Below are 57,671 nucleotides of genomic sequence, written 5' to 3' on the forward strand. Positions count from 1 at the left end.
AGCGGATCGACACCTATAATGGCCGGGCACTTACCCGTCTGACGGTGATGCTGTCGCTGCATGTGTTTGTACGATCCAGCGAGCTGCGTTTCGCACGCTGGAGCGAGTTCGACCTCAAGCGCGGCACCTGGGAGATACCGGACACTCGACCCGCGTTGGAAGGCGTACCCTTTTCCACAAGGGGTACGAAGATGGCAGGGATATCCATTTAGTACCCTTATCGCCGCAAGCAGTGCAACTGTCTGTGGAAAACCACTGATTTCCACCGGTGGATAAATTCATCCACAGCCGCAGAATCCCCAAAAATTCGAGCCTTGACCCGAATTATCCACAGGCGTAGAAAAGATCGGGCAAAGCGCTGTCGTCGACAGCAACCCTAGGTAGCCCGAACCTTTAAGGCTACGCCACAGCGTGGTGGTTCTCCCAAAGTGCGATTAGCGTCCGGCGGCTCGCACGGTCACAGCGATGTGATGGATGCCTACTTTTATCAGTGTGCCCACTGCGGCAACTCATCCCCTTTCATAGCTGCCCTGCAGCAACCTATCCGCGTGGCCATTTCCTTGCGCCAACCTGCGCCCGTCTCTTTCTCCCGGAAAGAGACGGGCGCTCCTACCACTGCTGCAGCCCACCTCGTACAAGGCTCTGCGGCATTCCCCCTCGTGACAATCAACGTGACAAACACCGAAGTCACCAGCAGCAGCGATGCAGATGATGGTGCCGCAGCCTACGGAATGGACTGCACCTGACTGACAGTCAGGCACGCCCCGGTCATCGCATCACTGCCTTCACCTAACTCAGGATCTCGCGGCGTCGGTCTCGTCAGCCAGCGCCGCCTCCACCCCGCCCACTTCCTCAGAGGTGTTCAGGAGGCCAGATCATGAGATGCCCAAGCTCCCGGTCGTAAAGAGCCGCCAGTCCCGCGTTAGTGGACAACCCTCACAGGTCGCAGGGGCCTTGATCCCTGATAACACTCAACATCCTTGGCGGGATGACGTGGGGAAGGTTTTAAGAGTTTACTTCGAGAGGAGTTCGATCATGGCATTGGTCGGTAGACGAGACGGGCGAAATTTTGGCTATGGCCGGCAGTTGAGTTATGCCGGGCCACAAGCGCTAAAAGATCTGTTTGGCGGCGGGCACTACGGGACGGTCAAAGCGCACAGTGATCGCTGGCAAGCGTTTGTGCGGTGGTGCCGGTCGGAGGATGGACCAGGACTTAACGATGCGCGACAAATTGATCGGCAGACTTTGCTGGATTACGCCGGGCATCTGCGTCAGCAAGTTGAACAAGGCGCTATCGGCATCGCCACCGCGCAAAACCGATTGTCCAGCGTGAACCGAACCATGGCCGCGCTTCGCGGTGATCCGTATGTGAGAGTGCCAAGTCCGAGCAAGGCGTTGGGAATGCAGCGCACCAGTGTTCGTCGCTCGGTGCCGCAAGGCCAAGACCGCGAACACGTGAAGCGGATCGTCGACGAGCTTTGCGAACATCAGCAACCGCGTGCTGCGGCCATAGCTCAGTTAGCGCGAGCCACTGGCATGCGTTTACGTGAGGCGATTTTGGCCGACCTTCCTCGACTGCAACGGGAAGCCGAGCAACTCGGGAGGATCAACATCCACGACGGCACCAAAGGTGGCCGCGGCGGAGCAACAGCACCTCGCTGGATCATGGTGGATGACCATGTTCGCGAAGCACTCAGATATGCCGAGCAGGTCTTACCGCATGGCAGCCGCAACCTACTGGCACCGAACGAAAGCTACCTTGATTTCCAACGGGGAATCGTCCGCCCCGCACGGGAGGTCCTCCATATACACAACCTCAAAGGCTTCCACGAATTGCGGGCAGCCTATGCGTGCGAACGCTACGAGCAAATCACCCAGCATCTTGCACCCATCAACGGTGGCAGGTGCTGCCAGCTAGACCGACGCCTCGATCATGAGGCACGCGCACAAATCAGCTATGAGCTGGGGCACGGTCGTATCGACGTGGTTTCGGCGTACATCGGCGGCCGACCATGAGCAAACCATTCGATATGGAGCTGTTTCTAACGGGCGTGCTGGCGGGATCACCTGTAACACGACAACGCCACCTTCGTCAGGCAAGGGCAATCCAGACAGCAATCAATGAGCGATGGCACTGCGACAACCCATGGGTTTGGCAACGGAAGCATCTCGCATGGTTTCTGGATTACCGTATAAACAATCACACAGAACCTACCCGCTATTATTACCTGCTGACTATTCATTTGCTCACTCTTCGCTTAGGGAAAATTTGGAGGTTCAAATGTTAGGTGGAGGCCCTAAACGGGACAAAAACCGTTGGTGACAGAACATGGCTAGCACTGGGATTGAAAATAGCTTGCGTCAACACGAAATTCACGCAACATTTAGGTAAAAAATAAGCTAGAGGGATAATAATGCTAAAAGGAATCGACAAGCTCCAGCGTCAACTGCAGATGCACAAAAGGTACTTCAATCACTCGAAGGCGATCTTTGTACTGTGAATTTTAATCCGCACGATCCCGTGAGTATTGAAGGTGCGATTCAGCAGATATCAAATCTCATAGATGAGCGTGTGGGAACCTATACGTCAAATCCAATAGTCAGCTCCTTGGCAGAGCAGATGGAAGAGCGATATAGGGAAAAGATCATAGAACGGGCTGCCGCAGCGCGACTGTTAGAGGAAGAAAAATAGTGGCCATCGACCTCTTTACTCAGATCAACAATGCGGTTATAGATCTACAGAGCTCACAACATCAGACCTTCGAACAACCGCTAAAAAAACTGGCCCGCCTACTTCGCGATCCGGCGCTTGACGCTAGCAACAATGAATTGATATCGGGGCTAGATCTCGAAGCATTCTTGGAAGCGAGCGAACGGTCTGGCGGCGGCATGGGGAATCATAAACTTGCTTGGCCAGAATCAGATGACGACAAACAACGACTAGGTCTCACCCTACTGCTAATCGAAAAACTCGCTGAAGATCCAAAATACGCCATTAATTTCGGTCACCACTACTTTAGCTCGGGCAGTAGAAAGCTTATTTCAGGTGTCCATGGATTTACTGGACAGATAATCGCCCCATTTGTGCGGGATTATAAAGTCTATGTCGAATCTCAGGGAGAGGTTAAACCGCAGTTGAAAATATCAAAATCTAATAAAGTATTTATTGTTCATGGCCATGACGAGGCTGCATTACAAGGTCTCGCGCGCTTCCTAGAAAAGCTCGGCTTAGAAGCGATTATCCTTAGGGAACAACCCGATCGAGGCCAGACGATTATTGAAAAATTTGAACATTCGGCTGATGTAGGTTTCGCGGTAATATTGTTAACACCCGACGATGTTGGTGGTTCAATAAAAGCTGACGTGAGCGATGCTCGCGCACGTCAAAATGTCATTTTTGAACTTGGATTCTTTGCCGGAAAACTTGGGCGCGGCCGTGTTTGTTTGCTTCGCAAGGGGCAGGTGGAAATACCATCTGATTTGTTTGGTGTAATTTATACCGACATGGACTCGGCTGAAGCCTGGAAGATGAAACTGGTACGAGAGTTGAAAGCGGCTCAGTTAGATTTTGATGCTGCTAAGCTTTGGTAGCCAAGTAAAAATCTAGCCCCCTTACCGACTCCTAAATTATAAGCAGCGGGAGTGCTACCGGCCATATAGACCGATAGCTCTCCAAACTATTTTAATCAGAGGCTACCAAAGTCAATATTTCCATTGTTTATAATGGACCGATAGACTTTTCACCTAGCTGAATCAACTTAAATTTAACGCCCTCGGTAGACTCTTTAAAAACCGGCTCGGAATCATCAAATGATGCTGCAACAATACTTTGCAAACCTGTGGATGAAGAAAGCATTTGGAGAAGAGCATGCTGGCTCTTAGTGGCCATTGAGTGCTGTCCAGGCTCATCAAATAAAATGAAACCGGGGTGATTGGCTTTGATCGTTGGATGTGCCGAGGTTTGATGGATAGCTATCAGGTATGCCCAAATCAATCGTACAAAATCACTTGCACTGGAGTCTGCTGCCATGCTGTTTTGATTTTTATTACTTCTATACTGATGGATAGCCTTTTCGGACTCCGAGTTCTTTTCTCTAATAACCCGGAGCTCTATACGTGATAAGAATGGTAACAGGCTATCAAAATCTAGTTCAATATCTACTACAGGGGCACTGTGATAATCAAAGGTTCCAACATTTGCTCTGAACATTTTCCCAAACAAGTTTAGAGTCTTAGTATCCTGCTCCGAGTAATGCTTTTTAGGTAAAAACAAACGCTGGTCTTGGTTGTTTTTTAGCTGAAGAGATAACGAACCAAAACGTTTTTTTAGCTCATCAAACTTCGTATCGAAGCCATTAATTTTTTCGATCTCAGACTCAAGATGCATCTGTTTTCTTAACAGAGTTCGAGTGCCGGCGGTTCCACTTGTTACATCAGAGCGCAATGCTGCCAATATTGACCTAGATTTCGCAATCCGTTGACGTATACCTTCCCCTTCTTCTTCTAGATTTTGAATAGTCAACCTTATCCCTTGCTGTTGACGCTCTAACATTTTCAATTGGCTATCAAGATAATCGATATTTGTTTCAATACTCATTTTAGAGGTGAGTACGCCACCGCCGGTCAGAGAGTCGTCTACATATTGAAAACAGGTGGGGCATTGTTCTTTGGCTATATAGAGCCCCTGCTCCGCTCCAAATTTTTGCAATTTCAAGGTGGACTTATTTCTAAGCAACTCCTCACTCGCCTGCTCAGCTAACTGTTTGTTGGTAGCTAAGGATGAACGATGGATAGCTAAGGTGCTCACGCTAATTTCATAAAGCCCTACTAGCCTATTGAGCTCTGCGCTATTTACATCTATTGCCGAAACAACCTCTGGACTTACACCATCTTTAAGCTTATTCATTTCGAGCTCTTGCCTTTCATAATCAGCACGGAGCTGGCTAATGTAGTCGGAAAGAGAGAACTTAGTTTGCCCCACTCGCTTATAAACAGCTATATTATCCGAATCAAGCGCCGAAGTTACTCGTAACGGCACCCCTTGAATCTCTATCCCTTCACCAGCCGCTCTTGATTCGCGAAGCAGCTCTTTATATGAGTCATTCCAAGCATTATCTATCTCAACTGACTCATAATTAAGCTCACTTCGTTTCGCATCAGCCTCAAATACATTCAGACCTAACAAAAACTCAACTACCTTCACCCGCACATCGCGAATTCCATAGTGCGGTATGTTTGCAATATAGTCAGTCCAGCCCCTTTTTTGTTCAACCGCAAGAGCGGCAAAAATCGCCTGGAGATATAACTTAACCTGTTTACCCGAAGAGTTTTGAACTTGCGGCAGATTGAAACCTAAAAACTTCTCCAGAAAATTATGAAAGCCCTCTTCATAAATGGCACTTCCACCATCGTGGAGATATTTGAAAGATGATTGCAACGGTAACTTTTCAGTGAGGAAAGCCCCATCCAACACCTCCACCAACTTAGCATTTCGTGTCTGATCCGTAATAGCACGACGAAACGTTCGAACATCCCCCAGCTTATTTTCAACCTCTAAATAAACCTCTGACTGTGTTATTGGTATTTTTTTGTCGTCATATTCAAAGTAGTCTTTAACTGCATATGGCAGTGATGACTGATTTTTACCACCAATCAATTCCTCCATGCCAAGTGAATATAGGATACCGTTAAATACAGTACTCTTCCCAGATGAGTTTGATCCTTTTATGATTGTCAGCGCGCGATCAAACTCAAGAAAAAAACCAAAATCACCTTCTTGAGTAGCAATCTTAAGCTTTAATGCTCTAATAATCATAAGGCATCCCATCCTTTCGCCACTGAATCAACCATTTTTTCTGAAATCCCTTTTCCAATTATTCTTAATGACGTTTTTTCTGGAGATAAAAGATCTTTATCTTTAAGCAAAAAGCTCAAAAAATCTTGTCCCTTGGCAGATATTTCCACCCCGGTCGACAAAGCAGTAACTAGTTGATCCTCTAGAGCAAATTTCAAAGCTATTGCCAAAGCAGGATCGAACCCCCAAACAGGTAAAGTTAACACTCCTTTACGAGAAGCTTCTTTTAGACTAGCCAATCTTCTTTCTGACTTCAATGCCCAGTTAAACAAATGAAGTTTAAGCAAACTACATTTTTCCGCGCGACCGCAAAGATGTAAAACAAGGAGTATCTGCGAGATTTTATATAATGTTCTATGCTCAGCAAGTACAGGCATGGGTCGCTGCGTGAACTTTAATTTCATCATGATCATTTACTCAAAGTCTAATTCACAAGCGGCGAGCCAACGTGCAACTGTATGCCTAGTTATTTCGCTCGCGAGAGTATGATCTACGCCCGGCCGTAACTCAGAAACGATCCTTTCCGCCAACTTATCGGTAACTTTTTCGATAAGTGATTCAGCGGTACCCGACCAAGTAAACGCCCACTCCTTTACATCCTGCTCAAAAACAGACAACAACCTTACAAGTCTAAAATAAATTGTGGGGGAAGCGGCATTTAATGCGTTAAAGTAATTATCATGCTCGAGAAAGGTTTGCAGCGTAAAATTATATAACCGACCAACTAGCTTTTCTGATGGAGGATCCATTTTCTCAACTAATCGAAGTGCAGACTTTCTTAAGAGGTGTTGTTCATACAGTTCAGGGTCAGAGTCGAGTAGCGGTAGAGAAGTCACCTGATTTCCAAAACTGATCGCTACTCCATTCAAACTGCGCTGCTCATTTATTTCGCGAAGGTAAAAATCCGCATCATGCAAATGTATTGTGAAATTAGGATGCAATATATCGAGACCCCAGTCACGCGCCTCAACTTCTTTAACTTTAGCGTGGGAAAGCAGGTTGTGATGATTGATTTCAGGAGATACAAAGCACCACTCTTTTATCTGCGTACCTCCTAGACGGCCTTTGAGCTCAAGTTGAAACTTCTTCAACTTGTTTACATCATCAGTGATTTTTCTTTTTTGTTTGTCTAGCAATACTTGTTGAGTATAAATCCTATCAGGACAGTAGCACTGGAATGCACGTCCGGTATTAATTGTATAGCCTTCTATACCGAAGTCGCCTGGCGAAGCTGGCATCTCCTGATAGCCGTCAATGCCATGCTTACTCTTGAAAACTAACTGGCATAAATTCTCCCATGTATCGCCATTGAATGGGCCCAATTTTGTAATGAACATCAGATGGCTATCCCTTCCGCTTTAGATATATACCATTACGATCACAAGTCGATAAAATGGCTAATGGCCATGTCAATTCTAGTGCAATTGACAATTTTTCGCTATTTTTTTCTATATACTAAAAAATCTGCATCTATAGAAAGCTGATCGATACATTCACTAAAGAACTACGTTTCCATTCATCAACCACTCTTCCCTAAACAAAAATATTTTCACTCACTAAAAATAGCTATCATTTTTTTTAAAGGTAGCAACTATATTTTTCTGAAAAAAACCTCGTACTTTCATAGTATTAGGATGCTATTCGACTCCTGGTGCCGCATCATACAAAGTTCCAGAGAAGGCTTTCAACATCTCTGAACTCCCGAAAAACCCGCCTTCTGGCGGGTTTTTTCGTTTTGGGGTTCCGTCGAATGCCCGTGGATCTTGGTGGATTCCAACCGGTTTAAGGATAGAGCTTGGGGTAAAGGTCACTTCGATAAAAGGGAGTACCTTATGTCGCGCACCACAGCTCCACTCTCTGATTCGGCTTGCCGCTTGGCAAAACCTACGGACCCGCCTATAAGCTTTTCGCTTTCCGCCCCGTCACCACTTGGTACGAGGGCGTTGCCGCGTATGAAATACCCCAAGGATTTGAAGGCGATCGCCGCGTACCCGATAGGGGATGAGATAGGACCAATTGGGCACCGCCCATTCACGCGTTTTTTGACTCGACCCTCACGCCCCCATAGCGAGAAACCGGGCCAATTTGTCTATGCTGGCGAAAATCGCATCTGACAAATCATCAGCAGCCTTGGGGTTTTCAAGGGCTATGTAGCTCGCTTCGTCTTCCAGGCTTTTGAGGGCTTTTTCAAGCCACTCAACCCGCATTCCTGCTCCAGCGGCGGGCGCGCATTGCCGCAACCTGGTCATCGGTGGCGAATTTACCTTGATCAGCCTCTTCTACCGCCAATTCAATCTGCGCAATCAAAGCCCTCTCGTGCTCGATGTAGTCGCGAAGAACATCCATCGCCAAACAGCTCACGATTTGGCCATTCGTCTTAGCCAGATCGGAGAGCGAGTTCGAAAGGTCTTCCGGCAGGTCCAGGGATATCCCGGTCATGGCAGCCTCGATGGTGAGCGGTTGATGAACATCTTATACCGGCAAGCGCTCACTTGGATTAGCAGGTCGTCGCGACGATATTTCACAATTTTCCGCAGTAGAGCCTGATTCTACTAAGCAACGCTCGCCAGAGAACCGCGAGATATACATGCCAGCTTCATGATCGCGTGCGAACATTACGCAGGACTTGATGCGCGATCCTGTTGCTGGGTGGCGACAAAACGGTCAAGACCGTTGGGTACCAAGAGTACGTCGCTCAGGCTGAAAACCTGTACGACGAATACTTGGAAACCTTAAAGAGAGAGGGCTACGACAATGGCTAAGAAATTCACAGAATTGATGGCGCAGCGCTCGCCTGACTCTCGCGAGCGTGCAAACGCCCTGTATCAAAAGCTGCGCGCCGAAATGCCGTTGCACGAGTTGCGACCAGCCAAAGAGTTGAGCCAGGACGACTTGGCAAAAACGCTGCACATCAATCAAGCAACCCTCTTTAAAATGTAACGGCGCAGGGACATGTACATCAGCACCTTCGACGCGATCTTTCCTGATGGGCAGGTGAAAATCGAAGGAGCCGCAAGTCCCGCGTTAGTGGATATCCCACAGGCCGCAGGGGCCTTGATCCCTGATCCACAGGGGCATCATCGCACCGGTCAAACAGGGCGCTTTACTCACTTGCCGAGTAGCCACAGCACTACGGAGATTTCCATGATAAAGTCCGGCGCGATGACATCTCGCGCCGGTTGTCGCAGCCTGACCAGATCGCGTGAAAACAAGGAGCCTCGGCGATGTTGACGATTCGTGACGTGCAGATGCGGGGCCTCGACGTCACCATGCGGGAGAGCTTTCTCAGGGGTTTGCAGGACTCGCTCGTGCTGACGCTGCCGGCGCTGGCCGAGAGCCTTGGCTCGGATGAGCTCCAACAGCGAATCGCCACGGCGTTTGATCGGGCGGCAGAGCGGGGCATCCGGCAGCAATCGAGCGCGGCCGTGTTCGTGAGGCTTTCGCTCTCCATCGGGCCACGCTTCGACGAGTTGCCTGCGGTCTTGGCAATCTTGTCGGGTGACGATGGTACGGCCGATGAGCGCATGCTGCGACTCGCAACCGATGTTCCGCCCGAGGCGTGGGCGGAGGCGGCACACGATGCACACGTGTTCCCATGGGATGCCGTTGATGCCGCCCGCCGAGAGGGCTGACACATGCCCTTCGACATCGGGCCCAGCCTCCACGGCAAGATCGAGGTGATCGACGAAGATCCCTACGAAATCCTGAGTTACACCGGCCGCGACGACGGTACCGCTTCGTTCTTTCACGCAGTCGGTTACTTGCTTGCAGAGTACGGCCTGTTCCAGGGAGATGCCCCGACGCTCCGGCGGCTGACGGCGACAGCGGTATTCAGCCTCTCCAGCGGTCCGGCGCGCAAGCTGATCCGCGATGAGGTCTATCGTCACCATTTTCTGGAATTGCAGCCCTACATCGACGCGCTCGCGGCCGGTGAACTCCCGGGCGACCGCGTATGCGTCTGGGCCATCGAGCATCATTTCGGGGTCCGCATCGAGCTTCGGCTGATCACGCTGCAGGCGTTGCTCCCGCTCCGCAACGAGCACTTCTGCCCGCGCGACTGCGACACGATGTACATCGCGTTCCGGGGTGATCGGCTCTTCATGCCTATGAATCACCCGGAGCTGCCCGCGCTCATCGGCGACAACTACTGTCTTACGTGCGGAGTGGGCGTTCCGAACCCGCTGGAGTCAATTTGCAACGACTGCGTTCGCCGTCCCAGGTTCTGCGTGTCGTGCGGCCTCGTCTACGTCGAGAAAGGTAGCGTTTGCGGACACTGCATAGCCAAGCTCACTGCGTCGTTGCTTGAGGATGTGAGCAGCCCCCGTCGCGGGGTCCCAAGTACGATCATGCCGTGTGGGCTACCGGTGGAACTCGAGGAGCCGATTCCTAGACGCAAGCCCGAGACCGAGATTCGCCCGAAGTTCGTCATCTATCTGTCGAACGCGCCTTTCGACGACTTCCGAAGCGGAGATGGCACCTACATCAACGCGCTGGTGAACTGGCTCAACACCCTTGGCACGCTCGATCATGGCGGGCTCACCTACGATGTCTCCGGGATGCGGCTCTGCGACAGTGGCCTCGCGGCGAAGATCCCGCTTGAGGAGCAGGCCGTCAAGCGGCTGGAAATCCCGTACATCGATGGCTGGCCGACCCGGAAGTCAGAGACTGAGAGGATGAGGATGGCGGACTGGCAGCGCCTCTACGAGCCTGCCCGGCACCTCCTCTTTAAGGCGCTCGTCAGTGAGCGGGGCAAGGACATGCATCCGAAGTCGGTCCACATCTTCCACGTTCAGGTGCGGTATCCCGACAGCGGCGCCCTCTTCAACCAGGAGTTCCTCGACGCGCTGGCCAAGCGTGGCTTCCACATCGTGGTGACGTGCCACGAGATGAAGTTCAACCTGCTCAATGCCGAGAACATGCAGCGTAACGTCGTGCAGATGAACGACTTCGTTGCTTGCGCCGAGAGGACGATCTTCCTCAACGAGCACGATCTGATGTGCGGTGTGAAACTTGTGAACGCGGGCTCGCTGAGCAAGTACTCCCTGGCGCGGAAGGCGACGCCGCCGCATGAGAAGGTATCTGCAGAAGGCGAGTCGAGTGTCGACAGGATGCGCAAGAAGCTCAACGTGGGCGGTGCGTCGGGCGTGCATCCCTCGGGGGCTTGCATCGACGAAATCAGGGTGCCCTCCCGGTGCAAGGCATCGTTCTTTCATATCCCAGGGATAGCGACGGTAAAGGGCGTCGCCTTCAACGCCGAAGACATCCTGGCACGGCTGCCGAACGTGCTGGTCTTCGGGCTGATAAAGCAAGTCGACGCCATGGAGCAGACCGCCGCCGTCGCGCGGGCAATTCAGTGCAACCCTGCGATGGGGCCGGCCCGGGTCTTTGTCGTCGGCAAGGTTTTCAAGGACTTCAAGCACAACGCTATCGCCACCCTCGTTGGCGAGATGTATGGGCTCTCAGGGAGCAAAACCACGCAGCTGTGCAAGTGCCTCGACTCCCACGGGGAGAAGATTGACAACGATCTGGACTTCTATGCTGCGATGAATAACGAGATCCTTAAGTTGAAGACGAAGTGCGAAGACGCCTGGAGGGCGTTCATCTTGGAATGCGCCTTCATCGAGCGACTTCGCGACGCCCTACACCAGGTCGTCACATGCGACGTCTCTTCGCTTGAGCAACACGAAATCCGCGGTCTCATCCTGGGTGCGCAAATCAAGCTCAAAGCCATGATGGATCAGCCCGTCCGCGAGTTCTATGGGCGCGGCCCGATGGTGCTCCGGACGTCCTGTGAGACGCTGCAAGCGCAGCTCCCCATGATGTCAGTCGTCATTGAGCCAATTGATAAACACTGCTATGAACAGCGCGAGTTGGTCAACACCGCGAACGGGTTTCACGCCAAGCTGGCTAGCTTGACGGCGACGATCGCCCTCACCAAGAAGGGCGTCGTCGCGCTGCTGAGCAAGAAGAATTGGCCAGCCGCACCGCTGCCGATCACCATCGAGTTCGACGCGCCGCCCGACGCGTTTCAGCGCATCGCTTCGCAATGCAAGTACGCGTTCAAGGTCGACCAAAAGAGCATGGCCGACAACGCGTCGTCGATCATCTCGCTGATGTCGAACGGCTGCATCACCTTTACCGAATCGCGCTTCGACACCCCGAACGAGTTCTTCAAGGACAACGGCGGCGCCCTGAGCCCGGTGATCATGCCTGCTCAGAAATACGGCACGTGCGAGGGAGCGTTTGTCGTCAGGGAGATACTCCGCCGCGAAGGGGAAAGCGGAGCGAAGAGCAACCGCCGGACGCTGAAGAACATGCAGACTCTGCTCGTGAAGCGCTACGGGCTCGAAGCCGTCGCAGCCAAGCACCTCATCGTCTACAAGACTTTTTTGTTGTGACGGTCAATCGCGTGGCCTTCAGATGGCCGCCCTATGCGAATGGGCAGCTTGCTGGTCAGAACGACGCTGTCTTGTTCGTAGCGCTTGGCGACGACATTAAAAAACAGATTGGCTTCTTCTCGGCCAAACGGCAGGATCCGATCTCGTCGATAGCCGCAATTTTGCGCGCTGTACTATCCGGCTGAAATACTGGGCCAGACGCCCTTGCTGATGCGCGGCCACCAGCAGAAAGCCGCTCGCGCACCGTTGCGATCAAGGCTTCATCGTCCTCGGTCATCAGGACGGGCTTAAGGGTAGCTGGCCTACCGATCTCGGATTCGTTTCCAGCAACGCCCCCACAATTTGGCAACAGAGATGCTGCAAATCGGATAGACGCCGCCCAAGCCAACCCCTCAATCCCCACTAACAAAATTCCCCGGCCTCCTCACTCCCCGCTCGATCTCTCTAAACGTCCCATCATCCGTAGCCGCCAACAACCGTCTACCATCCTTCAACGTCACCCAGAACGTAACCTCGGTCTCTTCATTCGCGAAAATTACCCCAGCCGCGGCACCCAACGGCCCAAGCATCAGCGCGCCTGCTAACCCAAGGCTGATCGCATCTTCGAGCTTCTTGTTCGACCCAGTCGTGGCGACTTCGATAGCTTTTAGGGAAGTGACCGGAATGCTGATCCCAGGCCACGGATAGAGTGGGGTTTCGAGGTTGAGCAGGCCGGCGTGGTATTCGCCGTCACCTTGCAGGAAGTCGCCTGCCAGTACTTTTACCTTAGTCATTTTGTATCTCTCCTTAAGTAAGCTAGAGAACTCTGAGCTAAATTTTGGCGCTTGATTTTCGTCACGGTCAACCTCGACTGGACGAGATGTAATGGTGATGTAACGAGCGTTTGGCGAAGCGTTTCAGCAAGCGATTTTTGCGGTTTTTAGCCGCGATGACGCCGGCAAGCCTGAACGATTGTGCACCAATTTGTACCAACGTATAGCCACACTCAGATGTGTACTTTCACTGAAAAATCACAGCAGCAGCTTCACCGTGTAGTCGGCTGTTTATTGTGAATGGAGCTTCTTATGACTGCCGGCTTTGTGTTCGACCCGAATGCTATTTACGACGTGAAAAAGCCTCAGGATGCCCATCCGGTGTGGCGGATCCAGGATCGAAAAGTTTACGCGTACCTTGAGCACGATCCGCGACGGGACTGGAGCGGCGACATTGGGGTATTGGTGGTGTGTTCACCTCAAAGACTGGTGGATCACGACGGGCATGATTTGGCGTTTATTGAAGGTGAACATGTACGGTGTGTGGATGGCCGGGAATTTTCGTTGGTGGTGGCGAGGGGGTAGTTTTGTTCGCCGGGTTTGTACCGATAGATGAGTATGAAGATGAGGATAATGCGAAAGAACGCGGGGAGAGTGTGTGCGTGCAACCGCCAGCGGGAATCCTGCAGAGGAGTTAATGGAGAACGCCAAGCATGCAATGTTGTGCTGGCCAACATGAATTTCACTAAAATTATGCTCAGATGCGGGCGCGGATCTTAATGCAAGCAATTCTTATTGCGGTATGATCAGCGTGCCTGACAATAGGGAAATCCCCACAGGCTCTTTTTTAATTTTGCGGAGCTGCCTTTACGATGACTTCCCGTATCCCCTCGTTTGCCAAAGCGGCCTTATTGGTCACGTCCATGATGGCCGCTGGCAGTGTGTTTGCCGCGCCAAGTGCTGACGGCATCACGGTGTACAACGCGCAACACGAAAGCCTGACCCAAGCGTGGGTCGACGGCTTCACACACGACACCGGGATTAAAGTCACCGTGCGTAACGGCGACGACAGCGAGTTGGGTAACCAAATCGTTCAGGAAGGCGCAGTTTCTCCAGCCGATGTGTTTTTGACCGAAAACTCGCCCGCCATGGTGCTGGTTGATAGCGCCGGTTTGTTCGCGCCCGTGGAACCCGCAACGTTGAGCCAAGTGAACTCGGCTTATCGCCCAGCCCACGGCAAGTGGGTCGGTATCGCCGCTCGTTCGACTGTTTTTGTTTATAACAAAGACAAAATGACCGCTGCCGATATGCCTAAGTCGCTGCTTGATCTGGCCAACCCGAGCTGGAAAGGTCGCTGGGCTGCATCACCGTCCGGTGCCGACTTCCAGGCTATTGTCAGCGCGCTGCTTGAGCAGAAAGGCGAAGCAGCAACGCTGGACTGGCTGAAGGCGATGAAAACCAACTTTACCGCGTTCCGTGGTAACGGCTCTGTGCTGAAAGCTGTAAATGCTGGCCAAGTCGACAGCGGTGTGATCTATCACTACTACCCATTGGTTGATCAATCCAAAACCGGTGAGAACAGCAATAAAGTCGGCGTGTATTACTTCAAGCACAAAGACCCTGGCGCGTTCGTCAGCCTCTCTGGCGGCGGTGTCCTGGCGTCCAGCAAACATAAAGAAGAAGCTCAGGCTTTCTTGAAGTGGGTCACAGGCAAACAAGGCCAGGCGATTCTGAAAGACGGCACATCGTTTGAATACGCAGTGGGCCTGGGCGCGGCGTCTAACGCCAAGTTGACACCGCTCGCCGAACTGGATGCGCCGGTGGTGGACGCATCCAAACTCGACAGCAAAAAGACTGTTGAGCTGATGACTAAAGCAGGGTTGTTGTAAGGTTATGGCGGAGCCTATTTCAAATGTCGCAGTCGAGGCATCGGAAGTGTTTGGCGTGATCGATAAGGTCATTCCAGCCTCCGCCATTAAGGGACGGCCCCGCTCACCCGGCGGCCGTCCTGCTACATGGATTGTTGTCACCTCCGTACTGGTTTCATTGCTGGCTTTATTGCCATTGGGATTTGTTGTCGGCATTTCTATCCAGACCGGCTGGGCAACTATTGTGGAGCTGGTCTTTCGGCCAAGGGTCGGAGAATTGCTGGTTAATACCGTGTTGCTGGTCGTGCTCACGGTGCCGTTGTGCGTGATCCTTGGCGTAGCGCTGGCGTGGCTGACCGAGCGCAGCGATCTGCCGTTTCGACGCGTGTGGTCTCTACTGGCGGTCGCGCCCCTCGCGGTGCCTGCGTTCGTGCACAGCTACGCGTGGGTTAGTCTGGTGCCATCGATCCATGGGCTGTTTGCCGGGGTGTTGGTGTCGGTCATCGCTTATTTCCCCTTCCTTTACCTGCCTGCGGCTGCCGCGTTGCGACGCCTGGATCCGGGTATCGAAGACGTAGCGGAGTCGCTGGGTTTGAAACCCTGGGCGGTGTTTTTTCGGATCGTGCTGCCGCAGTTGCGGCTGGCGATCTGGGGTGGGGGGTTGTTGGTCGGGCTGCATCTGCTGGCCGAGTACGGTCTGTACGCCATGGTTCGTTTCGACACGTTTACCACGGCGATTTTCGATCAGTTTCAATCCTCATTTAACGGCCCCGCAGCGAATATGCTGGCGGGGGTGTTGGCCTTATGTTGCCTGGCGATGTTGACGTTTGAATCAGCCACACGCGGCAAAGCTCGTTATGCGCGGGTCGGCTCCGGCAGCGCGCGCCAGCAACGCATCTGCATTCTGGACCGCAAAACCACGGCCTTGGCGCTGTTGCTGCCCATAGCGGCGACTGCGCTGGCGTTGGGTGTGCCGTTGATCACCTTAGGAAAATGGTTGATCGCAGGAGGTTCAGCCGTTTGGCGCATGGACACGATTCTGCCGGCGCTGGAGCAGACGCTGATATTGGCCAGCACTGGCGCGATCATTACCACCTGCGCGGCGATCCCTATTGCTTGGCTGTCGGTACGCTCGCCGGGGCGTTTGCATCGTCTGCTGGAAAGCTGCAATTACATCACCAGTTCGTTGCCTGGCATCGTGGTTGCGCTGGCGTTGGTGACGGTCACCATCAAGTTCGCCCGGCCGATTTACCAAACGGCGATTACCGTGTTGTTGGCCTATGTGCTGATGTTCTTGCCTCGGGCGCTGGTCAACCTGCGCGCGGGCATCGCCCAAGCTCCAGTGGAGCTGGAGAACATGGCTCGTAGCCTTGGTCGCTCGCCGATCCAGGCCTTGTGGGTGATCACCATGCGTCTTGCTTCGCCCGGCGCGGCCGCTGGCGTGGCGCTGGTGTTCCTCGCCATCACCAACGAGTTAACCGCGACCCTGCTGCTCGCGCCCAACGGCACACGTACATTGGCGACTGGCTTTTGGGCCATGACCAGTGAAATCGACTACGCCGCTGCGGCGCCTTACGCACTGATCATGGTCCTGCTGTCGCTTCCGCTGACGGCGCTTCTTTATCATCAATCCAAACGCACGGCAGGCCGATGAGCTCTCTTGAATTACACGCTATCTGCAAATCCTTCGGTTCGTTGCCGGCTGTGGATAACGTCAGTTTGTCAGTGCCTGAGGGCAGTCGCACCGCCATCGTCGGGCCTTCCGGTTCGGGCAAAACCACCTTGCTCAGAATGATTGCCGGCTTCGAGTTTCCCGACTCTGGAAGTATCACGCTGAACGGCACACCCTTGGTCAACGGACCGATCGAGGTGCCGGCTCATCAGCGCTTGATCGGCTATGTCCCACAAGACGGCGCGCTGTTTCCGCACATGACCGTCGCTGCCAACATCGGCTTTGGTCTGCCTGGCAACGCCGCGTCGAAACAGCAGCGCATTAACGAGTTGATGGAAATGGTCGCCCTCGACAGCCGCATGCTGCCGCGTTGGCCCCACGAATTGTCCGGTGGCCAGCAACAGCGAGTCGCCCTCGCCCGGGCGTTGGCCCAACGGCCGAAACTGATGCTGCTGGACGAACCGTTTTCCGCCCTCGACACCGGCTTGCGCGCCTCCATGCGCAAAGCCGTGGCCAAGCTGCTCTCGGATGCGGGCGTCACCACCATTCTTGTGACCCATGATCAGGCCGAAGCCTTGTCGTTCGCTCATCAACTGGCTGTTATGCGCCAAGGCAAACTGATCCAGGTCGGACCGCCGATGGACCTCTATCTACGTCCCCGCGATGAGGAAACCGCGCTTTTCCTCGGCGATGCCGTAGTGCTCCCCGCTACAGTCGAAGGCGGCTGGGCAACCTGCGAACTGGGCCGAGTGCCGGTGGCGGACACGGCATTCAAAGGTGCCGCGCAGATCATGTTGCGGCCAGAACAGATTGAACTGTCGGCATCTGGCTCATCAAATGAAGGCTGTTTAGGCGTTGTTACCGACAGCGACTTTGGCGGCAATGCTTGCATGCTGACCGTACGGCTTCAGACTGGGTCGTCTGCGCGCGAGTTGCTGGTTCGCAGCTTGAGCATTCATGCGCCACTGGTTGGAAATACCGTGGGGGTTAGAGTTGTTGGCAGTGGCCATGTGTTGGGTGGTGGTCAATAAACACTGGCGATTAAATCCCGCAGTGCAAGTTAAGCGGGTGCCCCCAGGCACCCGTATATTCATTTACTAAGCGCAAAAACCACTTTATTCCCGCTGCCCTTATTCACTTCTTCATACCGCGCCAGCCCTTCGTTCAACGGCGATTCGTAGATTCCGGTAGGCGACGGCAGCAGTCCTTCATCAAAGAACTGCCCGAACTGGTTGAGCATTTCGGCGCAGGCTTCGGTGCCGTAGAGCAAGGTGTTGATGCCCACTACTGAGCCGCCTTTACGGTACAGCGCCAGGGTTGGCATCTGTACGTGGCCGTCCACGGGCGCAGCGATGATAGCGATACGACCAAAAGCGGCCAAGGCAGCCACGGCAGCAGGAAGCCAGAAGCCGGTGGTGTCGAAGATGACGTCGGCGCCACCGGAGAAGACGGCGTTGACTTGGGCGCCGAGGTCTTCGTGTTTGTCCAACAGAATGGCATCGAAGCCGTCTTCCCTAAGCGCTTTGATCTGTTCGGGACGACGCACCGCGCCGAGGACTTGGGCGCCAAGAATTTTGCCGAATGCCAAGGCGGCGCTGCCAACTGCGCCGTTAGCGCCGATGACCAATAGGCGCGTGCCGGTTGTCACCAGGCTGCGCTGTAGGGCGTTCCATGCGGTGGTGAACGGTACGCCAAGGCTGGCGGCCTGGACGAAACTCAAGGCTTTTGGTTTGAGCGCGACGCCTTTGGCGGGCAATGTGAGGTACTCCGCGTGGGAGCCGTCGCGAAAGAAGCCCGGCTCTTTGCCGGTGCCCCACACTTCTTGACCGAGCAGCGACTGTGGACCCTCAATCACGATGCCCGCAAAGTCTCGACCGGGTATGCGTGGCATCGTGGTGTAGGGAAAACGCCCGAGTACGTTTTTTACATCGCTAGGGTTGAGCCCGGCGGCCTTAACCTGAATCAATACCTCACCTTCAGCCGGCACTGGCTGAGGGACGTCAAGGTATTGCAGTGCCGACAGATCGCCGGTTTTGGAAAATTGCAGGGCTTTCATAATGACTCCATCAAGCGAGAAAATTTTGGGTAAGGGCGCGGCGAGGCATTTTCAGGTCAGCCAGTGGCTAACCAGCCGCTTGCCCATGGGCCAGAGTTTTTCGCCCAACAGCATGCCCATCAACCCCACAAGGGCAATGGCGTGCGGCGCGGGAACGGCAATGTCACTGAGATCGGGCGGTGGAGCGAGGGCCATACGGGTTGTCCGATGAATACGAAGTTTGCGCATGGTAACGACGGATGCTACGTACAGGGTGGTTAGCCACAGGCGGGGCGAATTCTAGCCGTGTGGCGCGACAAAGGTGTCAGTGTCAATTTTGCGGGATTAGAATCCGCACCAGTGCGTCCAATTCTGCATCGCTGATCAGCCCGGCGGGATAACGCGCCAAGAGCACTTGCCGTGATTGGTTTTCCGACACCATCGGGGCTCTGGTGGCCCTTAGCCAGTCGGCCATCATCTGGCGCGTGTCGCTACTTGCAGACAAGCCGCGAGCTGACTGCTGCTCAATCCCTGCATTCATGTGGACAACCTCTTAACCTTTGATCAGCTAAATGTACCCCTGTTTTATGACAGGTCCGCGAACGAAAACTTTAGTCAGCAACGCTGTGCGCATAAAAAAGCCCATCGATCGATGGGCTTAAGGTTAGCAAGAACAGGACCAACTCAAACCTTGTGCGGTGCCGGCTGCTGTTGGGTCAGGCAGTGAATATTGCCGCCGCCTAGCAGTAACTCACGGCCCGGAACCATAACTACTTCATGTTCCGGGAACAGCTGTTGCAATATTTCCCGCGCCTTTTCGTCCAACGGGTCGTCAAAAGACGGCGCAATCAGGCCGCCATTGACGATAAGGAAGTTGACGTAGGACCCGGCCAGACGCACCAAAGGGTTGCGCTCTTGACTGCCATGCACTTGATCAACGCCTGCGCATTCTTCTTCGGTGGCAAACAGCGGCCCTGGAATTGGCATCTTATGCACGATCAACGGTCGGCCTTTGGCATCACGGGCGTTTTCCAGCACGCCGATGGCGGCCTGACAACGTGGAAAGTTGGGATCTTTAGGATCATCCGTCCAGGCAAGTAACACTTCACCGGGCTGTACGAAACAGCAGAAGTTATCTACGTGGCCGTCGGTTTCGTCGTTGTACAAACCATCCGGCAACCAAATGATCTTTTCAACTGACAACTGATCGCGCAGCACTGCTTCTATCTGCTCGCGAGACAGATGAGGGTTGCGATTGCGGTTAAGCAAACACTCTTCGGTAGTAATCAGCGTGCCTTCGCCGTCCACATGGATCGATCCACCTTCAAGCACAAACCCTTCGGTTTGGTACCGAGGGCAACGCTCGATTTCCATGATCTTGGTTGCCACTTGCTGGTCGAGGTTCCACGGCGCGTACAAGCCGCCGTCGAAACCGCCCCACGCGTTGAAGTCCCAATCGACACCGCGCACTTCGCCGTTGTCATTGATGACGAAGGTCGGGCCGGTGTCGCGCACCCACGCATCGTTACTGCTGAGTTCAACGACGCGGATGTTTGGCATATCAAGGTGCGCGCGAGCGTTGTCGTACTGCCCTGCGGAAACACCCACCGTGACCGGTTCGAAACGGGCAATGGCTTTGGCCAGCGTCACATGCGCGTGCTGCACCGGCTTGCCGCCCAGACGCCAATTGTCCGGCCGCTCGGGCCAGATCATCCAAGTTTGGGTTTGTTGCGCCCATTCGGCGGGCATGTAAAAGCCATCGGCACGCGGTGAACGTTTCAGCGTCGTCATGGGACCAGGACTCCAAAGAGCTTGCAATGTAGGAGACGTTATAGACGATAAATATCGGCGTTTAAAGGATAATTAGACGATATTACATTATTAACAATCACGGACACCGATAAAAATCGGCAACTATTGTTTTGCACCCCGCTAACCCAACTCGCTCAACACCCTGGACACGCTGTCCACAAAGAAATCCACGCTCTCTCGGGTTGTACACATCGGCGGTTTAATTTTAAGAATGTTCAGATAATCGCCCGTCGGCTGCATGAAAATTCCCAGGTCACGCAATCGTTCGCACAGGTAGTCGGTTTCTTCGGTGGCGGGCTCCAGTGTTTCTCGACTACGGACCAACTCCACACCCAAATAAAACCCGGAACCGTGCACCGCGCCCACCAGCGGATGCTTATGGATCAATGCGTCAAGCCGACGTTTAAAATGATCGCCGACCTGCCTGGCGTTGTCCCACAACTGTTCTTTCTCCATGACATCAAGCACCGCCAGGCCGATGCGACAACTGACCGGGCTGCCACCTGACGACGAGAAGAAGTAGCCTTCAGCTTCCAACGCTTGGGCAATCTCCCGACGGGTAATCACGGCGCCCAACGGATGCCCGTTGCCCATGCCCTTGGCCATGGTAATGATGTCCGGCACCACGCCCTGCTCTTCGAAGCCCCAAAAATAATGACCCAGACGGCCATAGCCGACCTGCACTTCATCGGCGATGCACACGCCGCCTTGGGCGCGGACCTTATCGTATACCTGCTTTAAATAGCCTGGCGGCAACGAAATCCCGCCCGCATTGCCGTACACCGGCTCACAGATAAAGCCCGCGACCTGGCGCTTCTGCTCGGCGAGTTTGGCCAGGTTGTATTCAACGCTGCGCACGTAATCCGGCGCGCTGTCGTTGCCGCGAAATTCACCGCGGTAAGTATTGGGCGCCGTCACTGGGTGGACCCAATCGGGACGCGTACTCAGCGCTTGGGGGTTATCGGCAATGGAGGTCGAGATGGCATCCGTTGCTACTGACCAGCCGTGATACGCCTCCAACACGCTAAGCATGTCGCGCCCGCCGCTGTAGGCCCAAGCCAAGCGAATCGCCAGATCATTCGCCTCGGTGCCACTGTTGACCAGAAATACCCGGTCCATGCCGTCTGGCGCCAATGCCAGCAACTGCTCGGAAAACTCGGCAATCGCCGCGTAGTGGAAACGCGAGTTGGTATTGAGCAGCGACCACTGTCGAGCGGCCTCAATGGCCATGCGCGGATGACCGTGACCTAGCACAGCAACGTTGTTCAGCATGTCCAAATAAGACCGACCCTGAAGGTCGATCAGATGATTGCGCCAACCGCGCTCAATCTGCGGAGGCGTCTGGTAATAATGCTTCTGCGACCGGGCGAAACTGGCATTGCGACGCGCTAATAGCGCCGCAGAATCTTCAGACTGCGGCGCATCGCAATCGAAACCCAGCAGCGCGGCTGGCGACGGACACAGTGCTTTCCATGCTGGCGCCCAAGACGGCGTGCAGAACAACGGCGAGCTGATGTCGGCTGAGCGACACAGTTGCAGCAATAATGAACCGCCGCCCTCGCCCAGCACCTGTCCGGCAGACACGGCTGTGCAGGATGAATGCACCGAAGCCACCCCCCACACCCGCAGATTTATCTGCTCACCCATCAACCACAGCGCCGCGTCTGCGGCCAGTCGCACGGTCCCCGCGAACGGCGCATGCACCGCAGTGCCGGGCGGCACATGCAGTTCGACGTGCAGGGCGCAGGTATCGGGTTCTTTGGCTGAGTTGATTTGGGTACGGGACAAGCGGTACTCAGCATAGCGAGTCGCCGCCAGGCCGTTGGCGATGCCAGCATCAGTTAATAGTTGCTCATCTACCCCTGCCCGCTCCCAATTACCGGCATCGAAATGCGGACTCAGCACGCCAAGGTCCACCATTGTGAATTCGCACTTGCTCAGGCCTGGCAGCAGCGGCGTAATACTCATTTGATCGGCTGCAAATGGCTCAAGCCCGACCGCCAGCAAAATCGCAGCCTCCATCACCTCGATCGGTGCCGAAGTGGCCACATCGAAAATCGCCCACTCGCCTTGCAGGTTTGCTTCTATATAGCGGTTGCCCGGCTCGACGCTGGCTTGCTGTTCACTGCTCAGCACCAGAATCGCAGCGCGCACGACAATCAATGGCCAAAGCGCCTGGAATTCTTCTCGTTGCAGCGGGTTGATTGAGTGATAGGCCTGAATCGCGGGCAGAATGTACAGCGGATCACCATCGGCATGCTGCAACAGCGCTGCGCAGGTCACCGACAAATCGGCAACCCGCCAGGTGCTGACCAAATCTCCGAAATCGATCAGGCCCTGTAGCTGCCAGTGAAGCTGTGGATCGCGCTGCCAAACCACGTTGTATTCGGTGATATCCAAATGAACCGCTTGCACCGGCAGCTTCGCCACCAATGGCCGCAAGCGTCGCCGCGCCTGCTCGGCGGTATGTTCGAGCACAGCGCGGGCTTCCGGATCCTTAATCACCGGTAACAGATGTTTGATCAGCGCATCGCCGTGGCGAGGATCCCACTGCAGCGTGCGCTCCAGCCCCGGGTGCTGAAAATCTATCAACGCCCGATCAACCCGAGCGCAGAGTTCACCCAGACCCGCCACCACATCGCGACTCAGGTGCGACAGATGCGCCAAGGATTGACCCTCGATGAAATCAAAGACCCGCGCATGCACGGCACGGCCGTCGATTTCCAGCGACACTATTTCTGCACCGTTGTGCGCCTGCATCACCCGAGGTACACCAATACCTGGCACTACGGCCAGATGGGCCAATGCCGCGTGCTGCGCCTGGAGCTCTGAAAGTGAATAATCACCGTGGCAGATCTTCAGCACATAACACGCCGGGCCGCTGTCGAGCAGACCGCAATCCAGGTGATAATTACGGTCTTGCTGACTGCCCAACTCTTTAAGCGTCCCGCTCAAACCGTAGTGCTGCTCAAGCAGCTGCTGTGCCTGCCCGGCCGTCACTTCGGGGCACGGCAAGCTTGAGCGGTGAATCAACGTGGCGAGTGGCATACACAGTCGTCCGTGGTTTTTAGCAGCTTATATCGCCCGTTGAACGAGTAATGCGCAAGGGGGACGCTTGGAAAAACCCACATCAAAATGAACGCGGCATCACGGACGCGATGAGAAAGTCTCAAACACTGCCAACAATCAATCATTTACAATCCATATGGCAACAATCGACAATTTTATGACGTTTGCTTTTACCCCAATCAAAAATTTTCATCGGTTTGCGCTCAATTCTCGATCAATCGCACTTGCAGCAGCCCTCCACTGTCTACAAGCTGTGTCTCATCCGGTTAACGCCCCACCAAGGAAGAAGGCTAATTCATGAACATACTTGTAACAGGAGGCGCTGGCTTTATTGGCTCAGCGCTGGTCCGACATTTAATCGAAAACACTGATCATGACGTACTCAATTTTGACAAGCTGACCTACGCTGGCAACCTTGAGTCGCTGCAAAGTATCGTCACCAATACCCGCTACGAATTTGTGCAGGCTGATATCGTCGATCAAGCGCAGGTGTTGGCGGTCCTGAACCGTTTTCAGCCTCACGCCATCATGCACTTGGCCGCTGAATCCCACGTTGACCGTTCTATTGATGGTCCGTCGGAGTTCATTCAAACCAATATTGTCGGCACCTACAGCTTGCTGGAGGCAACCCGCGCTTATTGGAGCAAGTTGCCAGAAGCCGAGCGGGCTGCGTTTCGCTTCCACCATATTTCTACCGACGAGGTGTACGGCGACTTGCACGGCGTTGATGACCTGTTTACCGAAACCACTCCATATGCACCGAGTTCGCCGTATTCGGCCAGTAAAGCAGCATCCGATCACCTGGTTCGGGCCTGGCATCGCACGTATGGTTTGCCGGTGGTGATTACCAATTGCTCGAACAACTACGGGCCGTACCACTTCCCGGAAAAATTGATTCCGTTGGTCATTCTCAACGCCCTGGCCGGGAAACCGCTGCCGGTGTACGGCAATGGCCTGCAAGTGCGCGACTGGCTGTTCGTTGAAGACCATGCTCGGGCGCTGTACAAGGTCGTGACTGAGGGTGCCGTTGGTGAGACTTACAACATCGGCGGTCACAACGAGCAGAAGAACATCGACGTCGTGCGTGGGATTTGCGCGCTGCTTGAAGAGTTGGCACGGGAGCGTCCTGTTGGCGTGGCTCATTTTGCCGATCTGATCACCTACGTGACAGACCGTCCAGGCCATGACATGCGCTACGCCATCGATGCCGGCAAGATCGAACGTGAGCTGGGCTGGACCCCTGAAGAAACCTTTGAATCGGGTCTGCGCAAAACCGTGCAATGGTATTTGGATAACCTTGAATGGTGCCGCCATGTTCAAGACGGCAGCTATCAAGGTCAACGACTGGGCTTCACCAACCTCAAGGACCTCATCGCATGATGAAAGGCATCGTACTGGCAGGGGGCTCTGGCACACGCCTGCACCCCATCACCCTCGGCGTGTCCAAGCAGCTGTTGCCGGTTTATGACAAACCCATGATCTATTACCCGATTTCAGTGCTGATGCTGGCTGGCATTCGCGAAATTCTGGTCATCTCTACGCCGGCAGACTTGCCTCAATACCGCAATTTGCTCGGCGACGGCAGCCAGTTCGGTGTGCATTTCCATTACATGGAACAACCCAAGCCGGACGGTCTCGCGCAGGCGTTCTTGATCGGTGAAGAGTTCATTGGCCAAGACCCTGTTTGCCTGATTCTGGGTGACAACATTTTCCACGGTCAGCATTTCAGCGAGCAGCTGCAAAGCGCGGCCCAGCGTCCTAGTGGCGCCACCGTCTTTGGGTATTGGGTCAAGGATCCCGAGCGTTTCGGCGTGATTGATTTCGACGACCAAGGCCGTGCGTTGTCGATTGAAGAGAAGCCAAAAACCCCGAAATCCAGCTATGCGGTCACCGGCCTTTATTTCTATGACAACAGCGTCATAGAGGTCGCCAAAGCGGTGAAACCTTCGCCCCGTGGCGAGCTGGAAATTACCGACATTAACAATGCGTACCTGCAACGAGGCGACTTGCACGTCGAGCGTTTCGGCCGTGGGTTTGCCTGGCTCGATACCGGCACCCACGATAGCCTGCTGGAAGCCTCACAATACGTGCAAACCATCGAGCACCGCCAAGGCCTGAAAGTTGCCTGCCTGGAAGAAGTCGCCTACCAGAACGGCTGGATCGACCGTGCACACTTGCTGCAACGCGCCGATGCTTTCGGCAAAACTGGCTATGGTCAATATTTGTTCAAGCTCGCAGAGGAACGGCAATGAATGTAGTCCCCACCGAATTACCTGGCGTCTTGATTCTTGAACCCAAGGTATTTGGCGATGAGCGAGGGTTTTTCTACGAGAGCTTCAATGCCCGCGCCTTCGAGCAGAGCACCGGCATAAAAGCCGAGTTTGTTCAGGACAACCATTCACGCTCGCAAAAAGGCGTGCTGCGCGGCCTGCACTATCAGCTTGAGCATACTCAGGGAAAATTGGTCCGGGTGACGGCGGGTGAAGTGCTGGACGTCGCGGTGGATATTCGCCGCAGTTCGCCCAGTTTCGGAAAGTGGGCGACCGTTCTGCTGTCTGCCGAGAATAATCGGCAGTTGTGGGTTCCAGAAGGTTTTGCCCACGGTTTCGTCGTGCTGAGCGATTACGCGGAGTTTCTTTACAAGACCACCGACTATTACCAGCCAAGCGCCGAACGCTGCATCCGCTGGGACGATCCTGAGCTGGCCATTGACTGGCAGCTTAGCTCGGCGCCGACGCTATCAGCCAAGGATCAACAAGGTAAAAGCCTGAAAGAGGCGGACGTGTTCCCATGACTTCATCGCCGAGCAAGCCGTTAAAGATTTTGATCAGCGGCCAGCATGGCCAGGTGTCCAGTGAGCTGCAAAAGAACCTTGCTGGCCTCGGCGAATTACGGGTCTTGGGTCGTGATCAGCTGGACCTGAGCCACCCCGAAACCATTCGCGGGCATGTCCGCGAATGGCGTCCGGACTTGATCATTAACGCCGCCGCACACACGGCAGTCGATCAGGCTGAAAGTGAACCGGAGTTGGCGTTCGCTATCAATGGCACGGCGCCTGGTGTTTTTGCTGAAGAAGCGCAGCGCCTTGGCATACCGTTGGTTCATTACTCCACCGATTATGTGTTCGATGGCAAAAAATCTGCGCCTTATACCGAGCAGGACCAGCCTGCTCCACTGGGTGTCTACGGCAATAGCAAACTCGCCGGTGAACGCGCCATAGCTGCTGTGGGCGGCGAGCATTTGATCCTGCGCACCAGTTGGGTGTATTCACTGCATGGGCGAAACTTCCTGCTGACCATGCAACGCCTGATGCAAGAGCGCGCAGACTTGCGCGTGGTTGCCGATCAGATCGGCGCGCCAACCTGGGCCGGCACCATCGCCCACAGCACGCGGTTATTGATCGAGCGCTGGCGCGATGGCAACCCTGGCGCCTGGGGCACTTATCACCTGACGGCTGCTGGCGAAACTTCGTGGTTTGGTTTTGCCCAGGCAATCGGCGAACAGCTGATCAAGCAAGGCAAGCCGTGTGCAACCCTGGAACCCATTCCCACCAGCGCTTACCCGACGCCCGCTCAACGCCCACCAAACTCCCGCCTCGATTGCAGCCTTCTGCTACGTGAATGGCAGGTGTCCATGCCCGATTGGCACAGCGCCCTGCTGAAATGCCTGGAAAGCCAAGACCTGTAGGAGCCAATTTGTTGGCGAGGCGGTATATTTGCAGCTACCGCATCCACCAACACGTTGATTCCGACAGCGGCTGTGCGGATCTTCCCGGCGCATTTTTTATGACCCGCATACCAACCGTTGCCAATCGTCCCCGCTGGCGCAGCCTTGCTTTATTGGCGCTGTGCCTCGCGCCGCTGCTGTGGCCGTTGCAGCATTTGGCCGAGCGTTATTATGGCAATGAACTCATCAGCCAAAACCGGCAGACATTAGACCTTTATGTCGCCAACCTGCTGGGCACCCTGCACCGCTATGAAGTGCTGCCACAGATTCTCGGTGACCTTCCGGCATTACGCGCGGCATTGGTAAGCCCGCAGCCCCTCACTCAAGCAACCGCTAACCGCCTATTGAAAGACATCAGTCAGCAAACCGGGGCGGATGTCATGTACTTGATGGACCCGAGCGGCCAGACGCTGGCGGCGTCCAACTGGGACAAACATGACACCTTCGTCGGGCGCAATTTCGCTTTTCGACCTTATTTCAGCGACGCCATGGCTGGACGTTTGGGGCGTTTCTTTGGGCTAGGCACGACCTCAGCCAAGCGCGGCTATTTTTTTGCCGCGGCCGTGCGTGACCGAGATCGCGTGGTGGGGGCTTTGGTGGTCAAAGTCGACCTGGACCGAACCGAGACCTTGTGGGGCAAGACGCCGGAACAACTTCTGCTGACCGATCACAACGGCGTAGTGATCCTGACGTCCAATCCGGAATGGCGTTTTCGTGCGACCCGTCCGTTGTCCGAAGAAGAAAAGGCAGCGATCACTGCGATTCAACCGTACCCAACCCGTAACCCAAAACCGCTAATCATTAACGACACAGCCTGGATCACCCAAACCCAGCCCATTGATGAAGTGGGCTGGAAAGTAAACATTCTCGCGCCACGGGTATTGGTTGATCGGCCCGTGCGTACGGTGGTGGCGGTGGGCGGCGCGGCACTTTTAGTGTTGATGTTGCTTCTGGGGCTGATGATGCAACGGCGGCGCCATTATCTGGACCGGATTGCCTTCGAAGCCGAAGGTCGGCACGAGCTGGAAATGCGCGTCATTGAGCGGACCAGCGATCTCGAAGGACTCAACAGTCGGCTCAAGCAAGAAGTGCTCGAGCGCGAACAAGCGCAACAAGAGCTGGTCAGGGCTCAGGATGAATTGCTGCAGGCCGGTAAGCTGACCGCGCTGGGTACCATGTCGGCGAGTATCAGCCACGAACTGAACCAACCCTTGGCGGCCATCCGTAGCTACGCCGAAAATGCCGAAGTCTTGCTCGATCATCAGCGCACTGACGACGCCCGAAACAACCTGAAACTGATCAGCGAACTGACAGCGCGCATGGCGTCGATTATTGCGCATTTGCGCGCCTTCGCCCGCCGCGATCGCCACGCGCCGGAAAGCGTCGCGCTGCAACCCGCGCTAGATGATGCACTGGCACTGCTGGCCAAACGTCGTCGCTCAATGGAAGTCGAGTTGATTCGTGACCTGCCCGACGCGACGCTGTGGGTGCAGGCCGGCGAAACTCGTCTGCGCCAGGTACTGGGTAATTTGTTAGCCAACGCCCTTGATGCGCTCACAGAAAAAGGCCCGCCGCGCAAACTCTGGCTCAGCGCCGAGCAGACCGCAGAAGGCGTCAACCTGTACATTCGTGACAACGGCCCAGGATTCACCAAAGAGGCGCTGAATCGCGCCCGGGAACCATTTTTTACCACCAAGACCCGCACCCAGGGTTTGGGCCTTGGTTTGGCCATTTGCGACACGTTGATGCGCGCGCTGGGGGGCGAATTATTGTTTGCCAATCACCCCAGCGGCGGTGCGTTGTTGACATTACGGCTGCACGCCGGGGCGTCCGGCATCAGCCTTCAACCGCCAGAGGATCTATCTGCATGAGTACGGACTACGCCATCGACAGCCGAATTCAAGTGGTGCTGATCGACGACGACCCACATCTGCGCGGCGCCCTTGGCCAGACGCTGGACCTGGCGGGCCTGAAAGTCTTGCCGCTGACCGAAGCTATAGGCGTGGCCGCGCGCATCGAGCGCGACTGGCCAGGGGTGATTGTCAGCGATATTCGTATGCCGGGCATTGACGGCCTTGAGCTGCTGACGCAACTGCATACCCAAGACCCCGAATTGCCAGTGCTGTTGATCACCGGGCACGGCGACGTGCCCCTCGCGGTCCAGGCAATGCGCGCCGGAGCGTACGACTTTCTGGAAAAACCATTTGCCAGTGACGCCTTGCTAGACAGCGTACGCCGCGCGCTGGACCTGCGCCGTTTGGTGCTGGATAACCGGAGCCTGCGGCTGGCCCTGAGCGATCGCCAGCAACTGAGCACGCGGCTGGTCGGTCAATCCACACCCATGCTGCGCTTGCGTGAGCAAATCGGCGCACTGGCCGCGACCAAGGCTGATGTGTTGATTCTTGGGGAGACCGGCGCCGGTAAAGAAGTGGTGGCCCGCGCACTGCATGATCTGTCCAGCCGTCGCGCCGGGCCTTTTGTCGCGATAAACGCCGGGGCGCTGGCCGAGTCGGTGGTTGAAAGCGAGTTGTTCGGTCATGAACCCGGCGCATTCACCGGAGCGCAAAAACGGCGAATCGGAAAATTCGAGTTCGCCAATGGGGGCACGCTGTTTCTCGATGAAATCGAAAGCATGAGCCTTGAGGTTCAAGTCAAACTGCTGCGCTTGCTGCAAGAGCGAGTGGTTGAGCGTTTGGGCGGCAATCAGCTGATCCCGCTGGACATCCGAGTGATTGCCGCGACCAAAGAAGACCTGCGCCAAGCCGCTGACCAAGGCCGTTTCCGCGCCGACTTGTATTACCGACTGAATGTCGCGCAGCTGAAAATTCCGCCGCTGCGTGATCGCGGCGAAGATGCATTGATGCTTTTTCAGCACTTCGCCGAGTCAGCCAGCCTCCGTCATGGCCTGCCTGAACACGCGTTGCAGCCAGGCCAGCGGGCGTTGCTGTTACGCCACACCTGGCCGGGCAATGTTCGCGAGCTGCAAAACACTGCCGAGCGTTTCGCACTGGGGCTTGAGTTGGAACTGGAAGGCAGCGAATCGCCAGGCATGCCGGTGACCGGTGCCGGTCTCAGCGAGCAGGTTGAAAGTTTCGAACGGTCGTTGATCGCCGCGGAATTAACCCGCCCACACAGCTCGGTGCGCAGTCTGGCCGAAGCGCTCGGTCTTCCGCGTAAAACCCTGCACGATAAATTGCGCAAACACGGTCTGAGCTTTGGCGACAGCAACAGCGCTTCCGACGAACTCGATTGACCGAAGGATCCCGGATGAACAACCAAAGTCACGCGCTGGAACAGTTACTGCACCACGATATTCCGCTGACTCGCGAGATGGGTGTGAAGGTGCTGAGCTGGCACCAGCATCAACTGCGCCTGCATTTACCGCTGCAACCCAACATCAACCATAAAAGCACAATGTTCGGCGGCAGCCTGTATTGCGGCGCTGTGTTGGCAGGTTGGGGATGGATGCATTTGCGCTTACGCGAAGCCGGGATTGAGAACGGGCACATCGTCATTCAAGAAGGCCAGATCAGCTACCCGCTACCGGTCACCGCCGATGCCATCGCCATCTGCGAAGCACCGGATGACCGGTTATGGGAAAAATTTTTGCGCACCTACGAACGCCACGGCCGAGCGCGCCTGACACTACCGACGCACATCGTTAATCAAAACAGTGATGACGTCGCGGTAAAGTTCAACGGGCAGTTTGTGTTGCATCGGTAGATGTAAATAGTTGCTCATTTTAAAAAAACGAGTTGAATCAGCCCATTCCAGATGATCACTGTCCGGTCATGTTCCAGCGCACAGCAGTTTTCTTAGAAATGGCCATCCGGCGCTACAGGAATACCTGTCAGATAATTTAATTTCTGGAGAACTGGGGCTTAGGGTGCGGGCAGCACTATGGCACCGCACCACAAAAGCCGCCTTCCGCAACAGGGAGGCAAACCCAGAATGATATTGGAGTTCCCCCCTATGAAAATCTTTTATGCCGTTATTGCCGCTGTACTGATGACCACCTCCGTAGCGGCCATGGCCGAAGACGGCGGCGACCAGGTAATGAAGCGAATGAACGAACAACGTGCGATTGCCATGCAGCACTACCAGAACGAAAACAGCCGCAGCACTGCGGTGGTCAGTGCCCCGACTGACCAGAAGAAAGACACACGTGATCAGCAGAATGAACCTGCACCGGTAAACGACCAACGCAGCTAAAGAACAAAAGCATGTCGAGAGTTGACTGGGCGCTGCCGCCTTTTGCGGTGCAACACGGCGCGCATGCGGACGAGCAGCCCCGCCAAGGCGAAAGGTTTGACAGAAAATCATCAACGCCTGCGTCGAGGCCGCCCAGGCGATCACCGAGCCCATCCCTTGCGATGATGATCAACTGAGGAGCGCAGTCATGGCTGCTTTGCAAATCGAAGCCATAGACCCGCAAAAATGCCCTGATCAGTGAAAAGACTCGACCTGGCGAGCGTTCTCGCCAGCGAGGCACCCCTTCAAGCTTGCTATAACCCAACAAATTTCCGTACCACTGCGACGGAAATTTCACTTGTTGACGACGCAAACCAAACGCTTGCGAACTTACTCTCTGCTCTTGTTTCCATCGTTGCGCTAGTGCATTTCTTGCCCTTGCGTACCCAAGAAAAAAGGAGTTAACAATGTCTATTGGCGCAATCTCAGCTTCCATCCACGCAAACCCAAATGTGGCTAACCAGGCAGCCTCAAAGACAAAAGCAGCTGCGGCCAGCCCAACTACGACGACTACCGGCAATACCGTCAGCGTTAACGCGGCCGCTTTAAAGGAAGCGACAGAAACCTCCGCTGAAACCGCCAAAGAGGCAGGTCATGGTGATCGAGTAGCTCAACGACTCATAGCGAAGCAGCATCTGGCCTCGGCTGCGGCTGCCCAAACTCCAGCCAAGGGCAGTGTAAATGGTTCTGGGCAAGTTACAGGCGAGATCATTAACACCAAAGCATGATGCCCACATAAGGTAATACAAAAGACAGTCCTCATCGCTGAGGCCTGTCTAAACATCATGTAACGGTAACTGAATACTCGCTGAAACCATTTCTCAAGTTCCTAACGAATTCGTGACGAGCGAACGTTTCAATTTACTATGCGCCATTGATACAGGCGTCCTCATTTTGGTTTGATCGATCGACCTATGAAAAACTCCATCGTGGAATTCTGCAAAAGTGACAAAGGAGCACTTATATTATTGCTCAGCGTCACCGCATTGATTTTACTATTTGGCCTAGGCGCAAGAGAGTTGTGGGGTGCGGAAACTCGCTGGGCCAATATTTCATTGCAAATGTTACAAAGTGGAGATTATTTTAACCCCTACCTCAAAGGTGCCGCCTATTACGACAAGCCACTACTGTCCTATTGGTTGATTACAGCGACCGCCGAGTTGATGGGGGGGCTGAGTCACTGGTCATTGCGCTTGTCGTCAGTAATCGCAGCGTGGTTAAGTGTTTGGCTGATCTATTTGATTGGCATCCAACTGTTTAATAAAAGGACTGGTTTGATCGCCGGATGGATGCTGGCTACTACGTTCTTTTTTATTTTCTGGGGGCGGGTGGCAACAGCCGATACTTTGACAGTCTGTGGCGTGCTTGCTGCGGTTTGGTGGTACTGGCGAGGGCCGGATAATACCCGTCTAGGCCGCTATACCGTGTTCTTTTTGCTGCTGGCGATAACGTCGTTGTTCAAGGGATTGATCGGTTTCATTTTGCCGGCATTGGTGCTGCTGCCACATCTATTGAGCGAAGGCCGCTGGAGGCGTCACCTCAACGTTCGCATGGGTGCGGCGCTGCTGGTTGCGGGCGCGTGTTACATAATGCCGTTTGTTTTGTCGCATCTGTATGGCGCTCCTGCCTATCGGGAGAGCGGCCTGGGACTGGTGTTTCAGGAAAACTTCGTCCGCTTTTTTCAGCCTTTCGATAACCTCGGTCCGATCTACACCTATCTGGTCTATCTACCGATCTACACCCTGCCATGGGCGCCTTGCTGGATCGCAGGCCTATGGGTTGTCGCCCGGCAGTGGCGGCAGGTGGAGCCAAACACCCGCTGGCTGGTAATGGGGCTGGGGTTGCTGTTTCTGTTCTTTACGGCCAGCGGCAGTAGGCGCAGCTATTACGTCTTACCACTCGTGCCGTTTGCGCAATTGATCGCCGCTTGGTGGGTTAACCGGCACATCGCTGGCAGACGCGCATCGGGTAAAGTCAGCAGGCCTGTCTGGGCGTGGGGATTCGGTGTGGCCGCCGGCATACTGTTGTTGGTACTGGGTATAATCTATCCATGGACCAATGGCGGCGGCGGAGTGATTCAGTTCTCTGCTGATGTACGCAAAGAGGCCACCAAGAGCGCGCCCTGGAATCAATGGCGACTGGTGTTGGTTGAGGTCGACAACAAACTGCCAATGTATTTACAAAATGATGGAGATTCTTTCTATTACGTACGGGGCACTCAGGACTTTCCTGTTAATACCGACAGTGCATCGTTTATGGCGTGGCTGGAGAATAGCAGCGGTCAGCGCTGGAATCCCGACCGGACGATAATCGTTACGCAGTATCAAGATAAGGCTAGGTTGCCACTAACCTTTCTTGCCACCGATCACACCATCATCACTACGAAACTAAACAACGGTGCGCGACTGTTCCATTCGCGTGAATCCGGCAGCGTTGCATTTATACCCAAGACGGTAAGCACCGTTGTGGAAAATGGTGCAACTCCAAAAAGCGAATCAGACTATGACTAGCATTTATCTATGAAGTACAAAACCGGAATCTGCGTTAATACAAAATAACGATTTGCAGCCAAATGTGGAATTGCACAAATCCCTGTAGCAGCCAACTTGTGGCGAGGCGGTAGATCTCACATACCGCGTCAAACCCTTCGCCAATAAGTTGGCTCCTACGATTGAAGGCAGTTGGTCAGGATGGCCGGTTAAGGCCTTTAGCCAATTCCAATAACTTACCGTGCCACGCTGCATTGGCAGGTAATGCCAGGAAAAACGGGTTGAGCAGTGATTCACGCGCTGGATAGCTGAATGTTTGGCCTGACAGTTCAAGCACTTCGCCGCGGGCGCCTTCCAGCACGCCTTGGGCGGCCGCTGTGTCCCATTGCGAGGTGGGTGCAAGGCGTGGGTAGCAATCGGCGGCGCCTTCCGCCAGCAAGCAAAATTTCAACGAACTGCCGATATTAGTCAGTTGCAACTCGCCCAGGCTTTCCGACAACCCAGCCAACAGCCGTTCCTGTTCCGGACTGGTATGGCGTCGACTGGCGACTACGGTGAACACCTCGCCTGCCGCCAATACGTCTCGTGTCCTGATCGGCGCAAGATGATTTTCGTCGTCGCTGCGCCATGCGCCCAACCCTGCACCACCGAAATAACAACGATTATTGGTCGGCATCGACACTACGCCAAACACCACTTTGCCGCGCTCGATCAGCGCGATGTTGACCGTAAACTCTTCGCTGCCAGCGATAAATTCCTTGGTCCCGTCCAGCGGATCAACCAGCCACCAGCGCTCCCACGTAGCGCGTTCGCTCAAGGGAATGTCGGCGTCCTCCTCAGACAGCACATGAATGTCAGGAGCCAACGCCTGTAAGCCGGCGACCAATAAATGGTGAGCCGCCAAGTCAGCGGCGGTGACCGGCGATTCGTCAGCCTTGGTCATCACCGCTACGTCAGCACGCCAATACGGCAAAATCACTTCACCGGCACGGCGCGCCATCTCGATAACCGGCGCCAACAACGGGTGCGGCAAGTGAGCGAAGGCATTGGTCATGGTTGAAAGTCGCCACGCTGGGTCAACAAATCCCGAACCAGATACAGCGCGGCCAATGCTCGGCCTTCACTGAATTGCGGGTGCTGGACCAAGCTGGACAGCTCGCGCAAATTGACTCGATCAACACGCATTGGCTCGGGTTCGTCGCCAGGCAATGTTTCTTCGTACAGGTCGGTGGCCAACACCACCTGAATTTTCTGGCTCATATAACCAGGCGACAGCGACAGCTCGGTCAAGTGCTCAAGTTGGCGTGCACCGTAACCCGCCTCTTCCTTCAGCTCACGGTTTGCTGCGGCCAGAATATCCTCACCCGGTTCGATCAAACCCTTGGGCAACGACAACTCGTACTCGTCAGTACCGCCACAGTATTCTTCAATCAACACGGCGTGATCCGCATCGAGCATCGCGACGATCATCACTGCGCCATATCCGGTACCCCGACCGACCAGACGTTCGTAAGTACGTTCTACGCCATTGGAAAAGCGCAACTGCAGCTCTTCGACGCGGAACAAACGGCTACTAGCGACGATTTCGCGGGCGAGTATGGTGGGTTTCTGGCGCATGACAGGCTCCTTTGCTGGACGGGGTACTATACCGTGGCTTTTCCGATTGTCTGTGTCGGAAATAACAACGCTATTCATTCACCGCCGAGAATCCTCAAATGCCTTCTTTACCCTGGCGCGACATTGACACCGTTCTGCTTGATATGGACGGCACCCTGCTTGACCTGCATTACGACAATCATTTTTGGATGGAACACCTGCCCCAGCGTTACGCTGACCTGCACGGTGTCAGCCGAGCCATGGCCGAACTGGAAATAAAACCGCTGTTCGAGCAGAACGCCGGAACACTCAATTGGTACTGCCTGGACTTCTGGAGTGCCGAGTTGAAGTTGTCTTTGCGTGACCTGAAACTTGAAACCGCCGATCTGATTGCCCTACGGCCCGATGCCGAAACTTTTCTGGCAGCGATCCAGACAGCGGGAAAACGCGTGATCATGATCACCAACGCGCACCGCGATTCGTTGTCACTGAAGATGGAGCGTGTCCAATTAGCTCCCTATTTCGAACGCATGATCAGCTCACACGATTACGGATTCCCCAAGGAAAGCCCGCAATTCTGGGATGCGTTGCACGCCGACATCAACTTTAATCCCAGCCGTAGTTTGTTTATCGACGACACCCTGCCGATCCTGCGCAGCGCCCAGCGGTTTGGCATTGAGCATTTATTAGCCGTCAGCGAACCTGACAGTCAGAAAGGCCCGAAGAACACCGAAGAATTCGCCGCCGTTGGCGACTATCGAGAATTGATACTGGGCCTGTAAGAGCCTACTTGTTGGCGAGACGGCCTGACGGACCGTATCAACCTCTCGTCAGCAAGTTGGCTTCTACACAGACCGAGCGCGGTGTATCTGATACGCCGCCTCGCCAACGCGCTAGATCCCACAGAGACCGAGCTTACTCAGGAATCCGAAGCGTCTGGCCCGGATAGATCTTGTTCACGTCCTTGAGCATGGGTTTATTGGCGTCGAATATCTTTTGATATTTATTGGCATCGCCATACACCCGCTTCGAAATGGCGCTCAGCGTGTCGCCTTTCTGCACGGTTTCGAAACGTGATTCTACGGCGGGTGCCGCAGTTGACGCTGACGCAGCAACAGTCATCTGGTCATCGACTTTTTCTACGCCCTGAATGTTGCCCAGCGTCACTAGAATCTTTTCTTTTTCCTCTTGGCTGGCCGCCTCGCCCGTGACCGTCACGGTGCTGCCCGCTACCGTTGTCTGCACGTTGGGGTTCCCCAAACCTACATCGGTTATATGCTTTTTCAAGACTTCATCAGCGTTGGCATTACCGGGCGTGATTGCGTCGAGAATCTTTTCTCCGGCTTCTTTCAAGAAACTAAAAATACTCATGGCTCATCTCCTTACGTTTTTTTGAGGACGAACTTCATGTCCGACTGGTTAACGTTAGTTCGAACGAGCGAGTTGGCAGAGGGATCCGACCAACTGCGGTTCACCCATCGCAAGGCCAGAGCGCTAGAATCAGCGGCCTGAACCGCGCACTGGAGTGAAGATGGACATCAAGCAGCTCAAATTCCTCATCGCCCTCGACGAAACCCGACATTTCGGTCAGGCGGCGGCGCGCTGTAATATCACCCAACCGACCCTTTCCATGCGCCTGCGCAGCCTGGAAGAAGAGCTTGAATTGCAGCTGGTCAATCGCGGTCAGCGTTTCGAAGGCTTTACCGCGCCGGGCGAACGTGTACTGGCGTGGGCCAGAACAGTGTTGGCGGCGTATGACGGTTTACAGGCAGAGGCTGCCGCCTGCCGAGGGCATCTGGTGGGTACATTGCGGCTTGGCCTGGTGCCATTGTCGAGCTTCGACCCGATGGTATTGCTGGAGCGCATGCATGAACTGCACCCGAACCTGCGCTTTGAACTGTCGTCCCTCAGTTCCGAGCAAATGCTCGAACAGTTGGCGAGCAATCAACTGGACCTGGGCGTGTCGTACCTGGAGCGCCTGGACAACGAACGTTTCGATTCGCTGGCATTAGAGGAAACCCGCATGGGCTTGCTCTACGACCAGCGCCATTTCAGCTTTAGCGATGAGTTACTGAGCTGGAAAAGCCTGATCGAACTTCCCCTTGGCCTGTTAACCAGTGGCATGCACTTTCGCCAGTCCATCGATCATAACTTTCACAGCCGTGGCCTGAACCCGTTGCCGCTGCTGCAAACCGATTCAGTACATCAACTGCTGCAAGCGGTACAAGGTGGTTTTTGCTGCGCAGTCATGCCGCTCCAATCTGGCCTGGAAACCTTGAGCGAACACGTGCGCCTGCAGCCCATTGCCGATGCGCAAACCTTGGCGCGCCTTGGCTTGATCATGCGCCGTAGTGCCCCGCGCTCAGCCCTGGCCGAAGCCTGCTTCAGCACCTACAAAACAATCATTGGCGCGTCTTGATCGACGCCCTCTATCGCCTTATCGGTAATAGCGATTAGACGCCATCCCACGGGAAGCCTAGGCTGGTGGCTAAATAATCAGCCGGTACTTTTCCATGCCTTCCAAGCGCACGGTCAGCACGGTGCCCGCCTTACAGTCGCCCGCGCCCACCGCAAGTCAATCCTATAGCTACTCCAATCTTGAGCTCGACACGTCCGCACGCACGGACCTTGCCGAAGAAGTAGCTTTGGCCATCACATATAACGGCATCAGCCAGGCGGTGATGCTGGTCACGCCTACCGACCTCGAAGACTTCATTGTCGGATTCAGTCTGGGCAGCGGCATCATTGCCTCCCCTGACGAAATCTATGACCTGAAACTCAGCGGCTCAGGCTCCGCGCAGCACGCCCAGGTAGAGATAGCCAGCCGCGCCTTCTGGAACCTCAAGCAGCAGCGACGCCAGCTAGCGGGGACCAGCGGTTGCGGGTTGTGCGGAGTTGAGGCGATCGAACAAGCGTTGCCCGAACTCACAGTATTGCCTGGCGCACCCTTGCCTCCGGCGATTTGGCTGGAAGGGCTGCGCCAACGCATCGGTGCCTTTCAGCCGCTGGGGCAGCATTGCGGGGCCGTTCATGCGGCGTTGTTCATGGACAGCAACGGCGAGCTGTTGCTGGGCCGTGAAGACATTGGCCGGCATAACGCACTCGATAAATTGATCGGCGCGCTGATCCGCCAGAACATTTCCATCACAGGCGGCCTTGCCATCGTCACCAGCCGCTGCAGCCTGGAGTTAATCCAGAAAGTCCTGCGCGCCGGTATTCAGACGCTGGTTAGTTTGTCCTCACCCACCGGCCTCGCTTTGCAATGGGCACGCCGGCATAACCTCAATTTAATTCACCTGCCGCAACACAGCGCGCCACGTGTCTATAGCCCTGCGATGGAGAGTCAAGCGTGAGCAGTAACCAAGCCGATAAAATCCCAGTCAAGCGCTACAAGCCCTACAAAGGCCCAGCGGGTGGTTGGGGCGCGCTGATGAGCGTGACGCAAGCGTGGCTGACCAGCGATAACGCGCTGAAAAATATTCGCATGATGCTTAAGACCAACCAGAATGGCGGCTTCGACTGCCCTGGCTGCGCGTGGGGCGACTCGCCGGAAAGCGGCATGGTCAAGTTTTGCGAGAACGGTGCCAAGGCGGTCAACTGGGAAGCCACCAAGCGCCGCGTCGACGCCTCGTTCTTCGCCCGTTACAGCGTCAGTTCTTTACGTGAGCAAAGCGATTATTGGCTGGAGTACCAGGGCCGCCTGACCGAGCCCATGACCTATGACGCCGAAACTGATCGTTACCAACCGATCAGTTGGGACGACGCATTTGCCCTGATCGGCCAACACCTGCGCAACCTGCCAAGCCCGGACATGGCCGAGTTCTACACCTCGGGTCGGGCTAGCAACGAAGCGGCTTATCTGTATCAGCTGTTTGTGCGCTCGTTCGGCACCAACAACTTCCCTGACTGTTCGAACATGTGCCACGAAGCCAGCGGCGTCGCCTTGGCGCAAAGCGTTGGCGTCGGCAAAGGCACCGTGACCTTCGCTGACTTCGAACACGCCGATACGATTTTTGTCCTTGGGCAAAACCCTGGCACTAACCATCCGCGCATGCTTGAGCCCCTGCGCGAAGCGGTCGAGCGTGGTGCGCAAGTGGTGAGTATTAACCCACTGAAGGAACGCGGTCTGGAACGCTTCCAGCACCCTCAGCGTCCGCTGGAAATGCTCAGTAACAGTTCCGAGCCCACCAGCACCGCGTTCCTGCGCCCAGCGCTGGGTGGCGACATGGCGTTGCTACGTGGTATGGGCAAATTCCTGCTGCAATGGGAACGCGAGGCACAGGCGGTTAACGCACCTTCGGTTTTCGATCATGATTTTTTAAATGAGCACACCGACGGCGTACTCGATTACTTGGCGTCCATCGACGACACACCGTGGGAGGAAATCGTTCAGCAGTCCGGTTTACCGCTGACCGACATCGAATTGGCGGCGCGGATGTACGCCAAAGGCAAAAAGGTCATTATGTGCTGGGCGATGGGCATCACTCAGCACCGCCACTCAGTGGCGACCATCCAGGAGATTGCCAACCTGATGTTGCTGCGCGGCAATGTCGGCAAGCCGGGCGCTGGCCTGTGCCCGGTGCGTGGTCACAGTAACGTGCAAGGCGACCGGACCATGGGCATCAATGAGCGTCCGCCGACGCTGTTCCTTGATGCGCTGGAAAAACGCTTCCAGTTTAAAATGCCGCGCAGTGACGGCCACAACGTGGTTGAAGCGATTCACGCAATGCTCGACGGTCATTCGAAAGTGTTTATCGGCCTGGGCGGTAACTTCGCCCAAGCCACCCCGGACAGCGCGCGTACCGTTCAGGCGCTGGGCAAATGCGACCTGACGGTACAGATCAGCACCAAGCTCAACCGCAGCCACCTTACCCACGGCAAACAGGCGTTGATCCTGCCGTGCTTCGGCCGTACCGACATTGATATCCAGGCCGAAGGCCCGCAAGCCGTGACCGTGGAAGATTCGTTCAGCATGGTTCACGCCTCTAACGGGCAATTGCAGCCGCTGTCGAAGCAGATGCGTTCGGAACCGGCGATTATCGCTGGTATTGCGGCGGCGACCCTTGGTCCCAAGCCAGTGGATTGGTTGTGGCTGGTCGCTGATTACAGCCGAATTCGTGATTTGATTGCCGATACTATTCCAGGCTTCAAACACTTTAACGAGCGCTTGAAGAATCCAGGCGGTTTTTACCTCGGCAATGCTGCGGGGGAACGTCGCTGGAACACTACAACGGGGCGAGCCAACTTCAGGGCCAACCTCCTGCCGGCGGATCTGGTGCATGAAAACGTCCGCGCAACCGGTCAGATTCCGGACTTGATCATGCAGTCGATGCGTTCTCACGACCAGTACAACACCACTATTTATGGCTTGGACGATCGTTACCGCGGGGTCAAGGGTCAGCGCGACGTGCTATTTGCCAACGAAGCCGACATCATCCGCCTGGGCTTCAAACCCGGACAGAAAGCCGACCTGATTTCGATTTGGAATGACGGTCTGGAACGTCGGGTCAAGGGCTTTACGCTGCTGGCCTTCGACATTCCTGCCGGACAAGCCGCCGCTTACTACCCAGAAGTGAACCCGTTGGTGCCATTGGAAAGCATCGGCGACGGCAGCAGCACGCCAACGTCGAAGTTCGTGGCGATACGCTTGGAAGCCGCAAGCGCAAGCGCTCGGATTTTGTAATCGCGTAGTGAAACCCTGATGGGAACGAATTTATTCGCTCCCATCAGGACTTCATGCGCCGCCCATCTGTAGAAGCCAACGTGTTGGCGAGGCGGCGTACCAAACTCCGTCGAACCTTCGCCACCGAGCTGGATCCTACAGACCCAGTGACTCTAACGCTGCGCGTACGTTTTCGGGAATCGGCACTGGCCGATTGGATGCGCGATCAACAAACACGTGGACAAAACGCCCCGCCGCACTCGCTTCATCCTCACCGACCTTGAACACCCCTAGCTCATATTGCACCGAACTATTCCCCAACTTTCCGACCCGCAGCCCCACTTCAATGAGATCCGGGAAAGCAATCGACGCGAAATAGTCACACGAAGAGCTAACGACAAACCCTACAACGTCGCCGTCGTGAATGTTCAGACCGCCCCGCTGGATCAAATAGTTGTTCACGGTGCTGTCGAAAAAACTGTAGTAGGTCACGTTGTTCACATGGCCGTAAATATCGTTGTCATGCCACCGAGTCGTGATCGCCTGGAAATGATGAAAGTCAGCGCGGTTCAGCTTTTGCTCGCTCATAAACAGACTCTAATGATGAAAGAACAGCCTCGTCTTCGACGCTGCTCCTAAAGTTAATATTTTCGAGCGCAACGCGGCCACAGCCACAGTCACTCAACCATCGCGCTCCGTGTCCATTCCCTCACCTGTGCGTACGGATAGTTTTCCAAGGCTGCAAAGCCCTTGATGCCTCGTGCTTTCAATTTGGTAAACAGCGGCACACTGATACCGCAGAGGAATCGGGTCAAGCCATCAGCGCTCGGGTCATAACCGCAGTAGTCCAAGTGCCTGCGCAGAAACGTCCCACACAACTCATCGAAACTTTGCTCGGCCAAGTCCGGCAGTGCCGGGGGCGCCGGCAGTCTGGCAATAGCGCCATGACACACCGAACAATGCCCGCATCGCTCTGGCGCGTTGACGTCACCGAAGTAATGAGCGAGCCGATAACCCAGGCACTGCTCAGTGGCGAACAGATCAAGCATGGCGTGAATACGCGCAACTTCGGTGGTTTCGTGCTGCTTGAAGTAGTCGTGCAGCTCAAGGGCTAGCGCGTCCGGATCAAAGTCAGTATTGAGCAAGCTGTAGACCTCTGTCATCTGCTTGCTTTCCAGCTCGATCCAGCCTTTCTCCTGAAAGTAATCCAGCGCGGTGACTACTCGCCCACGCTCGGCTTGATGCTGCTGATACAGCGCATCAAAGTTGACCGTGGCCCAAGTGCGCGCTCGACTTGAGGTCTCGATAATCCCATCGACAAACTGTCGCCGCTCGCCTTCAAAGCGTTCCGACAGTGCGTGAGGCTCTATCAAAAATTTAAACCGGTATTCGGCAAAATAAGCAAAACGCGGGGCGATAATGCCGCGCAACTCGAGCTGTACGAGTAGGGTTTTCAACGGCAACTGGCGAATATTGCTTTGATCGGCCAGCGGTCCCAATAACAACTCCCACTGCCCGTCGTTGGTCGCCGTCAGCAGCTCATCGACGACATTGCGAATGCCCAGATATTCCGGTGTGTCGCCATACACGAAGTTCTCAAGAATATTCAGGCTGTCGCGGTTAGCCAGCACCAGACAGTCCGACGGCGCGCCATCACGGCCTGCGCGGCCGATCTCCTGGCTGTAGTTCTCGATGGATTTTGGCAGATCGAAATGCACCACATTGCGGATGTCGCTCTTATCGATACCCATGCCAAATGCGATGGTGGCGACGATGCAATTCAATCGTCCAGCCATGAACTGCCGCTGAATCGACTCGCGCTGATCGTGAGGCAGGCCCGCATGGTAGGCGCTTGCGGCAAGTCCGTTTTGACTCAAATGCGCGGCGATCTGCTCGGCTGTCTTTTGCAGCGTGACATAGACGATTGTTGGCTGGCCGCCCCGCTGGCCCAACCATTCCACCAATCGCCTACGCTTGTCGCGCCCCACCACCGGTTCAACCAATAAATTCAGATTGGGACGATAAAAACCAGTGGTCACCACGTCGTCCGGCGCAATGGCGAATTTAGCCTGCATATCGGCGATAACCTTGGGCGTCGCGGTAGCTGTCAGCAACAAGGTTTGTGGAATATTGAATTGGCGCTGGTAGTCCGGAAGCTTGAGGTAATCAGGGCGGAAGTTATGCCCCCACTCGGAAATACAGTGCGCTTCGTCAATAACCAGCAACGATATCGGCACTTGCTCGATGAAATGACGAAAGCGTTCGTTCTTCAGGCGCTCCACGGAAATCATCAGAACCTTTAGCTCACCCGACCGGGCGCGGGCCATCACCTGCGCGGCCTCGTCGCGGCTTTGCGTGGACTCTATGCTCGCCGCAGCAATGCCATGGCGCTGCAAAAAAGCCAGCTGGTCCTGAATTAACGCGAGCAACGGCGAAACAACCAACGTCAGGTGCGGAAGCATTAACGCTGGCAACTGATAACACAGTGACTTGCCCGACCCGGTAGGAAAAATCGCTGCCGCAGAACGCCCCGCCAATACAGCACTAATCACGGCCTCTTGCCCGGGTCGAAACTGCCGATAACCGAACACCTGCTCAAGACGCTCATACATAGGCGGTCACTCCATTGACTATCACATAGGCGCCAGACCATAACCCGAAGCCATGGGTTTCACATATACAGAGCGTGTTATGCATCGTCTCGGGAAGTTTCATCGCATTCTCTGAGCGGACAGTACTGGCAAACTGCTATGCGCCGGTTTAACCTTCGCGCCACGATACACCAGAGCATTACCGCGCGACCGCCAAGGAAGCAAAAATGAATGACCAGAAACAACCGGATGATGACGGCCTCATACACATTCAACGGCTAATCCCGGACCAATTTGACGTCGTACTCGGCAGTCACCCCGGCAAGCAAAAACCTGTGCGCCCTCCGTCATCCAGCTCGTTCGGTCGTAAAGTTATTTTCGTCGCAGCACTGGGTTTTGGTGCCTACCTGTTGGCCGGTCTGCTTCATACTGGCAAGCCCATCGAAAAACTGGTCATCGCCCCGCCTGCTTTGGTTGAGCCGGTAGTCGCAGCTGTCGAGAGCGTTACGCCGATGGAGATAAGGAAGCCTGTTGCCCCTGCGCTACCTCAAATTGTGATCGAAGAGCCCGCACCGGCGCCGACACCTGTTCAGCGTACCAGCACCTCATCGGGATTCCAGAGCATGGTCTCCCCCAGCTACATGGCAGATTACAAATCCGATCTCCAGCGCGGTACCACTCCCCAGCGGAAAGTGAAAGTAGACATCGTCACCGTGTCTATCCGTGAGTGGGACGGTCGCAATCGCTACCAGGCGCAGTGGAGGATCTACAACAACCATATTGAAGACGACAGCGTGTGCTTTAACTTCCCCAATGCCTCCGTCGAGCACCGGGAGTGCCGCAAAGCTGCTCAGGTCTTTTTTAAAGAGCAATGCCAGGAATGGACTAAACGCGCTGACAGCGATCGCCTGGAGCAAAGCAAAGCCACAGAACAGCGTTATTGTGGCGCAGCAGGCAGCTTTAATCCTGCAGGGTGAAGATATATTCAGAAGGCCGCGCAACTTGATATTCCTACAAACATAAAGGGAGCGCCTTACGCGGCGACTTCTTCTATCCACACTCTCTTAATGCTCCATGTACATGCTTGCTAATACAACACTTCCCGCAACACTGATACACATGACAGCTAAATAAAACCGTTTACTCTCAAGTTTCAATTGGCGAAACAAGAGATAGCATCATGAGTATATTTACTGTTTACTTTTGCGGCACTGGCTCCACTAAATATGACAATAATAACAAAAGCTACTGGGATGGCGAGCTGATCTCGACCTTAGCCAATAACAGCACCGGCCATGAATTTGCCGAGTGGACGATTGTGGACGGGCCTGGCAGCGGCAACCTTCAAGCTGACGACATGTTCGAGAAGATTAAAGAATATGAATTGCGAGGCACTCTTTTCGGCAAAGGCTGGGAAGAAAACGTCAAACACGCTATTCATATGATCAAGGGCTCATTCAACTGGCACCGTACCGAACTGACGGAGGCCAACTATAAAGTGTTAAAGAATGCAGGTATTCCAATCGAAGAGGTACAAACTACCGGATCTTTCTTGTGGAGAAAATACAACTACGGCAATCGTAAACCGACCCCCCAAGAACTCCAGCAGGCCATTATCAAACTATACCGAAAGGGCGGCCCGATCCCTACACAAGTGAACCTGGTGGGCTGGAGCCGCGGCGGCATCAGTTGCCACATGCTCGCTAACGCGATGTTAGCCGACAGCCAACTTAAGCACATTAAGGTCAATATCTTCGCCGTCGATCCGGTGCCAGGCATTTTGAATTTTCAAGGAGAAAAGGTTTCATTAGGCAGCAACGTTTCCGAGTACGTAGCTTTCTACGCCAAAGATGAGCGTTCTAAAGGCTTTGCCTGCGTGATTCCGACCACCCACTCATCAACTAAAGTTCACGTCTATCCAATGGCTGGACGCCATGCCACGCTCGTAGGCAATGCGGCGGCCAATGGCTCGGAAGGCGCAAAGGCATTGCCTGAGCCGGGCAGAATCGTCAGGCATTTTGCCGAAACATGCTTGACGCGCTGGGGCGTTCAATTGAGTAAAAAGCTTAATTTGAGCACGGCAGAAATTGCCAGGTTCCATGAGTCATTTGAGCAGAATGAAGGGAAGTACATCGCGATGCGCAAGGAGTCTTACACGAAGATAACGGAGGGGGATTCAGAGCAACGGGCGGTGTCGTTTGGCAATAAGGGCGTTCCCTTTAAAGCGATTGCAGGCGCTCAATATCAGCCTGAACTAGGCTTGGCCGCTGGTTTGGTGATGACCGAGTCAACGTACAAACATATTCGTTAACGACCTATTAGCGGTTGCTGCCATCGCGCAATACGCAAGAAAATAGACCATGAATTTTAAAAAAAACCGCCCATAAGGGCGGTTTTTTTATAATTCATCTACCCACTTATAACTTAGGGCCAGCCGCTTTGATTGAATCGCTGACGTCGAACTTCTTGAAGTTTTCAACGAACAATCCAGCCAGTGCCTTGGCAGCTTCGTCGTAAGCCGCTTTGTCTGCCCAGGTGTTGCGCGGATTGAGCAAGGCGGTGTCCACGCCGGGTACCAGTTTCGGCACGTCCAGGTTAACGGTAGCAAGGTGTTCAGTTTCTGCGCCGATTAGAGCGCCGCTCTGGATGGCCGCGATAACGCCCCGAGTCGTCGGAATGTTGAAGCGCTTGCCAACGCCATAGCCGCCGCCAGTCCAACCGGTATTAACCAGGTAAACCTTCGAACCAAAGCCACGAATACGCTTGATCAACAGCTCGGCGTATTCCCCCGCCGGACGCGGGAAAAACGGTGCGCCGAAGCACGTGGAAAAGGTGGACTTGATGCCGCTGCCCGAACCCATTTCGGTGGAACCGACCAGTGCGGTGTAACCCGACAGGAAGTGATAAGCCGCTTGCTCTTCGCTGAGGATCGACACCGGCGGCAATACGCCGGTCAGGTCGCAGGTCAGGAAGATCACAGCGTTTGGCTCGCCACCGAGGTTTTTCGGCGCGCGTTTTTCGATCAGTTCGCGCGGATAAGCAGCGCGGCTGTTCTGGGTCAGGCTGTCGTCGGCGTAGTCAGCTTTTTTGGTGACCGGGTCGATGATGACGTTTTCCAGAACGGCGCCGTGCTGGATAGCTTTCCAGATAACAGGCTCGTTCTTCTCGGAAAGATCGATGCACTTGGCGTAGCAACCGCCTTCGATGTTGAACACAACGCCAACGCCCCAGCCATGTTCGTCGTCACCGATGAGGTAACGGCTTTCATCAGCGGAAAGCGTGGTCTTGCCGGTGCCGGACAGGCCGAAGAACAACGTTACATCGCCTTCTTCGCCCATGTTGGCAGCGCAATGCATCGGCAACACGTCGACCGCCGGCAGCAGGAAATTCTGCACGGAGAACAAGGCTTTTTTCATTTCGCCGGCGTAACGCATGCCCGCAATCAGCACTTTTTTAGCGGCGAAGTTGATGATCACTGTGCCGTCGGAGTTAGTGCCGTCACGCTCAGGTTCGCAGACGAACTCTGGAGCATTGATGACCTGCCATTCGGTCTTCGCGGCTGGGTTGTACTGTTCAGGGTTGATGAACAGGCAACGGCCAAACAGGTTGTGCCAGGCGGTACCGGTGGTCATTTTGACCGCCAGGTAGTGCGCAGGATCAGAGCCTACATGAACGTGGGAAACGAAACTTTCGCGCTCGCTCAGAAAAGCTTCAACACGGTTCCACAGGGCATCGAACGTGTCAGCCGGGAATTTTCGGTTGATTGGGCCCCACGCGATGGCGTCTTGGGTGCTTGGCTCTTCAACGATGAAACGGTCAACCGGCGAACGACCTGTGCGATGGCCCGTTTTCACGACCAGCGCGCCAGTATCGGCAAGCTCGCCTTCACCGCGATTCAAGGCTTCTTTAACCAGATCATCGATGCTTAGATCGGTGTATACGGCGTTATTAGCTTGCGTCATGAGGTTCCCCGTCGGCCCAGGCCGAGTGCTCCAAACATTTTGTAGTAGAAACTCTGACACTACTACAGCGGAAAAAGTGGGCCGGATTATGCCAGAAATGCTCAAAAAAGGTAGAACCCTCCTGTCAGAACGACAATAACGCCGCGCAGCAAGGGTTTAGAGCGCATTCAGAGCTGTTTAATGCCGCGTATCGGAGGGTGAATCAACCCCGCCACCGGCAAATATCTGCGCAACGTCAGTGGCATCGAACAGATAGCGCTGATTACAGAACTGGCAGTCAATTTCAATGGCACCGTTATGCTCGATGACCAACTGCTGGGCATCCTCCATCCCAAGGCTGACCAATGCATTGGCCGAACGCTCACGGGAACAACTGCAACGGAACTGCAGCGGCTGGATATCGAACATGCGCACCGCGTCTTCATGAAACAAGCGATGCAGCACGGTTTCATTGTCCAGGCTGAGCAACTCTTCGGCTGTCAGGGTGCCGGCCAATGCGGTGACATGCTGCCAACTGCCTTCGCGGTCTTCCGGATCAGTCAACCGGTCTGCAGGCAATTGCTGTAACAACAGCCCCCTGGCACGGGTGCCGTCGGCGTTAAGCCAGAAACGCGTCCCCAACTGCTCGGACAGCGCGAAATACGACGTCAGACTTTCCGATAAGTCCACGCCATCCAGAGCCACAACACCCTGATAGCGCTTACCCTGACGTGGGTCGATGGTCAGGGTCAAAATGCCGTCAGGCATCAGGTCTCGCAGGCCGGCATCCGGCGCGATCTGACTTTCCTCGTAACGAGCGATCCCGCGTATTTCCCGGTCGCTGGAGCACTCAACCATCAGCATCGGCACCGCGCCGCTGGAATTGGCTTGCAGCACCAACAATCCATCGAATTTCAGCGTACCGACCAACAGCGCCGCCGCAGCGAGCATTTCGCCGAGCAACTGCGCCACAGGCTCTGGGTAGGGGTGCTTGGCCAACACTTCGGCGTAGCTGCGCTCGAGCGCTACTAACTCACCGCGTACATCGCTTTCGTCAAAAATAAAACGCTGGGTGTAATCAATGTCCGGAAAATCATGCATAAGAAAAGGTATCTGAAGTGATGACAAAATAATGACAAGCGCTTATAAAGCGCCGCTTGAGACCTGACAATTTTTAACTGCCGTTAGAGTGCCAAATGGGGGGCATTTTATGAACAATCAAGAACTCTTCCACGCCAGGTGGGATTTCGGCCGTCTATTGCTATGCAATTTACTCGCTCTGGCGCTGATGTGTTTCTGGCTGTGGCCCACTGCGCACGCTATTTTTACTGACTTTGACGAGTGGCTTTTCCGCCTGCTGAATCACCCGTTGGGCGAGAGCACAGTGTGGCTCTACATCTGGACTGTTGCCAGTATGCGACCTTTCGACATCATCATCGGTCTGATTTTGCTGGCGCTGCTGATCAAGGGCGACTGGGTGTTCAAGGCGTTTCAAGTGCGCCAGGCGTTCTTGGGCTTTATCTCGATCCTGGTGTTATTGCTGGTTATCCGTGTGATCTTTGACAAGACCGTCAAGTACCTGGGCTTGCAACACAGTAGCCCCTCAGTGGTGCTTGAAGGTGCCCTGAGCATGACCACCTTCTTCCCAAATCTTCCCGAAGTGCTGGACCTGAAGGACAGCTCCAACCAAAGTTTCCCGGGTGACCACGCGTCGGTACTGCTGATTTGGGCGTCGTTTATGACAGTGTTCAGCCGGACCACCGGTCAACGCCTGGTCATTTGGGGGTTGGCATTGCTGTTCATGATGCCGCGCCTCGTTGCTGGCGCTCACTGGGGCCAAGACGACTACATTGGCGGCATCGCCATGGCATCACTGGCATTAGGCTGGGGTTACTACACCCCGTTCGCCGCAGGGGTCTCGCATTTGTTGCTACGTGCTACAACGCCCTTGTTCAAGCCGCTGAGCTATATACCCGTGATCCAGCAAATGAGCGTTGTGCGCTTTCCAACCGCCTGAGGCGCTCAGTCGTCACTGCCTGAGCCATGAAATTGATGGAATTGCCGACGCTGTTTTTTGGTCGGCCGCCCATCAGTGCTAATGCCCAGGCTTCCAGCCTTGCGCATGGCCGCAGCGTTTTCACGCTTGGCGATACTTTCCGGGGTTTCGGTGTACAGAGCCTGAGCCTCGGGCGCTCCGCGTCTTATCGCCGATAACGCCTGGACCACTACGGTGCGCTCGTCAAAGCCCGCCCGAATCTGATATTCATCACCGACGCGCGGTTCTTTGCCCGGTTTGCAGCGTTCGCCCCGCCAATGAACCTTGCCGCTTTCGATCGCAGCCTTGGCCAAGGCCCGGGTTTTAAAGAACCGTGCCGCCCACAGCCATTTGTCCAGCCGTACTTTGTCGTCCTCTTCCTGTTTTTGTGCCATTGGAATTCCTCAATAAAGATGACAACCGGAACTGTACTACGACACGTAGAGCAGGCGTCAAACCGATCCCCGGATTAGAATGCCCAACCTATCGACGGACCCTTTGGCGCAAGGAGTGCTACGTGACTGATTTCCCTATCTCTCTGACTCATCCAAATGCTGGGTGCGACGGCTGCCGAACCGGATCTGAACTGAATTTCGATTTTGCATTTGCCTACCAGCCCATCGTCGATCTGCGCGATCGCTCAGTATTTGCCCATGAAGCATTAGTGCGCGGTTCCAACGGTGAAGGTGCGCTTTCAATTCTGAGCCAGGTCGACGCGCAGAATCGCTACCGCTTCGACCAACGCTGCCGCATTCAAGCCATTGCCGGCGCTGCCAGACTGGGAATGCGCGAGCGCCTGTCGATCAATTTCCTGCCCAACGCGGTGTATCGCCCGGAATTGTGCATTCGCAGCACGCTTGAGGCCGCCAAGGAACATAACTTCCCGCTGAGCCAGCTGATTTTCGAGACCGTCGAGAGCGAACATCTAGATAACAATCGCCATCTGACCAATATTCTGCGTGAATACCGCGAATTCGGCTTCAAGACGGCCATCGACGACTTTGGCGCCGGTTATTCCGGGCTCACGTTGCTGGCTGATTTTCAGCCAGATCTTATCAAGCTCGACATGGCGCTGATTCGAGATATCCATCAGGATCGGGTTCGTCAGGCTATCGTTCGTGGTGTTGTCACAATCTGTGCAGAGTTAGGCGTTACAGTCATCGCTGAAGGCATCGAAGTCGCCGGAGAGCGTGACTTTCTCACTGACTGCGGGATATTCCTGATGCAAGGCTATTTGTTCGCCAAGCCTGCATTCAACGCTTTAGCCCAGGTCGATCCTGGTGCCTGGCAGACTGTTTGAGACGTACGGAATCGCTTTGAAAACATTTGATCATTTGACAGTCGTAGGTCTTCGCGAGTGGGTGGCGCTGCCGCATTTAGGGGTGGCCGGTCTACGCGCGAAAATCGATACCGGGGCCAGTACATCAAGCTTGCACGCGACTGAAATCGAGCCGTTCGAGCGTGACGGAGAGAAATGGGTACGCTTTAACGCGCACCTCGGCACGGTGGTGCAACTGCGCCATCGCCGCTGCGAAGCGTTGCTGGTTGCCATGAAGACCATAAAAAGCAGCAACGGCCACACCCAGGTCCGCTACGTCATCCGTACCACCCTTGCATTGGGTGATCGGGTCTGGCCGGTGGAATTTACCCTGGCTTGCCGAAAAGCCATGCGCTATCGCCTGTTGCTCGGCTCAAAAGCTCTGATAGACGGCCATTTGGTGGTTAATCCGGGTATTACATACGTTCAAGAAAAGCCGGCATTTCCGGCCTCTACTACCTCTGTCACAGGTGTTGCATGAAGATCGCTGTGCTGTCGCGCAATCCGCGTCTGTATTCCACCCGTCGCATGGTCGAAGCGGGTACCGCCCGGGGCCATGAGATGGTGGTGATCGACACTCTGCGCGCGTATATGAATATCGCCAGTCATAAGCCGCAGATCCACTATCGCGGCAAGCCATTGGAAGATTTCGATGCGGTGATCCCGCGAATCGGTGCTTCGGTGACCTTTTATGGCTGCGCAGTATTGCGCCAGTTTGAAATGATGGGCGTATTTCCGCTCAATGAATCAGTCGCCATTGCCCGCTCACGGGACAAGCTGCGCTCACTGCAACTGCTCTCTCGTCGCGGTGTTGGCTTGCCAGTGACCGGTTTTGCTCACTCCCCGGACGATATTCCCGACTTGATCCGAATGGTCAACGGCGCGCCGCTGGTCATCAAAGTACTTGAGGGTACCCAAGGTATCGGCGTGGTGCTGTGTGAAACAGCCACGGCAGCCGAGTCAGTGATCGAGGCATTCATGGGTCTCAAGCAAGACATCATGGTTCAGGAGTACATCAAGGAAGCAGGCGGCGCGGACATTCGCTGCTTCGTGGTGGGCGATAAGGTAATCGCTTCAATGAAGCGTCAGGCCAAGCCAGGAGAATTTCGTTCGAACCTGCACCGTGGCGGTAGCGCCAGCCTGATCAAGATAACCCCTGAAGAGCGCATGACGGCGATTCGTGCCGCCAAGGTCATGGGTCTAAGCGTGGCCGGTGTGGATATCCTGCGCTCCAATCACGGCCCGCTGGTCATGGAAGTGAATTCGTCGCCAGGCCTTGAAGGCATCGAAACCACCACCCAAAAGGACGTGGCCGGGATGATCATCGAATATCTGGAGAAGAACAGCGGCCCGCACATGACCCGGACCAAAGGAAAGGGTTGATAGAACTCGACCTGTAGGAGCCAACTTGTTGGCGAAGGATTTTGTGAAGCCCTCAAACCGCCTCGCCAACAAGTTGCCTCCTACCGATAACATAGCTTCCTAAACCGCATCCCTCGGCAGCATCAGGCCCAGCGGCAATCGCACCCGGGCCTCTAGTCCTCCACCTGAACGATTTCGCAGTTCGACGTTGCCGCCGTGCATGGCAGCGATGCGCTTGACGATGGCCAAACCCAACCCAGTGCCTTTGCCGCTACGGGCGCGGTCGCCCCGGATAAAGGGATTGAAGATGATTTCCAGCTCTGACGGATCAATTCCAGCCCCACGATCTAGCACGCTCAGCACCACGTACGGGGCGCTGGCGTCACCTGACACATAAGCGGCAACTTCAATTCCGTTGCCGGCGTGGTGCATGGCATTGCCAATAAGATTGTTCAGCAAGCGCTTGAGGGAAACCCGACGCAGTGGAAACGGTGGAATCGGCTCCAGGCACAAACGAATCTGCTCTGTGGCCTGATTGAACGGTGCGACCACCTCCCGTACCAAGTCGCTGAGGTCGACTTCTTCAATCCGCTCATCACGCCCATCACGGATGAACGCCAGAAATTGGTCGAGGATCGCGTCCATGTCTTCGATGTCGCGGACCATGCCCTCAGTCAGTTCGTTTTCGTCGGTCATCAATTCAAGCGATAAACGCAGGCGAGTCAGCGGCGTCCGCAGGTCGTGGGAGACCCCCGCCAGCATCAACTCTCGCTCCTGCCCCGCCTGTTCGACGTCTTCAGCCATCTGGTTGAACGCACGATAGACCTCGGTCATTTCGCTGGGCGTATCGCTGATGGGCAACCGCACGCTACGGCCCTGCCCCAATTGACGAGCAGCGAAAACCAGACGCTTAAGCGGCTGATTCAACTGCCGGACAAATATCCAGGCCGACGCGGTAGACAACAATCCAATAGCAAGGAACCAGCCCAGCACGCTCCAGATCTTCTGGCCGCGCAATGGATGCGGATACAACGGTACTTTCAGCCAGCCATCACCCAGGCTTGGGGCACGTACCCACAGTGCGGGTGGTGCATGCACACGCAAGCGTACTTCGGTGTCGGCGCCCAACTCGGCCTGCATCTGTCGCTGATAAATCTCGCTGTATGGCCAATGCTGCTCACCTTCCGGCACACCGCCGCCCACCACCCGAATCAGCCCTGCGGCTTCGGCAATGGCCGTACGGTCTTGCTCGTCAGCGGCCCAATATGCGCGCAACGTCAACGCGACACCGTGGCTGTACTGCCTGTCGACGAGCACGTCCTCGTTCATCAGCAGGTAAACCAGGGTGAGCGCCTTGGAAAACAGCACGACGATCAACACCAGCCAGAGGGTGCGAGAGAAGAAGCTTTGCGGGAACCAGAGCGGGGTTTTCATGACGGATAAGTTACACACTTTGCAGGTGCGAGGCGGACTCGCGGAGTTGACGGGTTGCAAACGGCATCAGTGGCACGATTACCCACACCAAAAACGCCGATAACCCTTCAGAGGGTTATCAACGGTATGGATGAATTCGGCGCCTTGGGCGGCTCACACCTACAAAAAAGCGCATGTTATTTGGTGCCAGCACCATCTGGAACGAATACGTAACCCACTCCCCAGACTGTCTGGATATAACGAGGCTTGGAAGGGTCCGGCTCGATCAGTCGACGCAAGCGTGAAATCTGCACGTCGATGGAGCGCTCCAATGCGTCCCACTCACGGCCACGTGCCAGGTTCATCAATTTGTCCCGGGTCAGTGGCTCACGGGCGTGCATCACCAATGCTTTTAGCACCGCGAATTCGCCAGTGGTCAGCATGTGTACTTCGTCACCGCGCTTGAGTTCACGGGTTGCCAGCGAGAGTTCGTAGTCGCCGAAGGACACAGACTCGTCTTCGCTGCCGGGCGCGCCAGGTACAGGCGCAGTCTGGCGACGTAGAACAGCCTTGACCCGCGCCATCAACTCATCGGGGTTGAATGGTTTGGACAGGTAGTCGTCAGCGCCTAATTCCAGGCCACGGATACGGCTGAGCTCATCGCCTTTAGCGGTGAGCATGATGATCGGCACCTGATTGTTGGCCGCACGCAGGCGACGACAGGCGGAGAGTCCGTCTTCACCCGGCAACATCAAGTCCAGCACAACAAGGTGAAAAACCTCACGGGCCAGCAAGCGGTCCATTTGCTCGACGTTCGCTACAGCGCGTGCGCGATAACCCTTGCTGGTGAAAAAACGTTCTAACAGGCTGCTTAATCCTGGATCGTCGTCAACGATGAGGATTTTTTCCCCTTCAGCAGTTTGTGCAGTGCTGCTCATTGGAAGCTCCTTTAATCTCGGCGCGCATTATGGCGTAGCTACCGACTTACGTACTGAGTGCATTGTTAGCAGATTTTTCCGGCGCCGCCAGCAACGGTTGTGGATAGCCTCCTTTACAGGCTTCAATCCCCCTAATCGTAGATCGCCGGGTATAATGCGCCGCCGCGAAGTCAGGCAGCCCTGACCTAGCCGTTCGCAAATAGTCGTATTTTTTTGTTCACAATTTGCCAGGTGGTTTTATGGACAGCATCAACAGCCGCATCGCCGAGGAACTCGGCGTCCGCCCACAGCAGGTCGCAGCGGCCGTCGCTCTGCTTGATGAAGGTTCAACCGTGCCCTTCATCTCTCGCTACCGCAAAGAAGTGACCGGCAGCCTCGATGACACCCAGTTACGTCATCTGGAAGAACGCCTGCGCTACCTGCGTGAACTCGACGAACGGCGCATCAGCATCCTTGCCAGCATCGAAGAACAAGGCAAGCTGACGCCCGAATTGGCTCGAGACATCAAACTCGCTGACACCAGAACCCGTCTTGAAGACTTATACCTGCCTTACAAGCAAAAACGCCGCACCAAGGGCCAAATCGCCTTGGAAGCCGGTCTGGGCGAACTGGCCGATGGCCTGTTCAACGACCCGAGCCTGACGCCGGACAGCGAAGCCGCGCGCTTCGTCAATGCCGAAAAGGGCGTGGCGGATGTGAAGGCCGCACTCGAAGGCGCCAAGTACATCCTGATGGAGCGCTTTGCCGAAGACGCCAACTTGCTCGACAAGCTGCGCAGCTTTCTCAAGCATGAATCGGTAATCAGTGCCCGAGTGGTGGCTGGCAAGGAAGAAGAAGGCGCCAAATTCCGCGACTATTTCGAACATGACGAACCGCTGAAGAGCATGCCGTCGCACCGTGCGCTGGCTATTTTCCGCGGCCGCAACGAAGGCTTTCTCAGTTCGTCCCTGAAAGTCGGCGAAGAATTGCCGGGCGCCATGCACCCGTGCGAAATGATGATCAGCGAGCGTTTCGGCCTACAGAACCAGAACCGTCCTGCTGACAAGTGGCTGGCAGAAGTCGTGCGCTGGACCTGGAAGGTCAAACTCTATACCCATCTGGAAACCGACTTGCTGGGCGAGTTGCGCGAAGGCGCGGAAACCGAAGCGATCAATGTTTTCGCGCACAATTTGCATGACTTGCTGTTGGCCGCGCCCGCTGGCCCGCGCGCAACGTTGGGCCTTGACCCAGGCCTGCGCACCGGCTGCAAGGTCGCGGTGGTCGACGCCACCGGCAAGCTGTTGGACTACGCCACGGTCTACCCGCACGTTCCGAAAAATCAGTGGGACCAGACCATCGCGGTATTGGCCGCCCTGTGCGCCAAGCATGCAGTGGACCTAATTGCCATCGGCAACGGCACAGCCAGCCGTGAAACCGACAAACTGGCAGCTGAACTGATCAAAAAATACCCAGGCCTGAAAATGACCAAGGTCATGGTTTCCGAAGCTGGCGCCTCTGTGTATTCAGCTTCCGAGTTAGCGGCCAAGGAGTTCCCGGACCTGGACGTGACCATCCGTGGCGCGGTGTCGATTGCTCGTCGCCTGCAGGATCCACTGGCTGAGCTGGTGAAAATCGATCCTAAATCCATCGGTGTCGGCCAGTACCAGCACGACGTATCTCAGTTGAAACTGGCCCGGGGCCTGGACGCAGTGGTTGAAGACTGTGTGAACGCCGTCGGTGTTGATGTGAACACCGCCTCAGTGGCGTTGCTGGCGCGTATTTCCGGCCTCAACTTCACCCTGGCACAAAATATTGTCAGCCACCGCGACGAGAACGGCGCGTTCAAAACCCGAGCGTCGCTGAAAAAAGTCAGCCGCCTCGGCGAAAAGACCTACGAGCAGGCTGCTGGTTTCTTGCGTGTCATGAACGGCGATAACCCGTTGGACTCGTCAGCCGTCCACCCGGAAGCGTACCCGTTGGTGCAGCGTATCGCGGCTGAAACCGACCGCGATATCCGCTCGCTGATCGGCGATGCCAGTTTCCTCAAGCGCCTGGACCCGAAAAAATACACCGATGAAACGTTTGGCCTGCCAACCGTGACCGACATCTTGCAGGAACTGGAAAAGCCAGGCCGGGATCCAAGGCCTGAGTTCAAAACGGCTGAGTTCCAGGAAGGCGTTGAAGAACTCAAGGACTTGCAGCCGGGCATGATCCTCGAAGGCGTAGTGACCAACGTCACCAACTTCGGTGCTTTCGTCGATATCGGCGTGCATCAGGATGGTTTGGTGCATATCTCCGCGCTTTCGGAGAAGTTCATCAAGGATCCGCGGGAAGCGGTCAAAGCCGGTGACGTGGTAAAGGTCAAGGTCATGGAAATTGATATCCCACGCAAACGTGTCGGGTTGTCGATGCGCATGGGCGATACGCCGGGCGAAAAAATTGACGGCGCACGGGGTGCTCGTCCTGGCTCAGCGCCGCGCGCCCAGCAAAGCGCCCCACGAAAAGAAGCGCCGCCAGCCGTGGCTCCCGTGAATAACGCCATGGCTTCATTGTTTGCCAACGCCAAACAGCTGAAGAAACGCTAATGCAAATTCCTGACGGACTGACTCAAAGCGCGTTTTTCACTACCCTCGGCTGCCAGCTGATTAGTCTGGACGACGGCATCGCCCACGTCTCGCTTGGGCTGGAGCCGCATCTACGCAATCGCGGCAACGTAATGCACGGCGGCGCCATCTTCAGTCTGGTTGATATCACCATGGGACTGGCCTGTTCCAGTTCCCACGGCTTCGATCAGCAGAGTGTGACCATCGAGTGCAAGATCAACTATATGCGCTCGGTCTCCGAGGGCGAAGTGCTATGCATCGCCAAGGTGTTACATGCAGGGCGGCGCACACTGGTCGTTGAAGCGGA

The 57,671-nt window shown here is 55.2% G+C and carries 50 protein-coding genes and 4 pseudogenes (1 of these 54 running past the window's edge); 32 read left to right on the plus strand and 22 right to left on the minus strand.

The genetic code is table 11. The features are described 5' to 3' along the window. The 3 genes and pseudogenes from JWR17_RS09940 to JWR17_RS09955 all read left to right on the plus strand — a co-directional run. Window positions 1-235 (plus strand): annotated as a pseudogene (locus JWR17_RS09940) (integrase); the annotation flags it as partial. A gap of 800 nt (window positions 236-1,035) precedes the next feature. Next, window positions 1,036-2,016: an integrase domain-containing protein gene (locus JWR17_RS09945; protein ID WP_299830737.1), complete on the plus strand. Its 981-nt coding sequence runs from the start codon at window positions 1,036-1,038 to the stop codon at window positions 2,014-2,016. A gap of 675 nt (window positions 2,017-2,691) precedes the next feature. Then, the gene (locus JWR17_RS09955) at window positions 2,692-3,591 is read left to right on the plus strand and encodes a nucleotide-binding protein (RefSeq protein WP_299830741.1); all 900 of its coding nucleotides are present in this window, start codon (window positions 2,692-2,694) and stop codon (window positions 3,589-3,591) included. Between the two features lie 127 nt (window positions 3,592-3,718). Here the strand turns inward: JWR17_RS09955 and JWR17_RS09960 are convergent, their stop codons facing one another. From JWR17_RS09960 to JWR17_RS09980, 5 genes and pseudogenes are all read right to left on the minus strand, one after another. After that, window positions 3,719-5,815 (minus strand): hypothetical protein, encoded by a 2,097-nt coding sequence (locus tag JWR17_RS09960; RefSeq protein WP_299830743.1) that lies wholly within the window; start codon window positions 5,813-5,815, stop codon window positions 3,719-3,721. Then, window positions 5,812-6,231, minus strand: coding sequence for a hypothetical protein (locus JWR17_RS09965; RefSeq protein ID WP_299830745.1), 420 nt, complete (start codon window positions 6,229-6,231; stop codon window positions 5,812-5,814). Before JWR17_RS09965 ends, JWR17_RS09960 begins: the two co-directional genes overlap by 4 nt. Before the next feature lie 36 nt (window positions 6,232-6,267). Further along, window positions 6,268-7,191, minus strand: coding sequence for a hypothetical protein (locus tag JWR17_RS09970; protein WP_008435726.1), 924 nt, complete (start codon window positions 7,189-7,191; stop codon window positions 6,268-6,270). Between the two features lie 585 nt (window positions 7,192-7,776). Further along, window positions 7,777-8,061, minus strand: a pseudogene (locus tag JWR17_RS09975) (type II toxin-antitoxin system RelE/ParE family toxin). Further along, the gene (locus JWR17_RS09980) at window positions 8,051-8,293 is read right to left on the minus strand and encodes a CopG family transcriptional regulator (RefSeq protein ID WP_299830748.1); all 243 of its coding nucleotides are present in this window, start codon (window positions 8,291-8,293) and stop codon (window positions 8,051-8,053) included. The pseudogene JWR17_RS09975 and the gene JWR17_RS09980 overlap by 11 nt, the downstream one beginning before the upstream one ends. A 315-nt stretch (window positions 8,294-8,608) precedes the next feature. Between JWR17_RS09980 and JWR17_RS09985 the strand changes: the two are divergent. From JWR17_RS09985 to JWR17_RS09995, 3 genes and pseudogenes are all read left to right on the plus strand, one after another. Further along, window positions 8,609-8,791 (plus strand): annotated as a pseudogene (locus tag JWR17_RS09985) (transcriptional regulator); the annotation flags it as partial. 287 nt (window positions 8,792-9,078) lie between these two features. After that, window positions 9,079-9,486, plus strand: a complete 408-nt coding sequence (locus JWR17_RS09990) for a hypothetical protein (RefSeq protein ID WP_299830749.1) — start codon at window positions 9,079-9,081, stop codon at window positions 9,484-9,486. A 3-nt stretch (window positions 9,487-9,489) separates the two neighbouring features. After that, window positions 9,490-12,252 (plus strand): hypothetical protein, encoded by a 2,763-nt coding sequence (locus JWR17_RS09995; protein ID WP_299830751.1) that lies wholly within the window; start codon window positions 9,490-9,492, stop codon window positions 12,250-12,252. Window positions 12,253-12,293: 41 nt separating this feature from the next. On the opposite strand, the pseudogene JWR17_RS10000 reads toward JWR17_RS09995, so the two are convergent. Together JWR17_RS10000 and JWR17_RS10005 are read right to left on the minus strand one after the other, a co-directional pair. Then, a pseudogene (locus tag JWR17_RS10000) lies at window positions 12,294-12,468 on the minus strand (ATP-binding protein); the annotation flags it as partial. 176 nt (window positions 12,469-12,644) lie between these two features. Beyond that, window positions 12,645-13,025, minus strand: coding sequence for a hypothetical protein (locus JWR17_RS10005; protein ID WP_299830753.1), 381 nt, complete (start codon window positions 13,023-13,025; stop codon window positions 12,645-12,647). A gap of 291 nt (window positions 13,026-13,316) precedes the next feature. Between JWR17_RS10005 and JWR17_RS10010 the strand changes: the two genes are divergently transcribed. The 4 genes from JWR17_RS10010 (at window position 13,317) to JWR17_RS10025 (ending at window position 17,575) form a co-directional block, all read left to right on the plus strand. Then, window positions 13,317-13,589, plus strand: a complete 273-nt coding sequence (locus JWR17_RS10010; protein WP_299830755.1) for a hypothetical protein — start codon at window positions 13,317-13,319, stop codon at window positions 13,587-13,589. 287 nt (window positions 13,590-13,876) lie between these two features. After that, complete coding sequence (locus tag JWR17_RS10015; protein ID WP_299830757.1) at window positions 13,877-14,893, plus strand: iron ABC transporter substrate-binding protein; 1,017 nt, start codon at window positions 13,877-13,879, stop codon at window positions 14,891-14,893. Between the two features lie 4 nt (window positions 14,894-14,897). Continuing rightward, complete coding sequence (locus JWR17_RS10020) at window positions 14,898-16,526, plus strand: iron ABC transporter permease (protein ID WP_299830759.1); 1,629 nt, start codon at window positions 14,898-14,900, stop codon at window positions 16,524-16,526. Beyond that, window positions 16,523-17,575 carry an ABC transporter ATP-binding protein gene (locus JWR17_RS10025; RefSeq protein WP_299830761.1) on the plus strand — a complete coding sequence of 351 codons (1,053 nt, stop codon included), beginning with the start codon at window positions 16,523-16,525 and terminating at the stop codon, window positions 17,573-17,575. Before JWR17_RS10020 ends, JWR17_RS10025 begins: the two co-directional genes overlap by 4 nt. 59 nt (window positions 17,576-17,634) lie before the next feature. On the opposite strand, the gene JWR17_RS10030 is transcribed toward JWR17_RS10025, so the two are convergent. The 5 genes from JWR17_RS10030 to JWR17_RS10050 form a co-directional block, all read right to left on the minus strand. Continuing rightward, entirely contained in the window at window positions 17,635-18,600 is a 966-nt protein-coding gene (locus JWR17_RS10030) for a zinc-binding alcohol dehydrogenase family protein (protein ID WP_299830763.1), read from the minus strand. 51 nt (window positions 18,601-18,651) lie between these two features. Beyond that, window positions 18,652-18,795, minus strand: a complete 144-nt coding sequence (locus tag JWR17_RS10035; RefSeq protein WP_299830765.1) for a DUF1427 family protein — start codon at window positions 18,793-18,795, stop codon at window positions 18,652-18,654. Between the two features lie 115 nt (window positions 18,796-18,910). Further along, window positions 18,911-19,120: a hypothetical protein gene (locus JWR17_RS10040; RefSeq protein ID WP_299830766.1), complete on the minus strand. Its 210-nt coding sequence runs from the start codon at window positions 19,118-19,120 to the stop codon at window positions 18,911-18,913. Between the two features lie 143 nt (window positions 19,121-19,263). Continuing rightward, complete coding sequence (gene aguA, locus JWR17_RS10045; RefSeq protein WP_299830768.1) at window positions 19,264-20,370, minus strand: agmatine deiminase; 1,107 nt, start codon at window positions 20,368-20,370, stop codon at window positions 19,264-19,266. A 141-nt stretch (window positions 20,371-20,511) separates the two neighbouring features. Beyond that, window positions 20,512-23,439: an aminotransferase gene (locus tag JWR17_RS10050; RefSeq protein ID WP_299830770.1), complete on the minus strand. Its 2,928-nt coding sequence runs from the start codon at window positions 23,437-23,439 to the stop codon at window positions 20,512-20,514. 318 nt (window positions 23,440-23,757) lie between these two features. Here JWR17_RS10050 and rfbB point away from each other — a divergent pair, with 318 nt between their 5' ends. From rfbB to JWR17_RS10100, 10 genes are all read left to right on the plus strand, one after another. After that, window positions 23,758-24,840 (plus strand): dTDP-glucose 4,6-dehydratase, encoded by a 1,083-nt coding sequence (rfbB, locus tag JWR17_RS10055; protein ID WP_299830772.1) that lies wholly within the window; start codon window positions 23,758-23,760, stop codon window positions 24,838-24,840. Then, complete coding sequence (gene rfbA / locus JWR17_RS10060) at window positions 24,837-25,712, plus strand: glucose-1-phosphate thymidylyltransferase RfbA (protein ID WP_299830774.1); 876 nt, start codon at window positions 24,837-24,839, stop codon at window positions 25,710-25,712. The genes rfbB and rfbA overlap by 4 nt, the downstream gene beginning before the upstream one ends. Then, a complete protein-coding gene (gene rfbC / locus JWR17_RS10065) occupies window positions 25,709-26,254 on the plus strand; it encodes a dTDP-4-dehydrorhamnose 3,5-epimerase (protein ID WP_299830776.1) in 546 nt (181 codons plus the stop codon). Before rfbA ends, rfbC begins: the two co-directional genes overlap by 4 nt. Next, entirely contained in the window at window positions 26,251-27,147 is an 897-nt protein-coding gene (gene rfbD, locus JWR17_RS10070) for a dTDP-4-dehydrorhamnose reductase (RefSeq protein WP_299830778.1), read from the plus strand. The genes rfbC and rfbD overlap by 4 nt, the downstream gene beginning before the upstream one ends. Window positions 27,148-27,245: 98 nt before the next feature. Beyond that, window positions 27,246-29,057, plus strand: a complete 1,812-nt coding sequence (locus tag JWR17_RS10075) for an ATP-binding protein (protein WP_299830780.1) — start codon at window positions 27,246-27,248, stop codon at window positions 29,055-29,057. Next, window positions 29,054-30,439: a sigma-54 dependent transcriptional regulator gene (locus tag JWR17_RS10080; RefSeq protein WP_299830782.1), complete on the plus strand. Its 1,386-nt coding sequence runs from the start codon at window positions 29,054-29,056 to the stop codon at window positions 30,437-30,439. The genes JWR17_RS10075 and JWR17_RS10080 overlap by 4 nt, the downstream gene beginning before the upstream one ends. A gap of 14 nt (window positions 30,440-30,453) precedes the next feature. Then, window positions 30,454-30,909 (plus strand): thioesterase domain-containing protein, encoded by a 456-nt coding sequence (locus JWR17_RS10085; RefSeq protein WP_299830784.1) that lies wholly within the window; start codon window positions 30,454-30,456, stop codon window positions 30,907-30,909. A gap of 249 nt (window positions 30,910-31,158) precedes the next feature. After that, window positions 31,159-31,398, plus strand: coding sequence for a co-regulatory protein PtrA N-terminal domain-containing protein (locus JWR17_RS10090; protein ID WP_299830786.1), 240 nt, complete (start codon window positions 31,159-31,161; stop codon window positions 31,396-31,398). Window positions 31,399-31,844: 446 nt separating this feature from the next. Then, complete coding sequence (locus JWR17_RS10095) at window positions 31,845-32,165, plus strand: hypothetical protein (RefSeq protein ID WP_299830788.1); 321 nt, start codon at window positions 31,845-31,847, stop codon at window positions 32,163-32,165. A gap of 186 nt (window positions 32,166-32,351) precedes the next feature. After that, entirely contained in the window at window positions 32,352-33,947 is a 1,596-nt protein-coding gene (locus JWR17_RS10100; RefSeq protein ID WP_299830790.1) for a glycosyltransferase family 39 protein, read from the plus strand. A 175-nt stretch (window positions 33,948-34,122) separates the two neighbouring features. On the opposite strand, the gene cysQ is transcribed toward JWR17_RS10100, so the two are convergent. Continuing rightward, on the minus strand, window positions 34,123-34,980 hold the full coding sequence (gene cysQ, locus JWR17_RS10105) for a 3'(2'),5'-bisphosphate nucleotidase CysQ (protein ID WP_299830792.1): 858 nt from the start codon (window positions 34,978-34,980) through the stop codon (window positions 34,123-34,125). Then, entirely contained in the window at window positions 34,977-35,543 is a 567-nt protein-coding gene (nudE, locus tag JWR17_RS10110; RefSeq protein ID WP_299830794.1) for an ADP compounds hydrolase NudE, read from the minus strand. Before nudE ends, cysQ begins: the two co-directional genes overlap by 4 nt. 98 nt (window positions 35,544-35,641) lie before the next feature. Here nudE and yrfG point away from each other — a divergent pair, with 98 nt between their 5' ends. Next, window positions 35,642-36,304 (plus strand): GMP/IMP nucleotidase, encoded by a 663-nt coding sequence (gene yrfG, locus JWR17_RS10115; RefSeq protein ID WP_299830796.1) that lies wholly within the window; start codon window positions 35,642-35,644, stop codon window positions 36,302-36,304. A 133-nt stretch (window positions 36,305-36,437) separates the two neighbouring features. Here yrfG and lysM read toward each other — a convergent pair whose 3' ends face one another. Beyond that, window positions 36,438-36,893 (minus strand): peptidoglycan-binding protein LysM, encoded by a 456-nt coding sequence (gene lysM / locus JWR17_RS10120; protein ID WP_299830798.1) that lies wholly within the window; start codon window positions 36,891-36,893, stop codon window positions 36,438-36,440. Between the two features lie 160 nt (window positions 36,894-37,053). Here lysM and JWR17_RS10125 point away from each other — a divergent pair, with 160 nt between their 5' ends. The 3 genes from JWR17_RS10125 to JWR17_RS10135 all read left to right on the plus strand — a co-directional run bounded on the left by JWR17_RS10125 (window position 37,054) and on the right by JWR17_RS10135 (window position 41,205). Then, window positions 37,054-37,941 (plus strand): LysR family transcriptional regulator, encoded by an 888-nt coding sequence (locus tag JWR17_RS10125; protein ID WP_299830800.1) that lies wholly within the window; start codon window positions 37,054-37,056, stop codon window positions 37,939-37,941. Between the two features lie 94 nt (window positions 37,942-38,035). Next, window positions 38,036-38,875 carry a formate dehydrogenase accessory sulfurtransferase FdhD gene (gene fdhD, locus JWR17_RS10130; protein ID WP_299830802.1) on the plus strand — a complete coding sequence of 280 codons (840 nt, stop codon included), beginning with the start codon at window positions 38,036-38,038 and terminating at the stop codon, window positions 38,873-38,875. Then, window positions 38,872-41,205 carry an FdhF/YdeP family oxidoreductase gene (locus JWR17_RS10135; RefSeq protein WP_299830804.1) on the plus strand — a complete coding sequence of 778 codons (2,334 nt, stop codon included), beginning with the start codon at window positions 38,872-38,874 and terminating at the stop codon, window positions 41,203-41,205. The genes fdhD and JWR17_RS10135 overlap by 4 nt, the downstream gene beginning before the upstream one ends. Before the next feature lie 135 nt (window positions 41,206-41,340). On the opposite strand, the gene JWR17_RS10140 is transcribed toward JWR17_RS10135, so the two are convergent. Together JWR17_RS10140 and JWR17_RS10145 are read right to left on the minus strand one after the other, a co-directional pair. Continuing rightward, complete coding sequence (locus JWR17_RS10140; RefSeq protein WP_299830806.1) at window positions 41,341-41,772, minus strand: thioesterase family protein; 432 nt, start codon at window positions 41,770-41,772, stop codon at window positions 41,341-41,343. Between the two features lie 89 nt (window positions 41,773-41,861). Further along, the gene (locus JWR17_RS10145) at window positions 41,862-43,796 is read right to left on the minus strand and encodes an ATP-dependent DNA helicase RecQ (RefSeq protein ID WP_299830808.1); all 1,935 of its coding nucleotides are present in this window, start codon (window positions 43,794-43,796) and stop codon (window positions 41,862-41,864) included. A gap of 206 nt (window positions 43,797-44,002) precedes the next feature. On the opposite strand from JWR17_RS10145, the gene JWR17_RS10150 reads away from it, so the two are divergent. Together JWR17_RS10150 and JWR17_RS10155 are read left to right on the plus strand one after the other, a co-directional pair. Continuing rightward, window positions 44,003-44,752 carry a hypothetical protein gene (locus tag JWR17_RS10150; RefSeq protein WP_299830809.1) on the plus strand — a complete coding sequence of 250 codons (750 nt, stop codon included), beginning with the start codon at window positions 44,003-44,005 and terminating at the stop codon, window positions 44,750-44,752. Between the two features lie 203 nt (window positions 44,753-44,955). Next, entirely contained in the window at window positions 44,956-46,086 is a 1,131-nt protein-coding gene (locus JWR17_RS10155; RefSeq protein WP_299830811.1) for a hypothetical protein, read from the plus strand. A 106-nt stretch (window positions 46,087-46,192) separates the two neighbouring features. Here the strand turns inward: JWR17_RS10155 and JWR17_RS10160 are convergent, their stop codons facing one another. Together JWR17_RS10160 and hslO are read right to left on the minus strand one after the other, a co-directional pair. Then, on the minus strand, window positions 46,193-47,737 hold the full coding sequence (locus JWR17_RS10160; RefSeq protein ID WP_299830812.1) for a phosphoenolpyruvate carboxykinase: 1,545 nt from the start codon (window positions 47,735-47,737) through the stop codon (window positions 46,193-46,195). Window positions 47,738-47,914: 177 nt separating this feature from the next. Beyond that, window positions 47,915-48,817 carry an Hsp33 family molecular chaperone HslO gene (gene hslO / locus JWR17_RS10165; RefSeq protein WP_299830814.1) on the minus strand — a complete coding sequence of 301 codons (903 nt, stop codon included), beginning with the start codon at window positions 48,815-48,817 and terminating at the stop codon, window positions 47,915-47,917. Window positions 48,818-48,926: 109 nt separating this feature from the next. Between hslO and JWR17_RS10170 the strand changes: the two genes are divergently transcribed. Beyond that, on the plus strand, window positions 48,927-49,733 hold the full coding sequence (locus tag JWR17_RS10170; protein ID WP_299830816.1) for a phosphatase PAP2 family protein: 807 nt from the start codon (window positions 48,927-48,929) through the stop codon (window positions 49,731-49,733). A gap of 5 nt (window positions 49,734-49,738) precedes the next feature. On the opposite strand, the gene JWR17_RS10175 is transcribed toward JWR17_RS10170, so the two are convergent. Next, complete coding sequence (locus JWR17_RS10175) at window positions 49,739-50,146, minus strand: S4 domain-containing protein (RefSeq protein ID WP_299830818.1); 408 nt, start codon at window positions 50,144-50,146, stop codon at window positions 49,739-49,741. A gap of 122 nt (window positions 50,147-50,268) precedes the next feature. Here JWR17_RS10175 and JWR17_RS10180 point away from each other — a divergent pair, with 122 nt between their 5' ends. From JWR17_RS10180 to rimK, 3 genes are read left to right on the plus strand one after another with little or no spacing between them, the layout of a single operon-like run. After that, a complete protein-coding gene (locus JWR17_RS10180) occupies window positions 50,269-51,051 on the plus strand; it encodes an EAL domain-containing protein (RefSeq protein ID WP_299830820.1) in 783 nt (260 codons plus the stop codon). A 16-nt stretch (window positions 51,052-51,067) separates the two neighbouring features. Next, window positions 51,068-51,550, plus strand: a complete 483-nt coding sequence (locus tag JWR17_RS10185; RefSeq protein ID WP_299830823.1) for an ATP-dependent zinc protease — start codon at window positions 51,068-51,070, stop codon at window positions 51,548-51,550. Continuing rightward, the gene (rimK, locus tag JWR17_RS10190) at window positions 51,547-52,452 is read left to right on the plus strand and encodes a 30S ribosomal protein S6--L-glutamate ligase (protein WP_299830824.1); all 906 of its coding nucleotides are present in this window, start codon (window positions 51,547-51,549) and stop codon (window positions 52,450-52,452) included. The genes JWR17_RS10185 and rimK overlap by 4 nt, the downstream gene beginning before the upstream one ends. A 99-nt stretch (window positions 52,453-52,551) precedes the next feature. Here rimK and JWR17_RS10195 read toward each other — a convergent pair whose 3' ends face one another. After that, window positions 52,552-53,865, minus strand: a complete 1,314-nt coding sequence (locus JWR17_RS10195) for an ATP-binding protein (RefSeq protein ID WP_299830826.1) — start codon at window positions 53,863-53,865, stop codon at window positions 52,552-52,554. A 176-nt stretch (window positions 53,866-54,041) separates the two neighbouring features. After that, a complete protein-coding gene (gene ompR / locus JWR17_RS10200; protein ID WP_299830828.1) occupies window positions 54,042-54,782 on the minus strand; it encodes a two-component system response regulator OmpR in 741 nt (246 codons plus the stop codon). Window positions 54,783-55,021: 239 nt separating this feature from the next. On the opposite strand from ompR, the gene JWR17_RS10205 reads away from it, so the two are divergent. Then, window positions 55,022-57,346 carry a Tex family protein gene (locus tag JWR17_RS10205; protein ID WP_299830830.1) on the plus strand — a complete coding sequence of 775 codons (2,325 nt, stop codon included), beginning with the start codon at window positions 55,022-55,024 and terminating at the stop codon, window positions 57,344-57,346. Beyond that, on the plus strand, window positions 57,346-57,671 hold the 5' portion of the coding sequence (locus tag JWR17_RS10210) for a PaaI family thioesterase (protein WP_299830831.1). 58 nt of this gene lie beyond the right edge of the window; 326 of the gene's 384 nt are visible here — the first part of the coding sequence; the start codon lies at window positions 57,346-57,348; the stop codon falls past the right edge of the window. Before JWR17_RS10205 ends, JWR17_RS10210 begins: the two co-directional genes overlap by 1 nt.

Origin of the sequence: Pseudomonas sp., from assembly GCF_028293835.1 — a bacterium.
In the GTDB taxonomy this organism is placed as follows: domain Bacteria; phylum Pseudomonadota; class Gammaproteobacteria; order Pseudomonadales; family Pseudomonadaceae; genus Aquipseudomonas.

Bases quoted from the DNA above. Each gene is read 5' to 3' on its own strand.
- JWR17_RS10095 (WP_299830788.1), top strand. From the start codon at position 31,845: ATGTCTATTGGCGCAATCTCAGCTTCCATCCACGCAAACCCAAATGTG.
- lysM (WP_299830798.1), bottom strand. From the start codon at position 36,893: ATGAGTATTTTTAGTTTCTTGAAAGAAGCCGGAGAAAAGATTCTCGAC.
- JWR17_RS10160 (WP_299830812.1), bottom strand. From the start codon at position 47,737: ATGACGCAAGCTAATAACGCCGTATACACCGATCTAAGCATCGATGAT.
- JWR17_RS10090 (WP_299830786.1), top strand. From the start codon at position 31,159: ATGAAAATCTTTTATGCCGTTATTGCCGCTGTACTGATGACCACCTCC.
- JWR17_RS09995 (WP_299830751.1), top strand. From the start codon at position 9,490: ATGCCCTTCGACATCGGGCCCAGCCTCCACGGCAAGATCGAGGTGATC.
- JWR17_RS10145 (WP_299830808.1), bottom strand. From the start codon at position 43,796: ATGTATGAGCGTCTTGAGCAGGTGTTCGGTTATCGGCAGTTTCGACCC.
- JWR17_RS10100 (WP_299830790.1), top strand. From the start codon at position 32,352: ATGAAAAACTCCATCGTGGAATTCTGCAAAAGTGACAAAGGAGCACTT.
- JWR17_RS09965 (WP_299830745.1), bottom strand. From the start codon at position 6,231: ATGCCTGTACTTGCTGAGCATAGAACATTATATAAAATCTCGCAGATA.
- yrfG (WP_299830796.1), top strand. From the start codon at position 35,642: ATGCCTTCTTTACCCTGGCGCGACATTGACACCGTTCTGCTTGATATG.
- JWR17_RS10175 (WP_299830818.1), bottom strand. From the start codon at position 50,146: ATGGCACAAAAACAGGAAGAGGACGACAAAGTACGGCTGGACAAATGG.
- JWR17_RS10140 (WP_299830806.1), bottom strand. From the start codon at position 41,772: ATGAGCGAGCAAAAGCTGAACCGCGCTGACTTTCATCATTTCCAGGCG.
- JWR17_RS10170 (WP_299830816.1), top strand. From the start codon at position 48,927: ATGAACAATCAAGAACTCTTCCACGCCAGGTGGGATTTCGGCCGTCTA.
- JWR17_RS09945 (WP_299830737.1), top strand. From the start codon at position 1,036: ATGGCATTGGTCGGTAGACGAGACGGGCGAAATTTTGGCTATGGCCGG.
- JWR17_RS10035 (WP_299830765.1), bottom strand. From the start codon at position 18,795: ATGGCCCTCGCTCCACCGCCCGATCTCAGTGACATTGCCGTTCCCGCG.
- JWR17_RS10025 (WP_299830761.1), top strand. From the start codon at position 16,523: ATGAGCTCTCTTGAATTACACGCTATCTGCAAATCCTTCGGTTCGTTG.
- JWR17_RS10040 (WP_299830766.1), bottom strand. From the start codon at position 19,120: ATGAATGCAGGGATTGAGCAGCAGTCAGCTCGCGGCTTGTCTGCAAGT.
- JWR17_RS09970 (WP_008435726.1), bottom strand. From the start codon at position 7,191: ATGTTCATTACAAAATTGGGCCCATTCAATGGCGATACATGGGAGAAT.
- rfbD (WP_299830778.1), top strand. From the start codon at position 26,251: ATGACTTCATCGCCGAGCAAGCCGTTAAAGATTTTGATCAGCGGCCAG.
- ompR (WP_299830828.1), bottom strand. From the start codon at position 54,782: ATGAGCAGCACTGCACAAACTGCTGAAGGGGAAAAAATCCTCATCGTT.
- JWR17_RS10085 (WP_299830784.1), top strand. From the start codon at position 30,454: ATGAACAACCAAAGTCACGCGCTGGAACAGTTACTGCACCACGATATT.
- aguA (WP_299830768.1), bottom strand. From the start codon at position 20,370: ATGACGACGCTGAAACGTTCACCGCGTGCCGATGGCTTTTACATGCCC.
- JWR17_RS10075 (WP_299830780.1), top strand. From the start codon at position 27,246: ATGACCCGCATACCAACCGTTGCCAATCGTCCCCGCTGGCGCAGCCTT.
- JWR17_RS10010 (WP_299830755.1), top strand. From the start codon at position 13,317: ATGACTGCCGGCTTTGTGTTCGACCCGAATGCTATTTACGACGTGAAA.
- rimK (WP_299830824.1), top strand. From the start codon at position 51,547: ATGAAGATCGCTGTGCTGTCGCGCAATCCGCGTCTGTATTCCACCCGT.
- JWR17_RS09980 (WP_299830748.1), bottom strand. From the start codon at position 8,293: ATGACCGGGATATCCCTGGACCTGCCGGAAGACCTTTCGAACTCGCTC.
- JWR17_RS10005 (WP_299830753.1), bottom strand. From the start codon at position 13,025: ATGACTAAGGTAAAAGTACTGGCAGGCGACTTCCTGCAAGGTGACGGC.
- hslO (WP_299830814.1), bottom strand. From the start codon at position 48,817: ATGCATGATTTTCCGGACATTGATTACACCCAGCGTTTTATTTTTGAC.
- JWR17_RS10015 (WP_299830757.1), top strand. From the start codon at position 13,877: ATGACTTCCCGTATCCCCTCGTTTGCCAAAGCGGCCTTATTGGTCACG.
- rfbB (WP_299830772.1), top strand. From the start codon at position 23,758: ATGAACATACTTGTAACAGGAGGCGCTGGCTTTATTGGCTCAGCGCTG.
- JWR17_RS10030 (WP_299830763.1), bottom strand. From the start codon at position 18,600: ATGAAAGCCCTGCAATTTTCCAAAACCGGCGATCTGTCGGCACTGCAA.
- JWR17_RS10150 (WP_299830809.1), top strand. From the start codon at position 44,003: ATGAATGACCAGAAACAACCGGATGATGACGGCCTCATACACATTCAA.
- rfbC (WP_299830776.1), top strand. From the start codon at position 25,709: ATGAATGTAGTCCCCACCGAATTACCTGGCGTCTTGATTCTTGAACCC.
- JWR17_RS10050 (WP_299830770.1), bottom strand. From the start codon at position 23,439: ATGCCACTCGCCACGTTGATTCACCGCTCAAGCTTGCCGTGCCCCGAA.
- JWR17_RS10020 (WP_299830759.1), top strand. From the start codon at position 14,898: ATGGCGGAGCCTATTTCAAATGTCGCAGTCGAGGCATCGGAAGTGTTT.
- fdhD (WP_299830802.1), top strand. From the start codon at position 38,036: ATGCCTTCCAAGCGCACGGTCAGCACGGTGCCCGCCTTACAGTCGCCC.
- JWR17_RS10205 (WP_299830830.1), top strand. From the start codon at position 55,022: ATGGACAGCATCAACAGCCGCATCGCCGAGGAACTCGGCGTCCGCCCA.
- cysQ (WP_299830792.1), bottom strand. From the start codon at position 34,980: ATGACCAATGCCTTCGCTCACTTGCCGCACCCGTTGTTGGCGCCGGTT.
- rfbA (WP_299830774.1), top strand. From the start codon at position 24,837: ATGATGAAAGGCATCGTACTGGCAGGGGGCTCTGGCACACGCCTGCAC.
- JWR17_RS09960 (WP_299830743.1), bottom strand. From the start codon at position 5,815: ATGATTATTAGAGCATTAAAGCTTAAGATTGCTACTCAAGAAGGTGAT.
- JWR17_RS09990 (WP_299830749.1), top strand. From the start codon at position 9,079: ATGTTGACGATTCGTGACGTGCAGATGCGGGGCCTCGACGTCACCATG.
- JWR17_RS10195 (WP_299830826.1), bottom strand. From the start codon at position 53,865: ATGAAAACCCCGCTCTGGTTCCCGCAAAGCTTCTTCTCTCGCACCCTC.
- JWR17_RS10125 (WP_299830800.1), top strand. From the start codon at position 37,054: ATGGACATCAAGCAGCTCAAATTCCTCATCGCCCTCGACGAAACCCGA.
- JWR17_RS10155 (WP_299830811.1), top strand. From the start codon at position 44,956: ATGAGTATATTTACTGTTTACTTTTGCGGCACTGGCTCCACTAAATAT.
- nudE (WP_299830794.1), bottom strand. From the start codon at position 35,543: ATGCGCCAGAAACCCACCATACTCGCCCGCGAAATCGTCGCTAGTAGC.
- JWR17_RS10080 (WP_299830782.1), top strand. From the start codon at position 29,054: ATGAGTACGGACTACGCCATCGACAGCCGAATTCAAGTGGTGCTGATC.